This is a genomic window from Micromonospora sp. NPDC051925 (genome assembly GCF_044548625.1).
Classification (GTDB): Bacteria; Actinomycetota; Actinomycetes; order Mycobacteriales; family Micromonosporaceae; genus Micromonospora.
In genome coordinates, this window is record NZ_JBIUCH010000008.1 from 225,507 (window position 1) to 281,627 (window position 56,121).

The following is a 56,121-nucleotide window of genomic DNA, read 5'->3' on the forward strand; positions in this document are numbered from 1 at the left end:
TACCTCGTCCAGGAAGGCGGACCAGGCGGTCGGGTCGAACCGCAGGGTCGGGCCGGCCTGGTCCTTGCTGTCCCGTACGCCGATCACGCCGGGCAGGTTGTCGGCCACCTCGACGCAGTTGCCGCCGCTGCCGCCGCTGCGGGTGCTCTTGCGCCAGAGGGCACCGGCCAGGTCACTCATGCTCGCTCCTCGATGATCGCCTTGATCAGTTTCTCTGATGCTGCCTCGTCCGGCGCGAGCGTCTCCAGGTCGGCCCAGACGCGGTCGTAGGCGGCGACCTCGGCCGGCTTGTCCAGGTAGAGCGCGCCGGTGATGTTCTCCAGGTAGACGGTAGTCGGCTCGGTCGATGCCCGCCCGAACGCCTGCGGGAAGCCCAGCATCACGAAGGTGCCCGTCTCGCTGGCCAGCGGCGGGCCGGCGGTGAACGGGAGGACGCGCAGGCTCACGTTCGGCAGCGCGGCCATGTCGAGCAGGTGCCGGAGTTGCCCGGCCATCGCGTGCCGGTCGGGGATGGTGCGGCGCAGCACCGCCTCGCTCAGCACCACCTTGAGGGTGGGCGCGCTGGGCAGCCGCCGCACCAGGATGTGTTGGCGCTGCATCCGTACCTCGACGAGCTTCTCCCGCTCTGCGCCGGTCATGGTGGGGTTCTTCCGGAGGAAGAGTTCGGCGGCGTACTCGCGGGTCTGGAGCAGGCCGGGGATCAGCTCCGCGTCGTATTGACGAAGTGTCGTGGCGGACGATTCCAGGCCGACGTACAGCGAGAACCACGATGGGACCACATCGCCGTAGGAATGCCACCAGCCCTTGGCGCGGGTCTCCTTGGCGAGGCCGGTGACAATCGTCTTCATCTCGCCGGACACCTGGTACAGCTCGCACATGGCGCGGGCATCCACCACCCGGACGGGGACCAGGCCCTTTTCGATGCGCCACATCTTCTGCCGGGAACAGTCCAAGCCCTCGGCGGCGGCGTCCAGCGAGACCGAAGCATCCTCGCGGAGCTGGGTGAGCAGCCTGCCGAGCTGCCGCCGGGGGACGGTGGACCCGCTTGTTGCATCCGTCATGCAACATCACCCGACCCGTCCTGCAACAGGAATTGTTTCGTCCCACGCATTTGTCGACTCCATTCCTCGGGCGTGAATTCGGCTTGAGCGTAAGGGGGGCGTGGGGTGTTGCGCAAGGTGTTGGTGCTGTCGCAGGCTGTCTATTGCCGGACGGTCGGAAGAGGCGTCAGAAATGGCGTCGCAAATAGCCCGCTGTCCCGCTCGCTGCGGATCAGAGCGTGGGCGGGGCGGCGCTATTTCTCGGGAGGAAAGCCGATGTGCGCTGCCCCACCAATGCGTCCGGCCCGACCCGTCCGGTACGACGAGTACCTGCTCGCCGTCGCGCTGACCCTGGCCCGCCGGCACCGGCCGGTCTGGAGCTGGACGCGGTGGCGCAGGGTGTGCCGCTGTGGTGCGGAGCTGCCCTGCCGGGCCCGACGCCGCATCCCCATCGGTCGTCAAAACTGGCCCGGGGCGGAGTCGTGACGGCCCGGCGTGAGGTGCCGTTGCTGGTGCAACTGGCGTGGTACTGCCTGGACCAGCACCGGCGGAGCCGCTGCGGGAAGTGCGCGGAGGCCGGGTTCTGCCCGGTGGTGGCGGCCGCCCGTCACCGGATCAGGGAATGGCGCAGGTTCCGGCACGTCTGGGGCCGGCGATGAGAGCGCCGCAGGGGCGGCCTGGTCCGGGGCCGGCGATAAAGGCGGCGAGGGTCGGCGGCCTGGTCCGGGGTCGGCGGAAGGTCTGCGGCCTGTTCTGGGGCCGGCGATGAAGGCGGAAGGTCGGCGGCCTGTTCCGGGGTCGGCGATGAAGGCGGAGCTGCCGAAGGCGGGCGACCTGGTGGTCGTGACCCGGGCGGCCAGCGTGCAGTTCGTCAAGCCGATCAGGTGCCGGGTCATCCGGGTGCTCGACTGGATCACCTATGACGGGTGGTGCTGGCTGGACGTGTACCAACTGAACGCGAAGGGGGACGCGGTGGTCCGGCGGTCGATCTTCGTACAGCCGGCGGGGTTGCAGATCGAAAACCCGGTGCCTGCGCCCCGCACGCCGAGCCGGGCGGGGGCGGCGCGGAACGTACGCCGGGGGCCTTCTCCGGCCGGGGTGCCGCCGGTGCGGCGGCCGGCGGACGGTGGGGTGACGTGATGGGTGGTCAGGGGTCAGGTCGTGCTCGCGGCGGCGAAGTAGGGCTCGGCTGCCTCCAGCCTGGGCACCTGCACGCCCAGCCTGCGCGCCTCCGCCAGGGTGTCGCGGCAGATCGCGCGCAGCTCCTCGGGGTTGGCGTGGGCCTGCGTCACCCTGCGCATCGGTGGGAAACGACCTAGCAGCCAGGCGAGTGCCGGTGCCGCCAGCCAGACGGGCGCGGTGAAGGGTCGCAGGTCGGTCCGGTGCCGCCGCAGATCGACGCCACGAGCCTCGACGAGCGGTAGCAGCTCGCGGATGGCGAGGATCGCCTCGCGTACGTCGCCGGGGGTCAGCGTGGACAGTGAGCCCCGCCTCAGGCTCTGCGTGTGCAGGCCCGCGTTCTGGACGAAGTGGATCGACAGCCAGCCTCGGAAGTCGGAGTTCTCCCGGATTCTGAACCCTGCCCCGCGGAACACCTGGCGCACGGCCCGCTCGCGTGCGGTCGGCGGCCGGTCGAGGGTGCCGAAGAAGACCACGGGCAGCAGGGCCGCCCGTAGCGCGCCGTCGTCACCGAAACCGCCGCCCGCCCCGGGGAAGCCCCAGGCCACCTGGTCGGCGGGGAGATGTTCCGTCGCGGTCAGCGGCTCGACCCACAGGTTGTTGAAGACGAGCACCGTGGCCCCGCCCACCCGTGGCCCCAGGAAGGCAGCGGCCTCCGCGAAGTTGTAGTGCTGCACGCTCAGCACGATCAGATCGAAGTCGTGGTCCGGCTCCAGCGACTCGCGGTAGCGCACCGACCATCTCTCGGCGACCCGCTTACCCCACGGCCGCCGCCGGGTGTCGAGCAGATCGAGGTCGATCGCCTCTCCGTACGCCGCCGTCCGCCCCGGCCGGACGTAGAACTCGACCTGGTGGCCGGCCCGTTCCAGGGCCCACCCGTACGTCGCACTGATCACGCCTCGGCCGAACATCAAGATCTTCACGCGCACTCCGTACGGTATATTCGGAGATCTTCTCCACTTCCAAAATATGGAGACAGTCTCCACTTGTCAACACGAGGCCCCGCATGACCGACGCCAAGCCGCTCCGCGCCGACGCCCGCCGCAACCGCGACGCCCTGATCGCCAAGGCCCGCGAACTCTTCGCCGACGGCTGCTTCCACCTGCGCTTCGACGACTTCGCCAAACTGGCCGGCGTCGGCACGGGCACGCTCTACCGCCACTTCCCCACCCGGGAAGCCCTGGCCGAAGCGGTCTACCGGGAAGAACTCAGGGCGATCTGCGACCGCGCCCGCGAGTTGCAGGCCACCCTCCCCGCCGACGAGGCGCTGGAATCCTTCCTGCGCAGCTTCGTCGACCACCTGCACGCCCACGAGGGCCTCGCCCGCACCCTCTCGACGCTGATGGCCACCCGGTCAGGCGTGCTGGCCGAGGGTGCCCAGGCTCTGGGTCAGGTCGTCGACGACCTGTTGGGGGCCGCCGTCACAGCGGGGACCGTCCGCGACGACGTGGGTGCGGGTGCGGTCATGATGGCCATCCAGGGCATCTGCGCGGCGTACGGCCACCCGGCCTACCGAACCGACGCGGACGGCGTCGTCACCCTCATCCTCGCCGGCCTCCGCGCGCGATGAGTGGCACGCCGGCCGGCGAGGGCATGCCTCCGGCGGACTCCGAGCTGCCGAACGGTTCCGGTTCGTGTGGTGGGATGCCATCCCGCCAGCCGCCGCCCAGGCAAGCCGAGCAGACCAGGGCCAGGGCGACCGCCCTACCGGACGAACGACCTTGTCGCCCTGGCTCTGGCCTGCTGCTCCACGGTGTGTGGGTCGGCGCAGACGAGATGACAGCAGCGTTGCGCGGCGGGCTGCGCGAAACGCAGGCGAAACAAGGCGTCGACATCATGGCACCATGCACCTGAGTATCGAGCGGGCCAACTTCACCAACCCCGGCCTTTCTGCGTTTCTACAGGCGCATCTCGATGACATGGCTCCTACAGCTCCGGTGGAGAGCCGGCACGCGTTGGATCTTCGTGGACTGCAGGCACCAGATGTCCGACTGTGGGTCGCTTGCGTCCGTGAGCAGATCGTGGGAACTGGTGCGGTGGTGGCGCTGGAACCCAGGCACGAGGAAGTGAAGAGCATGCGGACCGATCCGGCGAGACGAGGTCAAGGGATCGCTAGCCGAATTCTCCAGCATCTCGTGCAGGACGCTCGAGGACGCGGTGTCCGCCAGCTCTCTCTGGAGACGGGCAGCATGGAGTTCTTCGCACCCGCGAGAGCACTGTATGCCAAGGCAGGGTTCAGCTTCTGCTCTCCATTTGGCTCCTACACCGAAGACTCCAACAGCGTCTTCATGACGAAGACCCTGTAGCGCTGATCGCGCTTCCACGCCCCCGAGCAGTCCGCATATGGTCCGCAGCAGGCCGACGGAGGGTGGGAAGTGAAAGACATTCACGCGCAGTGACCCGCTGGGGAGGGTTTCGATCGTCGCGCTGGCGCTTGCCGCGTCCGTTCGAGGCTGCCACGGGGACACCGAAGTGCGCTGGTGCCACGAACAGCTCCACGCGAGCCGGTCTGAAGGGAAGTACGTGTGCGCCCGGCAGGATTCGAACCTGCGGCCTTGGGATTAGAAGTCCCCTGCTCTATCCGCTGAGCTACGGGCGCGCGGCGTACGTGTCGCGCCAAGAGGGTACCGCCGACCCCCGCCCCAACGGGGGAACGGGTCGCGTCCGGGCACGCGTGATCAGCGTCGCACGCCGCCCCCGATCCGGGCACCCTCGATCTGGTGGGTTCGCCGGCCCGTACCCTCGGGTCCGTGCTGCTGGAACCCGACGTCGAGAACGAGGTCGCCTACGAGCTGTGCCAGCTCCTGGGCCGGGCCATCCTGCCGGTCCGGACGGCGGGCGAGCCGGGTACCGCCTTCTTCCTCGCGCATCCGACCGGCGAGTTCCTGCTGACCGCCGACGTCGTCGCCGCGTACGCGGAGGGGCTCGGGCTGCGGCCCAGCGTCACCGAGCCGGCCGGGGTGGCCGGTGACGACCTGCCGTTGGCGGACCGTCCGGCGTGGTGGGTGCGTGATCCGGGGCTCGGGGTGGCGATCATGCCGACGGGTGACCTGCACACGCTCGCCGCCGGGCAGGGCTGGCAGTGGCGGGTGCAGCCGGTGCCCGCGACGGTCGCGGTCCGGGCGGACGAGATCGCCGGGTTCGGGGCCGAGCCGGTCACCGCGATCGTGCTGGCCCTCGGGGTCGGCACGGACGGCACCCGGCCGCTGGAGGTCGCCGTCGAGCGGGCCGTCCGCGACGGCGAACGGCTGCGGATCAGCGCCGCGCTCCCCGCCGGCTACGTCGGCGCTCCCGTCTTCGGGGTACGCCCCGACGACGCCGGGGAGCTCGGCCTGCGCTGCCTCGGCGTGGTGCTGCCCGCCGACACCGACAGCGGCCAGGCCCACGGTCACCCGGTGGCCACCCTCGACCGCGTGCTCGCCGCCCTGCCCGCCCGCTGATCCCGCCGGTCGCCTCGGGCCGTCGTCGCCCCGGTCGACTGTCGCCCCGGTTGGCTGTCGCCTCGGTCGGTTGTCGCGCCCGGCTGGAGGGCCGTCTTGATCGACTCGTTGGTGGCGATTCAGCGGTGTCCCGGGCTGGTCGTTGCCGCTACTTCGGCCCAGCGGAGTCGATCATCGTCGGCGACTGGGGCACCGGGTCGTCCGGGGCGCGGGTGGCGGGTACCCGGGCGTCGGTCGGGCGGGTGTCGAGGGGCGCTTCGGCGTCGGCGGGGCGGGTCGGACCGGCACCGAGGAAGGCTTCGGCCCACCGGCCGACCTCGGTGAACACCTGCTCGCGTACGGCCTGGCCGGACAGGACCAGGTCGTGCTTGCCGCCGTCGAAGCGGGCCACGGTGACGTGCCGGCCGAGCCGGGGGGCCCAGCGGACCATGTGCTCCACGTCCAGCACCGCGTCGGCCAGGGCCGCGGAGTCGTGCCAGCGGGTGCCCCGGAAGCTCCGGGTCGAGCAGGCCAGCAGCACCGGGACGGGGATCTCCAACCCGGCGCGGAGCTGCCGTTGGGCGGTGCGGATCGCGGCCAGCCAGCCGGCCCGGACCGGGAACCCGGCGAGCGGCTTCCACGCCAGGTCGTACGTCCACTCGCCGCGATGGTCGGCGTGCAGGCTCTCGCCGTACACGGTGCCCAGGCCGAAGGGGAGGATGCGGCGCGGCGCGCTGCGGCCCAGCCGGGAGACGGCCGCCGCGAGGGGTCGACGGATCAGCCAGGGGGCGTTGATGTCGAAGAAGGGGCTGTTCAGGACGAGCCCGTCGACCAGGCCGGCGTCGCGGCGGGCGTGCGCCCAGAGCGAGATGATCAGGCCGCCGGTGGAGTGGCCCATGGCGAGCAGGGTGTCGTGCCCGTCCTCGTCCCGGATGATCTTTGCGGCGGCGTCCAGCTCGGGGAAGTAGTCGCTCAGGTCGCGGCAGAAGTTCGGGGTCTGGTGGGGCAGCAGGCTGCGGCCGTACTTGCGCAGGTCGAGGGCGTAGAAGTCCCAGCCGCGTGCGGCGTAGAAGTCGGCCAGGTGGGTCTGGAAGAAGTAGTCGACGTAGCCGTGCACGTAGAGCACCGCCCGACCGGTCGGGCGCTCGGCACGCCGCCGGACCAGGGTCGCGACCACCGGCCCCTCGTCGTCGGTGCCCAGGTCGATCGTCTGCCGCTCGTACGGCGGCCCCAGCACGTCCTGTTCCACAACCGCGACGGTACGCCCGCCGGGCTACCCGGTGGTAGCCCTGGGGCTTGGCCGACGATCGGTTGCCCGAGGCTTACACCCATGCCCGGCGAGGTGCCGCTGGGGGGCGGCGGGGGACCATCACCCGGACCGTCCGGTCCCCGCCCGGCGGGGGCCTTCGGGGTCGCCGCCGGGCGGCGAGGTGTGCCCGAGGTGTGCCTGTCTGTGGTGCCGTCCCCGCCCGGCGGGGTGCGGGGGCGGGGACGGCGCGCGGTGCGGTCAGGCGGTTTCGGCGTCCATCCGGTCGACGTCGTGGGCGGGGTCGGCGTCCGGCACCGGTGCGGGGATGGGCTGGGCCATCTCCCGGATGTGCTTGTTGTGCCGGGGCTCCTGCCGGGTCTTGGCGTCGTTGAGCTTGCGGCGCATGTCGTCCCGGGCGTCGTTGAGGGCGGCCCGCAGGTCCTCCTCGTTCGAGGTGGTGACGATCTTCTGCCGGCCGGCGATCCAGCACTCCAGGGTGACCTTCTGCCCGCGCGCCTCCCGGTCCTTGACCGACACCTCCAGCTCGGTGGCGTCGGCGTGGAAGGTGGCCAGCCGGGCGTCCAGGGTGCCGAACTGCTCGACGATCCAGTTCCGGTCTCCCTGGGAGAAGCCCGCGCCCATCCGCAGGCACTCGGCCACGGTCGCCGGGTTCGCCACCGCGCTCATCGCCGCACCTCCCGCTCGGTGCGGACGGAGCCGGTCGTACGGAGCGGGATCCGAATCATCAGCACTGCCTTTCTCGTCGGACGTCGTGCCTGGTGGTGCTCGATTGATCAACTCATTACCCAATCGGGGTCGACCTCACTCCGGGTCACACCCCCTTCCCGGCCCTGGTGGGCGTTGATCCTGCTGCGCTATCGATCATGCTGCGGCCCGGCCACCGCATCCAGGGCCGGTCGGCCTAGCACACCGGGACCTTGATCAGGTTGTTGTCCACAGGCGGTCCGGTTGTCCACAGGACCCGGCCGGGCGCTCGCGTGGCAACGCCGCGCCGGCCAGGCTCGGTCCCGAGTCGACTCGCCATCGCATCCGCAGGACCCCTGGGAGGGGACGATGTTCGATACCTACGTCACGATCGTCGGCAACGTGCTGACCGCGCCGGAGTGGCGTCGTACCGCACAGAGCAACACCCTGGTCGCCAACTTCAAGGTGGCCTCGACCGCCCGCCGCCTCAACCGTGACAGCGGCCGGTGGGTGGACGGCAACAGCCTCCGCGTCCGGGTCAACTGCTGGCGCAAGCTGGCCGAGGGGGTGGCCGCCTCGGTCATGGTCGGCGACCCGGTGGTGGTCGCCGGGCGGCTCTACACCCGCGACTGGACCGACGACGCCGGCAACCACCGGGTCCTCTACGAGTTGGAGGCGGTCGCGGTCGGGCACGACCTGTCCCGGGGCCGGTCCCGCTTCCTGCGTAACCGGCCGAGCATGGCCACCAGCGCGGTGGAGGACGACGAGGCGGCCCAGCGGGTGCAGGGCGAAACGACCGAGCCGGTGCCGGTCGGGCAGGCCCCCGCCGGGCCGGACGACCGCCCCCTCGACGACGACTTCGAGCTGTCCGGGTTCGGGTTCCCGCGCGCCGGCCACGACCTGTCCGGCGACGGGTACACCCGGGCAGCCGACCCATTCGACGACGAGCCCGGGGACGACCTGCCCCCGCTGCCCGACGACGACACCGGCACCGGCACTGACACCGACACCGATACCGGCAGCGGCAGCGGTGACGAATCGGTGGTGCGGCCCGGCGGCGAGGGCCAGCCGGGCGGCACGGTCGCCCCGGTGCCGAGCGAGGTGGTCGACGCCCCGGCGGGCCGGGGCCGACGTGGCCGGGGGCGGGTGCCGGTTCCGGCCTGACAGGGTGCCGGTTGCGGCCTGAGACCCCGGGATCGCGCCGGGGGAGGGGCTCGGGTCGCGGGTTCGTACGGACGGGGGCGGGGTGGCGACGGCAAACGTGGTCACCCCGCGTACGACTAGGCTGGCCGGCCGGAGGTGGTGACGGGTGGGGCGGCGCACAGCGGCGGCGGACGCGGTCGGGCTGGTGGCCGGGTACGCGCTGGACAGCCTGCTCGGCGATCCGCGGCGATGGCATCCGGTGGCCGGGTTCGGTCGGGTCGCCGGCACCCTGGAACGTCGGGTCTACCGCGCCGATCGCCGGGCGGGAGCGGTCTTCACCGCCGTCGCGGTGGGTGCGCCGGTGCTGCTCGGGGTGGCCGTCAGCCGGGCCACCCGGCGGCACCCGGTGGCCCGGGTCCTGGTCGTGGCCGCCGGCACCTGGACCGTGCTCGGCGGCCGGACCCTGCGCCACGAGGCGAAGGTGATGGGCTCGGCCCTACGGGCCGGTGACCTGCCGGCGGCCCGGCACCGGCTCGGGCACCTCTGCGGGCGGGATCCGTCCCGGCTCGACGAGGGTGAACTGGCCAGAGCCACCGTCGAGTCGGTCGCCGAGAACACCTCCGACGCGGTGGTCGCCCCGTTGGTCTGGGGTGCCGTCGCCGGCCTGCCCGGCCTGCTCGGCTACCGGGCGGCGAACACCCTCGACGCGATGGTCGGGCACCGCTCGCCCCGCTACGCCCGGTTCGGCACCCCGGCCGCCCGGCTCGACGACCTGCTCAACCTGGTGCCGGCCCGGCTGACCGGGCTGCTCACCGTCGCCGCCGCGCCCACCGTGCACGGCGACCGTGACCGGGCCTGGCGGGTCTGGCGTCGGGACCGCAACGACCATCCCAGCCCCAACGCCGGGCAGTGCGAGGCGGCCATGGCCGGCGCGCTGGGCGTCCGGCTCGGCGGCCGGAACGTCTACTTCGGACGCTCCGAGGTGCGTCCCTTCCTCGGCGACGGCCCCCGCCCCGAGGCCCGGCACCTGAAGCGGGCCGCCCGGCTCTCCGGAACGGTCGGCCTGGCCGCCCTCGCCCTGGCCGCGCTCTGGCCGCTGACCGGTGGCCGGCTGGTCGCCGCCACCGGCCGCGCGCTGCTCCGTCGCCCGGTCCGACGACTCGGCGGAGAACGGCCCGGCAGGGGACAGCTCGGCCGGGGGAGCGGTCGGTGAGTGGCGGGCTGCTCGTCGCGGGCACCACGTCGGATGCGGGCAAGAGCGTGCTCACCGCCGGCATCTGCCGCTGGCTGCACCGCCGGGGAGTCGCCGTGGCACCGTTCAAGGCGCAGAACATGTCCAACAACTCCGCCGTGGTGGTCGGCCCGGACGGGCGGGGTGGCGAGATCGGCCGGGCCCAGGCGATGCAGGCCGCCGCCTGCGGGCTCGCCCCCGACCTACGGTTCAACCCGGTACTGCTCAAGCCGGGTAGCGACCTGGCCAGCCAGGTGGTGCTGCTCGGCGAGGCCGTCGACACGGTCACCGCCGGCAACTTCCGTACCCTCCGCCCGAAGCTCGCCGAGACGGCGTACGCGGCCCTGGCCGACCTGCGTGCCGCGTACGACGTGGTGATCTGCGAGGGGGCCGGCAGCCCGGCCGAGATCAACCTGCGGGCCGGCGACTACGTCAACATGGGGCTCGCCCGGCACGCGGGCCTGCCCACCATCGTGGTCGGTGACATCGACCGGGGCGGCGTGTTCGCCTCGATGTTCGGCACGGTGGCCCTGCTCGACCCCGCCGACCAGGCGCTGATCGCCGGTTTCGTGATCAACAAGTTCCGGGGCGATCTCGGTCTGCTCCGTCCCGGGCTGGACATGCTGCACGCGGTGACCGGCCGACCCACTTACGGAGTGCTGCCCTGGCAGCTCGACCTCTGGCTCGACGCCGAGGACTCGCTCGCCTACGGGCGGGTGCTCGGCCGGCCCGCCGCCCCGTACGGCGTCGAGTGGCTCGACGTCGCCGTGGTCCGGCTGCCCCGGATCAGCAACGCCACCGACGTGGAGGCGCTCGCCACCGAACCGGGCGTCCGGGTCCGGCTCACCGTCGAACCCGCCGAACTGGCCGCCGCCGACCTGGTCGTCCTGCCCGGCTCCAAGTCCACCGTCGCCGACCTGGCCTGGCTGCGGGAGACCGGGCTCGCCGAGGCGGTCACCGCACACGCCGCCGCCGGTCGGCCGCTGCTCGGCATCTGCGGCGGCTTCCAGATGCTGGCCACGGCCGTCCACGACCCGGTGGAGAGCCGCCGGGGCAGCGTCCCCGGTCTGGGCCTGCTGCCCATCGAGATCACCTTCGACCCGCGCAAGACCGTCCGCCCCGCCGTTGGCACCGCCGGCGACGACGTCCCGGTGCGCGGCTACGAGATCCACCACGGGTACGTCTCCGCCGCCGACCCGGAGCTGCCCCCGCTGCTGCACCACGCCGACGGTCGTCCCGAAGGCGCTCGGCTCGGCGCGGTGCACGGCACCCACTGGCACGGTGCGTTCGAGTCCGACGAGTTCCGCCGCCGGTTCCTCACCGAGGTGGCCCGGTCGGCCGGCCGGCACGGCTTCACCGTCGCACCGGACACCGCCTTCGCCGCCGCCCGCGAACGCTCCCTGGACCTGCTCGGCGACCTGGTCGAGGAGCACCTGGACACCGCCGCGCTGTGGCGGCTCATCGAGACCGGCAGCCCCGCCGACCTGCCGTTCATCCCACCCGGCGCTCCACCGCCGAGCTGATCGCCGGGCGGGCCGTGGGCCAACGGGCGAACCGGTCACCCCGGCCCGGTCACCGCTGGCGGGTGAGCCGATCGGGCCGCCGGCCACTCCGGGTGGTGGCCCGTCAGAGGCGGACGTCGGCGGGCTGGTCGGACAGGGGCAGCCCGGCCTCCTGCCACGCCTGCACGCCACCGGTCATGTCGGTGGCGTTGCGCAGGCCCAACGCCTGGAGGCTCGCCGCCGCCAGGCTGGAGCTGTAGCCGTGCCGGCACACCACCACGACTTCCCGGTCGTAGCCGGTCGCCTCGGGGATGCGCCACTCGCTGGCCGGATCCAGCCGCCACTCCAGCACCGTCCGGTCGATGACGATCGCGCCGGGCAGCTCCCCCTGCTCGCGGCGTTGTCCTTCGGTACGCGTGTCGACCAGCAGCGCACCCGCCCGTACCGCCTCGATTGTCTGCTGAGGACTCAACCGCCGCAGCCCGGCTCGGGCCTGTTCCAGCAGGGCGTCCACGCCTGGACTCATCACGTCATTGAGCACGTCCAGATCATGCCCCGGCACCCGGACCTCCCGCCCGACGAACAGCACTCCTCACGGCGGAACCAGGCTCACGGGGGACACCCACTAGCGTCACCGGAGTGACGGTGGCCCTGGTCGAGGCGTACGCGACGCTGGCCCGGCGGGTGCTCGCCGGTCCGGCCCGGTTGGGACGTACCCGACTGGTGGCCGTCGACGGGCCCAGCGGCGCGGGCAAGAGCGTCTTCACCGCGCGCCTCGCGGACGCCCTGGCCGGTCTGCCCGGCGGCGGGCGACCGCCGGTGGTGCACACCGACGACCTGCTCGACGGCTGGGACGACCAGCTCACCTTCTGGACCCGCCTGGAACGGCGGGTGCTCGCCCCGCTGCGGGCCGGCCGACCGGGGGCCTACCAGCGGTACAGCTGGGCACGGCGGGCGTTCCTGCCCCGCGAGGTGCCGGTGCCGGTCGCCCCGGTGCTGCTGCTGGAGGGGATGAGCGCGGCGCGGGCCGCGATCCGGCCCGAGCTGACCCTGTCCGTGCAGGTCACCGCGCCGGCCGGGCTGCGGCTGCGCCGCGCGCTCGAACGGGACGGCGCGCAGCTCCTACCGGAGCTGCGTCGCTGGCACGCCGGGGAGGACGCCCACTTCGCGGCCGACCGGACCGCCGCCGCCGTCGACCTGGTGGTCGACGGGGCCCCGACCCTGCCGCACGACCGGGACCACTACTACGTACGCCGGCCGACGCCCGCCGTCGTGTTCCCCCTGCCGGTCCCGCCCGACTCTGCCGCAGGCCCCGCCGACGGGGCCGGTCCGGCCGCTGGCCCCGGCTCTGCCGCCGGGGCCGGTCCGGCCGCTGGTCCCGGCGTCGGTCCGGGCGCTGGGTCCGGTCCTGGTCCCGGCTCGTGGGGAACGTCCCGGTAAGGCCGGCATACGATGCCGGTCATGACCTCACCGATCATGTCCGAGTCCGAGGTACGGGCCGCCGTCGAGCGGGAACTGCCCGGTGTCCGTGCCGACCTGGAACGTCTCGTCCGCATCCCCGGCATCGCGTTCGAGGGCTTCGACCACTCGCACGTCGAGCGCTCCGCCGAGGCGGTCGCCGAGCTGCTGCGCGGTTGTGGTCTCGACGTACGGATCGTGCGTTCCGGCGGTCAGCCCGCGGTGATCGGGACGAGGGCCGCCCCGGCCGGCGCACCCACCGTGCTGATGTACGCCCACCACGACGTCCAGCCCGTCGGCGACCTGTCGTTGTGGGAGTCCGCGCCGTTCGAGCCGGTCGAACGGGACGGTCGCCTCTACGGACGCGGCGCCGCCGACGACAAGGCCGGCATCATGGCGCACGTGGCCGCGCTGCGCGCCTTCGGCGACCAGCTCCCGGTCGGTGTGGTCCTGTTCGTCGAGGGCGAGGAGGAGTACGGTTCCGATTCGCTCGAACGGCTCCTCGCCGAGCACCGCGAGGAGATCGCCTCGGACGTCATCGTGATCGCCGACTCCACCAACTGGGACGTGGGCGTACCGGCCCTGACCACCTCGCTGCGGGGCATCGTCAACTGCTTCGTCGAGGTGCGCACCCTGGACCACGCGGTGCACAGCGGCATGTTCGGTGGTGCCGTGCCGGACGCGCTGACCGCGCTGGTCCGCCTCCTGGCGACGCTGCACGACGACGCCGGTGACGTGGCCGTCGACGGTCTGACCGGGCGGACGGGCGCCGCCGTCGACTACCCGGAGGACCGGTTCCGGGCCGAGGCCGGCCTGGTCGAGGGGGTGTCGCTGATCGGCACCGGCCGGATCACCGACCGGCTCTGGACCAAGCCGGCGCTGGCGGTGCTCGGCATCGACGCCCCGGCCACCGGCGAGGCACCGAACGCGCTGGTCCCGGCCGCGAAGGCCAAGCTGAGCGTACGGCTCGCGCCGGGTGACGACCCCGGGCGGGCGTACGACGCGGTCCGTACCCACCTGGAGAAGCACGCGCCGTGGGGCGCCCAGGTGACGGTGACCCTGGAGCACGACGGCGACCCGTGCGTCATCGACGCGTCGGGGCCGATGTTCGACGCCGCCCGCGCGGCGTTCCGGGCCGCCTGGGACGGCACCGAGCCGGTGGACATCGGCGTCGGCGGTTCGATCCCGTTCATCGCCACCTTCCAGGAGATGTTCCCGCAGGCGGCGATCCTGGTCACCGGGGTGGAGGACCCGCACGCGCGGGCGCACGGCCCGAACGAGAGCCTGCACCTCGGCGAGTTCGCGCGGGTCTGCCTCGCCGAGGCGTTGCTGCTGGCGAAGGTGGCCGAGGAGGGCCGACGGGCCGGTTAGGTCGCGGAATCGTAACTTCGGGGCCGATGTCGGAGTTTGCGGCGTGTCGGACGGCACACTGGTATAACCTTTCGAACATGCGTACGAACGACGTGATGACGCGGCTGGAAGCCGCCGTGAGTGCTCTGGGAGACGTCGACGTCTCCGCGTGGCCCGAGGACACGCTCAAGGAACAGCTCGGCGAGCTCTCGGCCGTGTTGGTCGCCCTGGACGGGGTGCTGTCCCGGGTCGCCGACGGCGTCCGCGCCCGTGGCCTGCGCGTCGAGGAGCCCGTCTCGGCCTGACGGGGAGCGCCACGAGAGCTTCGGTGGCGCGGTGCGGGTCCGGCTGACCCCGCTCGGGTCGGCCGCGCCCGATCGGGACGGCCCGGGTCGGTCGTACCGGGGTCGGAGGGGGCCCCGGGTGCGCCGTCCCGGATCGGAGCCGCCCAGGTACGGCAATACCCGGGCGGCGTCGGGGGTGGCTGGCAGGATGAGGTGCGTGCGGTTCCTCGACCTGGCAGCCACCTCTGCGGCCGTCTCGGCCACCACCGGCCGACGCGCCAAGGTGGAGCTGCTGGCCGGCGCGCTCCGGGCGCTCGACCCGGCCGAGGTGGCGGCCGGCTCCGGCTACCTCGCCGGTGAGCTGCGCCAGCGGCAGACCGGCGTGGGCTGGGCCAGCCTGCGGGAGTTGCCGCCCCCGGCCACCGAGCCGACCCTCACCGTGAGCGCCGTCGACGCAGCGGTCGACGAGATCGCCGCCGTGCACGGCCCCGGCTCCCAGGCCCGACGCCGGCAACTGCTCGTCGCCCTCTTCGCCGTGGCCACCGCCGACGAGCAGCGGCTCCTGGTCGACCTGTTCCGTGGCGAACTGCGCCAGGGTGCCCAGGCCGGCCTGCTCGCCGACGCCATCGCCCGAGCCACCGAGGTGCCGGTGGCGACGGTTCGTCGGGCCCTGCTGCTCGCCGGTGACCTGCGGGCCGTCGCGGTGGCCGCCCGCACCGGCGGTGCCGCCGCGCTGGCCGGGTTCGGGCTCCAGGTGGGTCGTCCGCTCGCGCCGATGCTGGCCCAGAGCGCGCCCTCGGTCGACGCTGCGCTCGCCGTCACCGGCGTCCCGGCGGTGGTCGACGTCAAACTCGACGGCATCCGCATCCAGGTGCACCGCTCCGGCGACGACATCGCAGTCTTCACCCGCAGCCTCGACGAGATCACCGTCCGGGTGCCCGAGGTGGTCGCCGCCGTCCGCGCGTTGCCGGCCCGGGAACTGGTGCTCGACGGCGAGGCGATCGGGTTGGACACCGCCGGCCGTCCGCTGCCGTTTCCGCAGACCTCCAGCCGGGCGGCCCGGCGTACCACCCCCAGCACGACCGGGGTCACGACGGTGGCCCCCGCCGTGCTCGCCGCTGCCGGTACGACCGGCGAGACGGTGCTCACGCCGTACTTCTTCGACCTGCTGCACCTCGACGGCGACGATCTGATCGACCTGCCCGGCCGGCAGCGGTGGGCCGCCCTGGCCGGCGCGGTCGACGAGTCACTGCTGGTCGGCCGGGTCGAGGTCGACGGCCCGGAGCAGGCCGGCGCGGCGTTCGCCGCCGCGCTCGACGCCGGGCAGGAAGGGGTCGTGGTCAAGGCACCGGACGCGCCCTACGACGCCGGTCGGCGGGGCGCGGCCTGGGTCAAGGTCAAGCCCCGGCACACCCTCGACCTGGTGGTGCTGGCGGTCGAGTGGGGCAGCGGCCGGCGGGAGGGTTGGCTGTCCAACCTCCACCTCGGTGCCCGGGATCCGCGCACCGGTGAGTTCGTCATGCTCGGCAAGACCTTCAAGGGCCTCACCGACGAGCTGCTGCGCTGGCAGACCGAACGCTTCCTCGGGTTGGCCGTGGAGCGCGGCGACTGGGTGGTACGGGTCCGCCCCGAGCAGGTGGTCGAGATCGCCTTCGACGGGGTGCTCGCCAGCACCCGCTACCCGGGCGGGATGGCCCTGCGGTTCGCCCGGGTGCTGCGCTACCGCCACGACAAGTCGGCTGCCGAGGCCGACACCATCGACACGGTCCGGGCACTGCACACCGGGCGGGCCCCCGCCTGACCTCGGCGACCTGGCCAAGCTGGTCCTGCGGGTGGCCGTGCGGATGTGGGAGCGGGGTCACCCGGCCCGGTCTGACCCACCGCCTGACAGTCCGGTCCGGCGGGTCAGACCGCAGACAGCGACCGGGCGTAGTTGACCTGGTTGTTGATCTGCTGCACCTGCCCCTGGTCGACGACCGGGATGCGGGCCACATACTGGTGGCCGCCGCTGGTCACCGTCACCTGCACGGTGCCGTAGTGCCGCGTCTCCTTGATCAGCAGGAAGAGCAGGCTGAAGAAGGTCAGGCAGAAGAAGCCGAGGACGGCGCAGACGATCGCCCAGCTGGCGATCTTCTCCTCCCGGTGCCACTGGTCCACCACGTACCAGTTGGCGCCGGCCAGGGGCATCACCCCGGCCGGTGTGTGGATCACCGGCGGGCTCACCAGGATCTCGCCGATCTGCATGGTCGCCGCCCCCGGCTGCTGACCGGCCTGCGGCATCGGCGTCGGCACCGCCGACGCGAACAACGGGGGGTACGGCCCAGGCCGGTCCGCCGGTGGTGCCGGGTACGGGGCGGTTCCCGACGGTGCGGAGTACGGTGCGGTCCCGGGTGGCGCGGAGAACTGCGCGGGCGGTGCCGGATACGGGGCCGTCGCCGGCGGTGCCGGATACGGGGCCGTGCCCGGCGGTGCGGAGTACGGGGCGGTCCCGGGTGGCGCGGGGTAGTGCGCCGACGGCGTGGACTGCGCGGGTGGTGCCGAGTACGGCCCCGTCGCGTACGGGGTGGCGGGCTCCGACGGTGCTGCCGGGAACTGGGCAGTGGGGTGCGGTGGCTGCGCCGGGGGTGCGTGGAACTCTACCGAGGGCGTGTCCGTGGGAGCGTCCGTCGCCGGTGCCCACGGATCGTAGGCGGGGCTCGCCTGCGTGGGCGGATCGGACGGGTACGGCGGGGTGGGATCGGGGGTCACCGCGACCCCTCGCACACGCTGATCACGTCGCGGACCCTACAGCGTCCGGCGTCGTCGCGTTGACCCCCGGGCCAAGGGCAGCGACTGGGGCTGGAGCATGCGGGTGACCAGACCCCGACGGCCCTGCCGGGCGTGGTGCGGGCGTTAGCTGGTTCGGATGCTGTCGAGCTGATGACGTAGACGAATCACGACCGCAGCTGATCGGCCGAGCTGATCGGCTGACTCGTTTACGTCATCAGCTCGACAGGGCACCTATACGTCATCAGCTCGACAGGGCACCTACAAGCTTCGGTGCCCCTGAGACGGCCATGGGCCGCAAGTCGGGAGGGTGTGCCAGGCAGGCAGGCGGATCAGGTGGGCCACATGCCGCAGGCCAAGCGGGCCAGCCAACCAGCCAGGCCAGCCGGGCGGGCCAGCCAGGCGGGCCAGCCAGGCGGGGCGGGCGGGCCAGCCAGGCCAGCCAGGCCAGCCGGGCGGGCCAGCCGGGCGGGCCAGGCGGGCGGGCCAGGCGGGCCAGGCAGCCGGGGGCGGGCCTGGATCAGGCGGGGGTGGCGGGTTCGGCGGCCCGGTCGACGGGAGGTTTCGGCGCGTCCAGACCGGCGGCGCGGCGGGCCTCCCGGCGGGCCACCCAGCCATAGCCGAAGAGCGTCATCGCGGCGAACAGCCACCACTGGACGACGTAGCCGAAGTTCTGCCAGTTGTTGGCGTGCCCGATCGGCACCGCGCGGAACGCCGGGTCGTTCGCCGGGGTCTGCTCGTCGAGCAGCAGGTACGCCCCGTGTAGCGGGTACGGCAGCTCCCGGGCCAGCTTGTCGACGGTCACCCGACGGGTCTCCAACCGGCCCTCGCGCCGGTCCACGCCGTTCCCGCCACTCTCGGTGGGGTGTACCCGACCGACGACGGTCACCTCGCCGGCCGGCAGCGGGGGCACCTGTGGCATGGCCATCGCGCCGCCGGGAGCCGGGGGAACCCAACCCCGGTCGACCAGCACCGCCGTGCCGTCGTCGAGCACCAGTGGGGCGAGCACCTCGAAGCCGACCTTGCTCTCCACCGTCCGGCCCCGGACCAGGACGACGTTCGCGGCGTCGTACCGACCGGTGGCGGTGACCCGGCTCCACTCGGCCTGCTCGGCGGGGGGCGGGCCGACCGTGCCCGCGCCGCCGGTCGGGGCGGGCAGGGTGGCCCGCAGCGGCGCGGGGGTGCCCGCGGTGCCGGCGTCGATGCGCTCGTTGACCGCGGTGCGTTCCCGGTAGCGGTCCAGCTGCCAGTTGCCGAGCAACACCATGACGGCGGCGGCGACCAGGGTCAACGCGAGGATGCCCAGCCAGCGTGGGGTCAGCAGGAACCGGTACACAGCACGAGGCTACCCGTATGACCGACGACACCCTCGGCGACGGCCCGGGATCGGCCCGTGCAGGGCCGGATCGGCGGTCTCCCCTGTCGGTGCGGGCGGGTATGGTCACGCGAGCGGATCGCCGCCGGTGTTCCTCCCGGCCGGCCGTGCGCTACCACCCGTTGCCACCGAGGAGTCGATGATGACTGCCGTGCCGCGCCTCGTGTTCAGCGCGCCGTCCTCCGGTCACGGCACCAACGCGGTCTCGATCGGCCTGCTCGCGGCCCTCGCCGACCGGGGGCTCGACGTCGCCGGTTTCAAGGTCGGCCCGGACCACGTCGACGCGGCATATCTCGGCCTGGCCGCCGGCCGTCCCGGCCGCAACCTCGACCCGCGGCTGATCGGCGCCGACCGCCTCGGGCCGCTCTTCGCGCACGGGGCCGAGGGTGCCGCGCTGGCCCTGGTGCAGGGCACCATGGGCCTGTACGACTCGGTCGCCGGCCGCCCCGAGGCGGAGTCCACCGCCGCCGTCGCGACCGCACTGCGCAGCCCCGTGGTCCTGGTGGTGGACGTGGCGGCGATGGGACAGTCGGTCGCCGCCCTGGTGCACGGCTTCCGCTCGTACGACGAGCAGCTCTGGCTGGGTGGGGTGATCCTCACCCAGGTCGCCTCCGGACGGCACGAGGCGATGCTCCGGGAGGCGCTCGACGACGTCGGGATGCCGGTCTACGGCGCGCTGCGCCGCCATGAACTGCCCCCGGTGCTGCCCTCGCGCCGGCACGGTGTGGTGCCGGTCCTCGGTCGGGACGCCGAGGCGTCCCGGGCGGTCCGAAGGCTCGGCGAGGCGGTCGCCGGCACGGTCGACCTGGAGCGCCTGCTCGCCCTGGCCCGCTCCGCCCCGGCGCTGTCCGTCCCGCCGTGGTCGCCGGCTTCGGTGGCTCCGGCCTCCGGGGCTCCGGCCGGGGACCTGCCGGTGGTGGCGCTCGCCGGAGGGCCGGGCGGCAGCTACGGGCACGCGGAGACCGCCGAGTTGCTCCGGGCCGCCGGGGCGCAGGTGGTCACCGTCGACCCGCTGCGCGACGAGGCGCTGCCCGCCGGCACCCGCGCGCTGGTCGTCGGGGGTGCGCTACCCGAGTCGTACGCGCGGGACCTGTCGGCCAACCGTCGGCTCTGCATCGCGGTGGCCGAACTGGCCCGCGCCGGACGTCCGGTGGTCGCCGAGGGCACCGGCCTGCTGTGGCTGGCCCGGGAACTGGACGGGCTGCCGATGTGCGGGGTGCTGGACGCGATCGGGGCCAGCCGGGACGGCCTGGTGGTGGGCTACCGGGAGGCGACCGCCCAGTCCGACAGCGTGGTCGCCCGCACCGGGACGACGGTGGTGGGCTACAAGCAGCACGGTGCCGTGCTCACCCCCCGGTCGGGGCAGCGGGCCGCGTGGAGCTGGGAGGGTGGCACGCCCGAGGGCTTCGTCTGGCGGGGTGTGCACGCCTCCCAGCTCGGCCTGCACTGGGCGGCGTACCCCGAGATCGCGACCCGGTTGGTGACGGCGGCGGCGCTGCCGGCGGGGGCCGAGGGCGTCGGCGTCCCGGCCTGACCGGACCGCCGGCGGCCTGCGACCTCAGCCGACGATGGCGTCCGACGGTGGGGTGAACTGGCGGGTCGGGGTGCCCTTGAGGCCGTCCCGGAGGGTCTGGGCGACCGCGTTGACGGGGACCTGGGACTGCCCGTCGCCGACGGCGTTGAACGGGTTGTCCGGGTCGGCGATGAAGCTCGCCGCCGCCAGTTCCGGGGTGTATCCGACGAACCAGGCGGACCGGGTGCTGTCCGTGGTACCGGTCTTGCCGGCCACCGGGCGACCCACCGTGCGCCGGACGCCGTCCGCCGTGGACCAGCCACCGCAGCTTCCCTTGGCCGGGGTGTCGCCGGTGGGGCAGCGCGCCGCGTCGGTGGCGGCGCGGGCCGCGTCGGCGCTCACCACCTGCCGGCAGCGGGGCTTGGCGACCTCCCGTTCGATGCCACCGGTCGTCTTGTAGGTGGCCGGGGTGCCGTCCCGGTTGGTGATCGAGTTGACCGGAATCGCCTCGCAGTACCGGCCGTCGGCGGCGATCGCGGCGTACGCGTTGGCCATCTCCAGCGGGGTGGCGTCGGAGACGCCCAGGGTGAACGCGCCCCACTTCTTCGCCTTGGTGGGCGACGCCTGGTCCTTGTCGACGTCGGTACGCCAGCGCAGGCCGAGCTGCTCGGCGAGGTGCACCCCCCGGTCCGCGCCGATCTTCTCCTCCAACTGGACGAAGTAGGTGTTGACCGACTTGCCGAACCCGGACCACATGGTCTGCCGGCCGGTCATCGCGGCGCTGGCGTTGGACGGCGCCCAGCCGTCGTACACGGCGGACTTGTACCGGTACGGCGAGTCGAACGCGGTGGACAGCGGCATCCCGGCGTCCAGGGCGGCCAGCATCGGGAACATCTTGAACGTCGAGCCGGCCTGGTAGCCGGGGAGGCTGCCTCCGCCGAGCAGCGGGGCGACCGTGTTCGGGTAGTTCGCCTTCACCTTCGGGTCGGCCTCGGGGTTCGAGCTGGGTCCGTTCTCGCTCACATCCAGGGAGTACGTCCGGTTCACCGCCATCGCCTTGATCCGTCCGGTGCCCGGTTCGGCGACCACGATGCCGTTGGCGAAGGGGCTGCCGGTGTTGTCCTTCGCGCCGACATTGTTCTCGGCGGCGGCCTGGACCTTGGGGTCGAGGCTCAGCACGATCCGGTAGCCGCCCCGGCGCAGCTTGTCCATCCGTTCCAGCCGGTTCTCGCCGAACGCGGGCTGCGCGCTCCACCAGTTCTTGACGTAGTCGCAGGCGAATCCCCAGCTGGTGTACTTGCTGGGCAGCGAGGTGCAGTCGTTGGCCGGGGTGGTGGGCCGGGTCCGGATCGGTTCGGTCTTCGCCACCGCGGCGGCGTCGGGTGACAGGTAGCCGAGCTGGGTCATCTTGTCGAGGACGTAGTTGCGCCGGCCGGTGGCCTCCTTCTGGTCCGAGCTGAGCGGGTCGTACTCGGAGGGGGACTTGACCAGGCCGGCGAGGGTGGCCGCCTCGACCGGGGTGAGGGTGGCCGGGGTCTTGGAGAAGAAGATCTGCGCTGCCGCGTAGATGCCGTACGCCCGGTGGCCGAAGTACGCCGAGTTGAGGTAGCGCTCCAGGATCTGGTCCTTGGTCAGCTCCTTCTCGATGTCCAGCGCCATCCGCATCTCCTTGACCTTGCGCAGGCTGGTCTGCTGGGTGGCCTCCTGGACCTCCTGGGGGTTCTGCGCGCTGTCCCGCAGCGCCATCCGGACGTACTGCATGGTCAACGTCGAGGCGCCCTGGGAGACGCCGCTGGAACGGGCGTTGGCCACGAAGGCGCGGGCGACACCCTTGGGGTCGACACCCCGGTGCTGGTAGAAGCGGTTGTCCTCGGCGGCGACGATGGCCTGCTGGATGTTCGGCGACATGTCCGACAACTTGGTGTACTGCCGGTACTCCTCGTAGAACATCGTCAGGATCGTCTTGCCGTCCGGGGCGTAGAGGTAGGACGTCTCGGCGGGCAGGGCGGTGCGCAGGATGTTGGTCTTCTGCTCCACGGCGTGCGCGGTGGCCTTGGCAGCCAGGCCGGTCACGGCGACCAGCGGGTACGCCACGGCGGCGATCACGATGCCGGCGATCAGCCCGGCGCGGAGGAGAGGAACGGAACGACCTGCGGCGGCAAGGGGTCGATTGCTCACTCGGTCAAGTTATGACATTTCCGATACGTCCATGAGAAGAATTCATGAACGCCTCGGCGGTGATCGAGCGCCGTGATGTGGCCCACGCCGTGATCCGCTGTCCCACGCGGCGGCTTCCCGGCAGGATCGCGGTCATGCATGGGCAACTGACCGGCACCGGGCCGGCCACTGGCGGCGGGTCGGTCACCGGCACCGAGCCGGATCTGGCCCATCACGGGGACGCCGAGGCGACCCCCGGCCTGGTCGACCTGGCCGTCAACGTCCGCCGGGACCCGATGCCGGACTGGCTGGCCGCCCCGCTCACCGCCGCCCTCGCCGACCTGGCCGGCTACCCCGACCCCCGGCCGGCCCGCGCCGCCGTCGCCGCCCGGCACGGTCGTCCGTCGGCGGAGGTGCTGCTCACCGCCGGTGCCGCCGAGGGCTTCGTGCTGCTCGCCCGCGCGCTGACCGGGGTACGCCGACCGGTGGTGGTGCACCCGCAGTTCACCGAGCCGGAGGCCGCGCTGCGGGCCGCCGGTCACCGGGTCGGGCGGGTGCTGCTCGACCCGGCCGACGACTTCCGGCTCGACCCGGCCCGGGTGCCGGCCGACGCCGACCTGGTCATGATCGGCAACCCGACCAACCCGACCTCCGTGCTGCACCCCGCCGCCGACCTGGCCGCGCTGGCCCGGCCCGGCCGGGTGCTCGTCGTCGACGAGGCGTTCGCCGACACCACCGGCGTACCCGGTGTCCCCGGTGAACCGGAGTCGCTGGCCGGTCGTCGTGACCTGCCCGGCCTGGTGGTGGTGCGCAGCCTCACCAAGACCTGGGGGCTGGCCGGTCTGCGGATCGGCTACCTGCTCGGCGAGGCCGCGCTGCTGGACCGGCTGGCCGCCGCCCAGCCGCTCTGGGCCGTCTCCACCCCGGCGCTGGCCGCCGCCACCGCCGTCGCGTCGCCGACCGCCGTCGCGGCCGAGCGCGCCATCGCCGCCCGGCTCGTCGCCGACCGCGACCACCTGGTGAGCCGCCTGTCGGCCCTGCCCGGGGTACGCGTAGCGGGCCGCCCGGCCAGCGCCTTCGTCCTGATCCACCGACCCGGCGCCGACCGGGTACGCCAGGCGCTGCGCGAGCGCGGCTGGGCCGTCCGACGCGGCGACACCTTCCCCGGGCTGGGGCCGGACTGGCTGCGGATCGCCGTGCGCGACCCGGCGACCACCGACGCGTTCATCGAGGTACTGGCGGAGATCCTGGAGGCATGATGCTGGAGACGACGATCGCGGCGATCGGTCCGCTCGACGGGTCGGCGATGACGGCCGCCCGGGACCTCCAGGCCCGGCTCACCAAGCCGGCCGGCTCCCTCGGTGCCCTGGAGGAGCTGTCCGTCCGCCTGGCCGGAGTGGCGGGGGTCTGCCCGCCCCCGCTGCCCGAACCGGCGGCGGTGGCGATCTTCGCCGGTGACCACGGCGTGCACGCCCAGCGGGTCACCCCGTGGCCGCAGGAGGTCACCGCCCAGATGATCGGGAACTTCCTGGCCGGCGGGGCGGTGGTCAACGCGTTCGCCCGGCAGGCCGGCGCCACGGTCACCGTGGTCGACGTCGGCGTGGCCACCCCGCTGCCCTTCCCACCCGACCCGACCGCAAGCCCGGCCGTAGACCCCACCGGGCACCCGACCGCAAGCCCGACCGGTGTCGACCGGATGCTGCCGCGCCTGGTCGACGCGAACGTACGGCGGGGCACCCGGGACATGACGGTCACCGCCGCGCTCACCCTCGACGAGGCGCGGACGGCGGTGGAGACCGGCATCCGGATCGCCGGTGAGCTGATCGACGCCGGGGCGGGCGTGCTGATCACCGGGGACATGGGGATCGCCAACACCACGCCGTCCGCCGCGCTGATCGCCGCGCTCACCGGGGTGGACCCGGCCGAGGCGACCGGCCGGGGGACCGGGGTGGACGACGAGACGTACCGGCGCAAGGTCGGCGTGGTGCGGACGGCGCTGGACCGGCACCGGCCCGACCCAGCCGATCCGCTGGGGGTGCTGGCCGCCGTCGGTGGCCTGGAGCACGCCGCGCTGGCCGGCCTGATCCTCGGCGCGGCCGCCCGCCGGGTGCCGGTGCTGCTCGACGGGGTGATCGCGGCCAGCGCCGCGTTGGTCGCCGCCGCCCTCGCCCCCGACGCGGTCGGCGCGATGATCGCCGGCCACCGTTCCGCCGAGCCGGGCGCCACCGTGGCACTGCGCCACCTCGGCCTCGACCCGCTGGTCGACCTGGGCCTGCGCCTCGGTGAGGGCACCGGTGCGCTGCTGGCGTTGCCGGTGGTCACCGGCGCGGTCCGGGTGCTGCACGAGGTGGCCACCTTCGACGCGGCGGGAGTCTCCGAGAAGTGAGCGCCAATCCGTACCCCCTCGGCCTGCGGCTCGCCGGGCGGCGGGTGGTCGTGGTGGGTGGTGGAGCCGTGGCCAGCCGTCGGGTGCCCGCCCTGTTGGACGCCGGTGCCGACGTCCTGCTCGTCTCCCCCGAGGTGACCCCGGCGCTGCGTGCGCACGTCGACGCCGGACGGCTGCGCTGGCAGCCCCGCCGGTTCGCCGCCGACGACCTGGACGGGGCGTGGCTGGTGCAGGTCGCGGTGGACGATCCGGTCGCCGCCGCCTCGGTCAGCGCCGTCGCCGACGAACGGCGGATCTTCTGCGTACGGGCCGACGACCGGGCGGCGGCCACCGCCTGGACCCCGGCGGTCACCCGGCACGGGCCGGTGACGGTGGCCGTGTTGGGCGGGGGCGACCCGCACCGGGCGATGAGTGTCCGGGACGCCGTCCGGGAACTGCTCACCGCACGGACCGGGCTGCTCGCCGATCCGGGGGAGACCGTGGTGGTCGGGGCCGGCGCGGGCGCGCAGGGTCCGGTACCGGCCGGGCTGGGAAGCGGGGAGGCCCTTCCCGGTGGTCCGGTCGGGCGGGTGTCGCTGGTCGGCGCGGGGCCGGGTGACCCGGAGCTGATCACCGTGAAGGGTTGGCGGCTGCTCACCGAGGCGGACGTGGTGGTCGCCGACCGGCTGGTGCCCGGGTTGCTCCTGGACGAACTGCGCCCCGACGTGGAGCTGGTCGACGCCGCCAAGATCCCCTACGGGCCGTCCCGCGCCCAGGAGGAGATCAACCGGATCCTGGTCGACCGGGCACTCGCCGGGAAGGTCGTGGTCCGGCTCAAGGGCGGCGACCCGTACGTCTTCGGGCGCGGCGGTGAGGAACTGCTGGCGTGCGCGGCGGCCGGCGTGCCGGTGACGGTGGTGCCGGGGGTGAGCAGCGCGATCGCCGTGCCGGCGGTGGCCGGTGTCCCGGTCACCCACCGGGCGGTGGCGCACGAGTTCACGGTGGTCTCCGGGCACGTCGCCCCGGACTCGCCGGCCTCCCTGGTGCGCTGGGAGGCCCTCGCCGGGCTGCGCGGCACCCTCGTGGTGTTGATGGGGCTGAAGAACCTGGCCGCCATCACCGCCACCCTGACCCGGCACGGCCGGGACGCGGCCACCCCGGTCGCGGTGATCCAGGAGGGCACCACCGGCGGGCAGCGGAGCCTACGGTCGACGCTCGGCGCGGTGGCGGCGGACGTGGTCGAGGCCGGCCTGCGCCCGCCGGCCATCGTGGTGATCGGCGACGTGGTCGACGCCCTCACCACCTGACCGCCGGGGCCAGGGTTCTGCCGCCTGCCTGCCTGCCGCCTGCCTGCCGCCTGCCGGCGTGTCTGCTTTTCGTGGGTCTGCCTGCCATGTGTGCGGCGGTCCTGCGTCGGGGCGTCCGGTTGGCGGGTCGCGGCTCCGCGCGACCCGTCCTCGGCCCGGGCGAGGTGCGGCGACGGGCAGCAGCGACGAGCAGTGCCGGCCGGCGGACTATGACCGTGCGCGGACCCTTTGGACCTGATGACGTCAACGAATCGCTCCCGCGCACCTTCGTCGCGGGCAGGAGCAGTGCGGTGAATCGTCTACGTCATCAGCTCCAAAGCACGCGAACGTCAGCTCTGGAACCCGCCACAGGATGCCGGGCCTCGTCCTCGTGCCCGAAAGAGCCGCGGCGGTGACCGTCGGGCCCGGGGCGGCTACCGCAGGCCAGGGCGGCGATCAGCAGGACGGTGTGGCGATGCAGGGCGGTGTGGCGGCGGAGGGCGGCGTGGCGATGCAGGACGGTGTGGCGGCGGAGGGCGGCGTGGGGGCGGGGCCGGGCGGCGACGGCCGGTACGAACGCGACGACGGCCGGGAAAGGATCCTCCCGGCCGTCGTCGGTGCCGTTCAGGTCACTGCTTGAGCATGTTGTCCAGCAGCAGGGCGCAGCGGATCAGGCCGAGGTGGCTGTACGCCTGCGGGTGGTTGCCCAGGCCGCGTTCGGCGAGCGGGTCGTACTGCTCGGGGAGCAGTCCGGTCGGGCCGGCGGTGTCGACCATCTGGGCGAACAGCTCCTCCGCGTCGGTGCGCCGACCGGTGCGCAGGTACGCCTCGATCAGCCACGCCGTGCAGATGTGGAAGCCGCCCTCCCGGCCGGGCAGGCCGTCGTCCCAGTGGTACCGGTAGACGACCGGACCACTGCGCAGATCGGCCTCGATCTTGAGCACGGTGGAGAGGAAGCGCGGGTCGTCGCCCGGGAGCAGGCCGGACAGGCCGATCCAGAGCGAGGAGGCGTCCATGTCCTCGTCGCCGTACGCGACGCTGTACGCCTCGACCTCCTCGTGCCAGCCGTTCTCCAGCACGTTGGCGCCGATCCGGTCGCGCAGCTCCACCCACTCCGGCCGGTCCGCGCCGTCGTGTTGGCGCACCACGTGCAGGGCCCGGTCGACGGTCATCCAGCACATCACCTTCGAGAAGATGTGGTGCCGGGGTGGGAGGCGGGCCTCCCAGATGCCGTGGTCGGGCTCGTGCCAGCGGCGACGGACCGCCTCGACCATGTTGTCCAGCACCCGCCACTCGTCGTCGCGGACCGAGCCCCGGGCGTCGGCGACGGCCGCGATCAGGTCGGCGATCGGGCCGAAGACATCCAGCTGGAGCTGGTGGTTGGCGAGGTTGCCGACCCGGACCGGCCGGGAGCCGGCATAGCCGGGCAGGGTGTCGATGACCGCCTCGGCACCCAGTTCGTAGCCGTCCACCGTGTAGAGCGGGTGCAGCCGCTCGGGGTGCCCGCCGGTGCGCTCGATGCAGCCGTCCACCCAGCGCAGCAGCGCCTCGGCCTCCTCGATCGAGCCGAGGTCGACCAGGGCCCGCGCGGTCATCGACGCGTCCCGCAGCCAGCAGTACCGGTAGTCCCAGTTGCGGACGCCGCCCAGTTCCTCCGGTAGCGAGGTGGTCGCCGCCGCGAGGATCGAGCCGGTCGCCTCGTGGCAGAGCCCGCGCAGGGTGAGCGCGCTGCGGGCGACCAGGTCCCGGGCGGTGGCGGGCAGCCGCAGCGAGGCCACCCAGTCCTTCCAGGGCTGCTCTGCCTTGATCTGCCGGTCGTGGATGGCGACCGCGTGGTCCTCCAGGCTGTGCGTGCCGAAGCGCAGTTCCAGCACCACCTGGCCGCCGTAGGCGGAGAGGTCGACCACGGCGTGCGCGGTCTCGTACCCGCCGTCCTTGCGGACCTGCCACGACACCCCGGGGGAGTAGAGCGCGACGGGTTCGTTGGAGCCGAGCACCAGCAGGCCGTCGTCCATCGGCTGGAGTTGGGTGGCGACCTGACCGAACTCGGGGCGCGGGGCGAACTCGATCCGGGCCCGCCCGGAACCGGTGAGCACCCGGACCAGGGTGGAGTCGCCGGTGATGATCGCCGGGCCGTCCGGGGTGGTCTCCCGGGCGGGCAGGTCCAGCCAGTCGGTGACGGTGAGCCCCGACCAGCGGGTCTCCACGGTCATCGTGCCGCTGCGGTAGCGCTGGCCCAGCGGGATGCCGCCGCGCTCCGGCCCGACCGTGAAGTGCCCGGCCGGGCTGCCGCCGACCAGGTCGGCGAAGATCGCCGCCGAGTCGGGCTTGGGGTGGCAGAGCCAGCTGACCTTGGCCTCGGGGGTGAGCAGGGCGACGGTACGACCGTTGGCCAGCATCGAGTGCCGTTCGATCGGCACCGCCCGCTCGCCGAAGAGCCAGTGCCGGCGGGTCTCCAGCAGCAGGCCGAGTGCGCGGGCCGCCTCGATCGGCTCGGCCACCCGGTAGTGCGCCTGGGTGTCGCCGGGGCCGATTTTGATGCCGAGGTCGGGGCCGTGCAGGTTGCCGAAGGCGTTCTCGTCGGTGACGTCGTCGCCGATGAAGAGCACCGCGCTGGCCGAGAGCTGGGTACGGAGCTGGTCGACCGCGGTGCCCTTGTGGGTGGCGACCACCGACAGCTCGATGACCTCCTTGCCCTGGGTGACGGTGACGTCGTCCCACTTGGCCGGCCCCTTGCGGACCGCCTCGACGGCGGCGGCGGCGACCTGCGGGTCGACCCCGCGGGTGTGCACCGCGACGCTGGCCGGCTTGCGTTCCAGCCGTACCCCGGGGTGGGCGGCGGCGATCTCGCGCAGCGCGTCGCGCAGCCGGGTGCGGACCGCGACCAGCTCGGGGGAGAGCCGCTCGACGAAGCCGATGTCGAACTCGGAGCCGTGGCTGCCGACGAGGTGGACCTCGCTGGGCAGCCGGGACAGCGCGGCCAGGTCGCGCAGCGCGCGCCCGGAGACCACCGCGACGGTGGTCTGCGGCAGCGCGGCCAGCGCCCGGACGGCGGCGACCGACTCGGGCAGCGGCACGGCCTTGCTCGGGTCCTCGACGATCGGGGCGAGCGTGCCGTCGTAGTCGCAGGCGACCAGGAGCTGTGGCACGCGGGCGATCCGTCCGATCGCGGCGAGCAGCTCCGGGTCCATCGTCCCGGCGGCGGGGGTGATGATCTCGGCGGTGGGGGCGTTCACTCGGCCTCCGTCCCCGACGCGCCCAATTCGGTCAAAAAGGATTTCGCCCAGTGCCCCACATCGTGGGTGCGCAAATGACGTTGCATGATCCGCATGCGTCGACGGGCCTCCGGCTTCTCTACGTGTACAGCCCGCAGGAGAGCGTCCTTGACGGCGTCGGGGTCGTGCGGATTGCACAGGAACGCCTGACGCAGCTCGGTGGCGGCGCCGGCGAACTCGCTGAGCACGAGCGCACCGCCCTGGTCGGCGCGCGATGCGACGTACTCCTTGGCCACCAGGTTCATTCCGTCTCGCAGCGGGGTCACCATCATCACGTCGGCCGCGACGTACATCGCGGCCAGTTCGGAGCGACTGTACGACTGATGCAGATAATGCACCGCAGGCACGCCGACCCTGCCGAATTCGCCATTAATCCGACCAACCTCGCGCTCCACCTTGACGCGAAGTGCCTGGTAGTGCTCGACCCGCTCCCGGCTGGGCGTGGCGACCTGCACCATAACCGCGTCCGGAACTGTCAACTTTCCGTCAGCGAGGAGTTCGCGGAAGGCCTTGAGGCGAAGTTCGATGCCCTTGGTGTAGTCGAGCCGGTCCACGCCCAGGATGATCGTCTTCGGGTTGCCCAGCTCCTCGCGGATCTGCTTGGCCCGCGCCTGGATCGCCGGGTCCTCGGCCAGCCGCTCCATCTCCTTGGTCTCGATCGAGATCGGGAACGCGCCGGCCTTCACCTGCCGCCCGTCGACCTGGATCATCTGGCCCTCGTAGCGCAGGCCGAGCAGGTGCCGGGCCAGCCGGACGAAGTTCTGCGCGGCCAGCCGCTGCTGGAAGCCGACCAGGTCGCTGCCGAGCAGGCCGCGCAGGATCTCGGTGCGGAACGGCATCTGCATGAACAGTTCGATCGGCGGGAACGGGATGTGCAGGAAGAAGCCGATCTTCAGGTCCGGACGCAGCTCGCGCAGCATCGCCGGGACCAGCTGGAGCTGGTAGTCCTGCACCCAGACCGTCGCCCCCTCGGCCGCGACGTCCGCCGCGGCCTCCGCGAACCGGGCGTTGACCAGCCGGTACGCCTCACGCCAGCGGCGCTTGTAGGCGGGTGTCTCGACGGCGTCGTGGTAGAGCGGCCAGATGGTCGCGTTGGACTGGCCCTCGTAGTAACGTTCCAACTCCTCGGCGCTCAACGGCACCGGATGCAGTCGGATACCCTCCAGGTCGAACGGCTCCGGGGCGGCGCCGGTGCCACCGGCCCAGCCGACCCAGGTGCCCCGATGCTCGGCGAGGACGGGGTGCAGCGCGGTTACCAGCCCGCCTGGGCTGCGTCGCCACTGCCGTCCCTCGGGTGTGCTCACCTCGTCGACCGGCAGTCGGTTGGCCACAACGACAAAGGAGCTACGGACGGTCACGATCGGCCACCTCCGGGTGCTGACGGGTCCACCGCGATGAGCGTACTGAGCGTAGCTGCGGCGTCTGGGACCCCGTGCCGCAGTTACCTACCCGTCCCACGGTGGCTGAACCCGCAGCGTGATCTTGTCGACATCGCCTGCTCATGAGGTCGATGATCGGCCATCGCCCGGGTGACGGCCAGCGGGCGGCGCCCACCCGTCCGCCGCGACCGCGGCCCTCGTGACCGGCACGGCGCGGGTGGGGGCGACGTCCGGCGTCGACCCGCCACGCGTACTGCCGGGGCGGGGTGATGTGGGCGCGGCGGGCCGTACCTGTCAGGATTGACGGTGGCGTGCGTGCGGCCGGCTCCCGGCCGGCGGCGGCGGGCGAAGTCGCAGCCCGCGCCGTGCCGCCGCCCAAGGCGACAGCAACCGACGGAGGTAGCCCGCACCGTGGCCCAGTACATCTACGTCCTGGAAAAGGCGCGCAAGGCGCACGGCGACAAGGTCGTGCTCGACAACGTGACGCTGAGCTTCCTGCCGGGGGCCAAGATCGGTGTGGTCGGCCCGAACGGCGCCGGCAAGTCCAGCCTGCTCAAGATCATGGCAGGGCTGGACAAGCCGAGCAACGGCGAGGCCCGGCTGATGCCCGGCTACACCGTCGGCATGCTCGCCCAGGAGCCCCCGCTCAACGACGCCAAGACCGTGCTCGGCAACGTCGAGGAGGCGGTCGCCGAGACCAAGGCCAAGCTGGAGCGGTTCAACGCCATCGCCGAGCAGATGGCCACCGACTACTCCGACGAGCTGATGGAGGAGATGGGTCGGCTCCAAGAGGAACTGGACCACCTCGACGCCTGGGACATCGACTCCAAGCTCGAACTGGCCATGGACGCGCTGCGCTGCCCGCCGCCGGACGCCGACGTCACCCAGCTCTCCGGTGGGGAACGCCGCCGGGTCGCGCTGTGCAAGCTGCTGCTGGAGGCCCCCGACCTGCTGCTGCTCGACGAGCCCACCAACCACCTGGACGCGGAGAGCGTCTCCTGGCTGGAGCAGCACCTGGCCAAGTACGCCGGCACCGTCATGGCGATCACCCACGACCGGTACTTCCTGGACAAGGTGGCCGGCTGGATCCTGGAACTGGACCGCGGTCGGGCCATCGGCTACGAGGGCAACTACTCCACCTACCTGGAGAAAAAGGCCGCCCGGCTGGCCGTCGAGGGCCGGCGCGACGCCAAGATGAAGAAGCGCCTTACCGAGGAACTGGAGTGGGTCCGTTCCAACGCCAAGGCCCGGCAGACCAAGTCCAAGGCCCGCCTGGACCGCTACGACGAGATGGCCACCGAGGCGGAGAAGACCCGCAAGCTGGACTTCGAGGAGATCCAGATCCCGCCGGGCCCGCGCCTGGGCAGCACGGTCATCGAGGCGCAGCAGCTCAGCAAGGGCTTCGGGGACCGGCTGCTGATCGACAACCTGTCGTTCTCGCTGCCGCGTAACGGCATCGTCGGCATCATCGGCCCGAACGGTGTGGGCAAGACCACCCTGTTCAAGACCATCGTCGGGCCGGAGCAGCCGACCAGCGGCGAGGTCCGGGTCGGCCCCACGGTCTCGCTGTCGTACGTCGACCAGAACCGGCAGGGCCTCGACGGTGACAAGACCGTCTGGGAGGTCGTCTCCGACGGCCTCGACTACCTGATGGTCGGCAAGGTCGAGATGCCGTCGCGGGCGTACATCGCCGCGTTCGGCTTCAAGGGGCCAGACCAGCAGAAGCCGACCAAGGTGCTCTCCGGTGGCGAGCGCAACCGGCTCAACCTGGCGCTGACCCTGAAGATCGGCGGCAACGTCATCCTGCTCGACGAGCCGACCAACGACCTGGACGTCGAGACGCTGTCCAGCCTGGAGAACGCTCTGCTGGAGTTCCCCGGCTGCGCCGTGGTGATCTCCCACGACCGGATGTTCCTCGACCGGGTCGCCACCCACATCCTGGCCTGGGAGGGCGACGACGAGAACCCGGCGAAGTGGTTCTGGTTCGAGGGCAACTTCGACGCGTACGAGAAGAACAAGATCGACCGGCTCGGCGTCGAGGCGGCCCGCCCGCACCGGGTGACCTACCGCAAGCTGACCCGCGACTGAGCATGGCGGACCGTTTCGTCTACCACTGCACCCTGCGCTGGTCCGACCTGGACGCGTACGGCCACGTCAACAACTCGCGCTTCCTCACCCTGTACGAGGAGGCGCGGGTGGCGTTGATGTTCGCCGGCGGCAAGGCGTGGGGGGTCGGCTCGTTCGCCGACGGGGTCGTCATCCGGCGGCACGAGGTCGACTACCTGCGGCCGGTCGACTACGCGCTCGGCCGGGCCACCGCCGAGGCCGCACCGACCGTCCGGATCGAGCTGTGGGTGGAGCGGATCCGGGCCGCCTCGTTCACCGTCGCCTACGAGCTGTACGACGGCGACGTGCTGGCCAGCACCGCCCGTTCGGTACTGGTCCCGTTCGACCTGGTCGAGAAGCGGCCCCGGCGGATCAGCGACGACGAACGGGCCTTCCTGGAGTCGTGGGCCGTGGTCGGCGGGACGGCGTGAGCGGCGGGTCGGCCGCCGGCCCGGAGCGCGGGGACACCGCCGACGCGGGGCCCTTCCTCGCCCGGCTGGTGCGCTTCGACCCGGCCGCGGTGGTCCGGTTGCGCCCGTCGACCGACGTCGGCCGTACCGCGCTCTGGGCCCGGCTGCCCTGGGACGTGCTGGTGGTCCGGACGGTCGCCGGCCTCGTCCCGACCGACGTCACCGTGGTGGCGGCCGAACTGCTGGCCCGACTGGCGTCCGCCGACACCACTCTCCCGCCCGGCCGGGACGAGCGGTGGCGGTGGCCGTTGCCACCGGTGGCGAGCCGACCGGTCGAGGTGCTGCCCGCCGCCGAGCTGCGGCGGATCGCCGAGGCCGCGGCGGGCACCCTGCGCACGGCGGCCACCGAGGGGGTACGCGGTCGGGCGGTGGGGCAGCGGGTGCTGCGGGACGCGTTGCTCGACCACGTCGCGGTGACCGTCACCCCGGACGCCGATCCGACCGAGCCGGTGGAGATCACCCAACGACTGGTGCAGGGCCTGGTCCGGATGGGCTTCCTCGGCTCGGTCGAGGCCGCCGGAGCGGGGGAGGTCCAGGTCCGGGTGGCCGGCCGCTGGGTCGGCCTGGTGGGACCATACGGAGCCGCCTGGTCGCGGAAAGTTTCGGATCTCGCAATTCGTCCGGCGCGGGATCAGCCGAAAGTATGACCCCGGCTCATTCTTCCGGTTTGGTGCTGCCGTTGGGGGGGTGCCTCAACCCGGCTGTCCGGGTACCGTCCATCCTCGGATCCAACGCACCGTAGGCGATTGGATCCGCTGGGGAGTGAGGTGCGCGAGCGATGCCGTGGTGGTCATGGCGCCCTGGTCCCGCCGCTGGCGGCGACCCGGAAACTCGAAGCGGGGTCACGGTGGACAGTGTCCGGGTGGGGCCACCGGCCCCCCGCCAACCGGCGGACGACTGCCCTGTCACGGAGCGGCCCGCCGTGACCGACCGGCCAGTCTCCGTGGCACCGGTCACCCTGGCCCGGGTCTGTGACGCGCTCGACCTGCTCGACGTGCGTTACCTGGCCGACGGCGACGGCAACCTGCTGGCCATGTGGGAACGGCACGCGGTGCTGGTCACCCTCGAAGGCCCGGAGGACGAGATCCTGGTGATGCGGGCCCGTCCACACGCGACCGTCCCGCCGGACTGGGCCGACCGGGCCTACCGGGTGGTCAACGAGTGGAACCACACCCGCCGGTTCTGCAAGGCCTACGTCGGTGATCCCACCGAACGCGGTCAGCTGCCCATCTACGCCGAGTTGCAGGTGCCGCTCGGTGCCGGGGCGCACGATGCGCTGCTGGTGGAGATGCTGGACTGCGGGGCGGCCGTGGCGACCACCTTCGTCGACTGGTTGCACGACGAGGGTGCCCTGCTCTGAGCGGGCGGCCGGCGTCCCGCGCCCGGTGGCGTGGGCGCCCGCGTCAGCCGGCGGCCGGGTCCTCCATCACGTTGACCATGAAGTAGGCCGACCGCTCCAGGTAGTCCCAGAGGGCGGTGGCGGTCTCCGGCGGCAGGTCCAGCTCGTCCACCGCCCGGCGCATGTGACGCAGCCACGCGTCCCGCTCGGCCGGGCCGATCCGGAACGGCGCGTGTCGCATCCGCAGCCGGGGGTGCCCCCGCTGGGCGGAGTAGGTGTTCGGGCCACCCCAGTACTGCATCAGGAAGAGCGTCATCCGCTCGGCGGCCGGCCCGAGGTCGTCCTCCGGGTACATCGGCCGCAGCAGCGGGTCGGTGGCGATACCGGCGTAGAACCTGTCGACCAACCTGCGGAAGGTGGGTTCACCACCGACCGCTTCGAAGAAGGTCATCGACGGAACGGGCCGGGGCTCGCCTGCGGGATTCACCGTTCCATCCTGCCAGGTGTGGCGGTGCCGCGACCGCCGCCCACCGGCCGATCACGTCACAGCATGCTGGTGGCCGGCCCGCTCGCCGGCCCCCGTCGCCGCCGTCTCGGGCGGGTTGTCCGGCTGCGGCCGGGCGGCGGTGTTGGCCAGGTCGGCGGCCGTCACGGCGGCGTCGACGGTCGCCCGATCCGGCCACCGCAGCGCGGTGACCAGCATCAGCAGCACTCCTGCGGCGCTCCACACCCCGACCACCATCGGCACCGAGAAGCGGTCGGCGAGCAGGCCGGTGACCAGCACCGCACCACCCTGGATCACCTGGATTCCGGTCGCCATCACGCCGAAGGCGCGGGCCCGGTAGCCGTTGGGCAGGGCCCGGACGAAGAGGCCGTTCGCCGTCGGGATCAGACCGGCGACCGCGAAACCACAGGCCGCCGCGAGCAGGGCGACCACCACCGGCGGCGGGTTCAGCAGCGCCGGCACCAGGGCCAGCGGAGCGAGCACCGCCAGTGGTCGCATCAGGGCGAGCCGGCCGGCGGGTGACACCAACCGGCCGACCAGCAGGCCACCGACGATGTAGCCGACCGGGTTGGCCGCCATGATGACGGCCTGGGCGGCACCGGAGTCCAGGCCGTTGCCGGAGCGTTCCCCGGCCCAGGCCGCGGCGAGACCCTCCGGGACGATCGAGAAGAGCATGGCGCTGAAGACCAGCAGGCTGATCGCCCGCAGGACCGGGGTGCCGAAGACGATCCGGAAGCCCTCGCCGGTCTCCCGCAGCAGATGGGTACGGTGCGCCGCGCTCAGCGTCGGCTCGCGATCCTGGACGCCGAGCTGGACGATCAGCGCTGACAGGCCGAAGGTGGCCGCGTTGAGCAGCAGCGCCGCCGCCGGGCTGACCGTGGCGACCGCCGCGCCGGCCAGATAGCCGACCACCTGCGCGGCCTGGCTGGCGCTGGCGTTGAGCGACAGCCCCAGCACCAGCCGGTCACCGGTGAGGATCGCCGGCAGCAGCGCCGATCGGGCCGCCTGGCCGGGCGGGTTGGCGAGGGTGGCGGCGAAGAGCAGAGCCAGGATCGCCCAGACCGGCAGGTCGGGCAGCACGATCAGGGCGGTCAGCACCATCCGGATCACGTCGCAGGTCACCATGACCTGCCGGTATCGGTACCGTTCGGCGAGCGCGGCGAGCAGCGGGCCACCGACCAGCCACGGCAGGTAGCTGACCGCGAACGCGGCGGCGGAGAGGGCGACGGACTTGCTCTCCTGGTAGACCAGCACGGTGACCGCGGCCTTGGCGACGTAGTCACCGACCCAGGACAGGACACTGGCGGCGAAGACCGCGCGGAACTCGGTCCGGCCGAACACCTCGCGGAAGGTGGCCGGTTGGTCCGGGGCGGGTCGCTCGTCGGACACCGTCGCCTCCATCGTGCCCCGACACCGGCCACTTGTGATGGCCCGGCGGGCCCCGTCGTCAGATTCGCGAATCAGCGATGACGCGATCACGCTCCCGGGAACGTGTGCACCGGATTCTGCCCGATCGTCTGACAACTGACTAGGGCGAACGGATCGATCGTCGCATCCCCGACTGAACGAACGGACGATACCCGAGGGGCCGGCCGGTGCGCGACCACCGACCTTAGGGTCGGCCCGCCCGTGCTGGCGACACTCCGTGCCTGTTCCGTACGCCTGTGGTGACGACCCGCCGCGCCTGCCGTGGGCACCCGTGGTGACGACCCTCCGCGCCTGTTCGTGCGGCCGGGGAGGCGGCACGGAGGGGAGTCAGGCGGCCCCGCCCTGCCCGGTCCCGACGGGGCCGGTCGGAGCAGGGCCGGTCGGAGCGGGGCCGGTCGGAGCGGGGCCGGTCGGGGCGGCGGGGCCGACGGTCGTTCCGGCCGCCGGCAGCCCCGGATGGAACCGGGCCGCGATCCGTGCGGTGATGCCCGAGTTCTCCAGCGCTTCGGCGAGCCGGCGGCGCAGCTCCCGGCTGACCGCGAACTGCCCCTCCGCCGTGGTCTTGACCACCGTGCGGATCACCGCGCCGTCGACCGTCACCTGCTCCACGCCGAGCACCTCGGGCGGCTCGACGATCTCCGCGGCCAGCTCCGGGTCCATCGCCACCGAGGCGGCGGCCGTCCGCAGCACCGCGTTGGCCTCCTCGGTGCCGGCGAAGCCGATCGGCAGGTCGATCACCACCAGCGCCCAGCCCTGGCTCTTGTTGCCCACCCGGATGATCTCGCCGTTGCGGATGTACCAGAGCACCCCCCGGCCGTCGCGGACCGTGGTGACCCGCAGCCCCACCGACTCGACCACCCCGGTCGCCTCGCCCAGGTCGACCGTGTCGCCGACGCCGTACTGGTCCTCGATCAGCATGAACAGCCCGGCGATCAGGTCCTTCACCAGGCTCTGCGCGCCGAAGCCGAGGGCCACCCCGGCGATCCCGGCGCTGGCCAGCAGCGGGGCCAGGTCGAAACTGAACTCGCGCAGGATCATCAGCAGGGCGATGCCGAAGACGAAGGCGGTGACCAGGCTGCGCAGCACCGAGCCGATCGCCTCGGCACGCTGACGACGCCGTTCGGGGACGAACTCGGTCGGGTCGAGCGTGGTGCTGGGCACCCGCTCGCGCAGCGGACGCAGCAGCGTGGGCACCGCCCCGTCGGTGGTGGTACGGACCAGCCGGTTGATCGTCCGGTGCAGCGCCCAGCGGGCGACGAACGCCAGCACCAGGATCAGCACCACCCGCAGCGGCTTGAGCAGGATCCAGTAGCTGCCCTCGGCGAACCAGCTCGAACCGGTCACCTTGTACAGGTACTCGCAGGAGGTGCTGCCCTGGCAGTCGGCGCCCGCACCGGCGCTGGCGCTCTGTTCCGGGCTCGGGGCGGCGGGCAGGACGATGGACAACAGGCTGAGGACGCTCACCCTGTCTTCGTACCGCAGTGGGCCGGACGGCCGACGGCCGACCCACCGTCCCGTCCCGGCCCTGATCGTACGGCGCCGAACCGGACATCTTCCTACACCGCGCGGAGGGTTCGGCGAGTACCCCGGATTAGTACGTGCAATCCCGGGTCCGATCAGGGACGATTGGCGCAACGGATGACGGTGATCCCGCCGGAGTCGGTCGTGGCCCTCCGCTGCCCGGGGGCTGACCGGCGCAGCCAGCGGTGGGAGCGGCTGGACCGGGAGGGTGAGCACGATGCCTGACATACGACCCACGGTGGGCTCCGGCGCGCTGGTTCTCAACGCCACCTACGAGCCGCTGTGTGTCGTGTCCGTGCGTCGAGCCGCGATCCTGGTGCTCTCCGCCAAGGCCGTCTGTGTCGCCGACGGCGAGGGCATCCTGCACAGCGCCCACGACGCGCTCCCCGTCCCGTCGGTGGTGCGGCTGACCCGCTTCGTCCGAGTGCCCTACCGCACCCACGTCGGGCTCTCCCGCCGGGCGATCTTCGCCCGGGACGGTGGCCGTTGTGCCTACTGCCGAGGGCCGGCCGAGACCATCGACCACGTCTTCCCGCGCAGCCGGGGTGGCCGGCACGCCTGGGAGAACGTGGTCGCCGCATGTGCCCGGTGCAACCACACCAAGGGCGACAAGACCCCGGCCGAGCTGGGTTGGCGACTGCACAGCCTGCCGGCGGCCCCGAAGGGCACCGCCTGGCGGGTGCTCGGCCACCGCGCGCCGGACCCGCGTTGGGCGGACTGGCTCGACCTGCGCGAGCCGCTACGCGAAGCCGAGGCCGCCTGACCGGGTCCGCCCCTGGGCGGGACCGGCCCGGGGCGGTGGGCGGGGCGGTGCAGGTCAGCGGGCCCGGACCAGGGTGGCGTACACCACGACGTTGTCGGCGTAGCCGGTCCCGCCACCGACCCAGCGCCCGCCGCAGGTGATCAGCCGCAGGTTGGGGCGGCTGAAGTCGCCGAAGATCTGGTCGACCGGCAACCGCTCCTTGCCGTACCTCTGCACCTGGTCGACCTCGAAGACGGCCACCTGGTGATCGGCGCGGGTCACCTCGATCTCGTCGCCGTCGCGCAGCTCCCTGAGCCCGTGGAAGACGGCCGGCCCGGTGGTGGTGTCCACGTGCCCGACGATCACCGCCGGGCCGTACTGGCCGGGGGTGGGCCCCTGGTCGTACCAGCCGGCCTCCTGGGCGCGGGTGGCGTCCGGGACGGCGATGCTGCCGTCCGGGGCGATGCCGACCTCCTGCACCGACGCCCGGAGGTCGATCCGGGAGATGGCGATCTGGGTGGGCGGGCTCCCCGACAGCACCGGGAACTTCTTCGGCGGTGGGCGCAGGCCGGCGATGAACCGGTCCGGCAGGACACTCAGCCCGGTGATCCGTTCCACCCCGAGCATCGCCACGATCAGCAGCATCACGGCGGCGATCGTCAGCACCGGCAGGCCCGGCCCACGCCCGGCGAACCGGCCGCCGATCGACGGGTGCCGGGGCACCGGGCGTACCGGACGGGCCTGGGTGACCGGGTCGGCGGTGGTCACGCTGGCGGAGAACGCCTGGCCGGCCACCCGGCGGAAGCGGCCGACCACCCGGCGGTAGCGGGCGGCGACCCGGCGAAGACGGCTGGTGGCCCGGCCGGCTGCCCTCCGGCCACGGACGGCGGCCCGGACGGTCCGCCGGGTCGCCGCCCGCAGCCGGCTGCCGGCCGGCCGGGACCGGCGGTGGCGGGTGCGGGTCATGGTGACGGCTGGTCAGGCACCCGGCCGGGTCCGCCGGCGGTTGCCGCCGAAGACGCCGAGCCCGGCCACCACGGCCACCACGGCGAGGCCGCCGACCAGCAGCAGCGAACCGGGGCCCCGGTCGGTCGCGGTCCCGCCGCCGCCGGTCGCCGGACCCTTGCTCGGCTGCGCCATGTTCAGCACGGTCAGCATGGTCGAGGCGGTGTTGCCGTTGGCGCACCGCAGGTCGACCGGGTAGTCCCCGGGTTGCTTGTTGCCCGGGATGGTGACCGTGCCGTTGAGGAACCCGTTGTCGGGCCGCAGCACCACCCGCCCGAAGGCGTCCGAGTGCACGGTGGCCTGCTGGTTGTTGGCGTTGTCGCAGCTGGCCCGGACGGTGACCCGGGTGCCGGCCTGCGCGCTGTTCGGTGTCACCTCGACGAAGGTGTTCTCGCCGGCCCGCGCCGGCGGGGCCGCCACCAGGACGAACGCCCCGACCAGGGCGAACATCGCCAGTACGGCGAAGATGGCACGACGGTGCAGAGTGAGCCCCCGCATGATTCCCCCCTCCCGGCGACGATTCGCCGGAATCCTGCGACGGGTGTTCGGGCCTGCATTCCCGCTGGCCCGGGGGCAAACCCGGACTCAGCGGTGGCGGGGACCAGGGGCGGGCGGTCCGGTCGGCAACGGGGTGACCGGATGCCACTGCAACGGGCTGGAGAGCACCATCGTGCTGGACGGTTGCCCGTACGGGGCGAGTCGGTCGATCACCGACTCGAACTGCCCGATCGAGCCGGCGGCGACCTTGAGCATGCTGCATGCGTCCCCGGTGATCCGGTGGATCTCGCGGATCTCCGGCCAGTCGACGACCTGCGGGTCGTGCAGGATGCAGCGTGCGCCGTAACAGGACATCCGGATCAGCGCCACCACCCCCCGGCCGGCGCGGGCCAGGTCGACGTGGGCGTGGTACCCGGTGATCACCCCGGACTCCTCGAGCCGCCGGACCCGTTCGGCGACCGCCGGTGGGGACAGGTGCACCCGCCGGGACAGCTCGCTGTACGACAGCCGCGCGTCGGCCTGCAACTCCCGCAGCAGCGCCCAGTCCATCTCGTCCACGCGGTGATCTTACCTTCGGCAAGCCGTTCCGGGCCAGGGCCTTCAGTGTCGAAGGTGAGATGGGCGAAGCGCCGTCGAACCGGCATTCCATCGCGGTGTCCGCCGAGAGATCATGTCGGGGAGACATCCGGAGGAGGCGAGACGGTGGAACAGACGGACCTGCGGACGCGTACGCCGGCCCCGGCGGTGCGCCCGGCGACGCCCCGGCAGCGCAGCGCGCGGGCCGCCCGCAACGGCGGCGAGCCCACCCTGGAGTTCACCGACCGGGTGCCCTACGACGCGTACGTGCACGCCAGCACCCTGCACACCCTCCAGCAGCCGCTCAGTGCCGACCCGGGCGAGATGTCCTTCCTGATGGTCAGCCAGATCATGGAGCTGTACTTCGGGCTGACCTGCCACGAGCTGCGCCAGGCCCAGCGCGACCTGCGGGCCGACCGGGTCTGGGCGGCGCTCGCCCCGCTGCGTCGCGCCGCCCTGCACCTGGAGGGGCTCAACGCCGCCTGGCGCGGGCTGCGCTGGATGACCCCGGCCGACTTCAACCGGTTCCGCAACCTGCTCGGTGAGGGCTCCGGTTTCCAGTCGGCGATGTACCGGCAGTTGGAGTTCCTGCTCGGGCTGCGCGACCCGGCGCTGATCCGCCCCTTCCGCCGGCAGACCCAGGTGTACGACGAGCTGCGGGCCGCGCTGGCCGTGCCGAGCCTCTGGGACGACGTGGTCGCCCTGCTCGGCCGGCACGGTCACGACCTGCCTGCCGACCTGCTCGCCCGGGACGTCGCCGTCGAGCACCTGCCGCATCCCCGGGTCGAGGCGGCCTGGGTGACGGTCTACGACGACGACGGACCGGACAACCACCTGCGGCAGCTCGGTGAGGCGCTGGCCGAGGTGGCCGAGCAGTTCGGCGACTGGCGCTGGAACCACGTGAAGGCCGTCCAGCGCACCATGGGCGCCAAGGTCGGCAGTGGTGGGTCGGCCGGGCTGGCCTGGTTGCAGCGCAGCATGTCCCGGGTGGTCTTCCCGGAGCTGTGGTCGGCCCGTACCGCGATGTGACGAGGGGCGGACACGCCTCGGCGGGTTCGTGTATACAGATCGTCGGCGGATATGTACTCGTCTGGTGAAGACTGTTATCGATCTTGATGATGAGCTGCTCGAACGGGCCCGGCTGGAGTTGGGCACCAAGAGCAAGAAGGACACCATCCATGCTGCGCTCCGGCTGGTGGCGGAGCGCGGCGAGCGGCTGGAGGCCGTGCGCGAACTGCTCTCCATCGACCGCGACTGGACGGGCCTGCTCGAGGGCGACAAGACACCCCGTGGTGCCCAGGACGCGGCGTGACTCCCACGGCCGGGCTGTACCTGATCGACACGTCCGCCTGGGGTCGACTCCGGCAACCGACCGTCGGTAAGCGCATCGCATCGATCCTGGTCGAGCGGTTGGCTGCCACCTGTGTGCCGCTCGACCTGGAGGACGGGCGGAGCGCCCGAGACTTCCGCGACGCGATGGTGATGCGGGCCCGCCGGGCGGAATTGATGATCGACCTCCCGATCACCCCGGCGGTCGCCACCCGGGCGCGTGACCTGCAACTGGCGGTGACCGCCCGGGGGCGCCACCGGGCGGCCAGCCCGGTGGATGTCGTGGTGGCGGCGGCCGCCGCCGAGTACTCCGCCACCGTGCTGCACTACGACCGTGATTTCGACCTGCTGGCCGAGGTCGGTGGTCCGCGTTCGGAGTGGGTGGCACCGCCCGGCACCCTGTCCTGAACGGGCTGCCCCCTCCCGGACGCCCGGACCCGCCGCCGCCGGGGCGACGGGGCCGGGCGGTGGTGGGTCAGGAGTGCGGGCAGGTGTCCCGGTACTCCTCGATCGCGGTGCCCCGGGGCGTCGGGCAGAGGAACTGCTCGTAGCGGGTGTCGTCGTCGACGAACCGCTTGAGCCAGGAGATGCTGTACTTCGCCACAGTGACGTTCGCCGAGGTGGGCGCGGAGTGGCCGGCCGCGTTCAGCTCCAGGTACGCCTTGTCCAGGGTGGCCGGCAGGCTGGTGTAGAAGGGCTCCGAGTGCGACGACACCGGGGCGGTGGTGTCGTTCTCCGCGCCGACCACCAGCGTCGGCACCCGTACCGACGACCAGTTCCTGACGGTGTGCCAGCCGGTCAACGGGATGGCGGCCTGCAACGCCGGCCGGGTGTTCGCCGCCGACAGGCTGCCGCCGCCGCCCATCGAGTGCCCCATCACCGCGAGCCGGTTCCGGTCGATCCGGGTCCGTACCGAACTGCTCCCGGTCAGGTAGTCCAGGGCGGCGAGCAGTTGGGTGCCCCGGGCGGCCGGCTGGTCGTACACGGAGAGGGTGTCGATGGTGATGACCACGAAGCCCTGCGAGGCCAGCCGGGGGCCGAGCCAGGCGACGCTGGACTGGCTCGCGGTGTAGCCGGGGGAGATGGCCACCGCCCCGAAGGTGCCCTCGGCGGTGCTGGTGGGGTAGTAGACGGTGCCACCCCGGAAGCCGCTCACGCTGGACGCCGCGACGGTGCTCTGGGCGATGGCGAACGGGCCACGGGTGGCCTCGATGCTGGCCACCGTGGGGGCGGGGCCACGTTCGTAGGGGTTGGCGGCGGTCGCCGCGACGGCCCGGCCGTCGATGGTCGCGGCCGTCGCGCCCGGCACGGCGACCGCGCCGACGCCGACCACGGCGAGCGCGAGCAGCGGCCGGGCTACCAGCCGGGGCCAGGGTCGGCGGGGACGGGACCGGACGGGGTGGGGGTCGAGGTCGGGCACGGGTTGCACGCGGGCTCCTGCGGGTGGGTGGACCAGATTCGATCGACGTTGGACGATCGACAGGGGTCATCCTCCGCGTCCCGGTGCGACGACCGGCAATCCCGGTCGGGTCATGTCAGGGGAATATGGGGCGGACGCCACACCCGGGCCGGCCGTGTCGCCCCCGGCGAACCGGGTGCCGAACCGGCACGATGGGGACACGCGACCCGACTCGTCGCCACCACGAGGCCACTGGAACACTGGAGTGACAGGTGGGATCGGCACCCCGCAGGCTCGCGGGGCGTCGGCTCCGCTAACGTGAATGGCAGCGGAGTCGGGAGTTCGGTGCCATGATCGTCCACCCGACCCGGAAGCTCTGGTCTCTCTTACCGCCTGGGGGCGTTGGGATTGTCTGTCACTGACACGTTGCTGATCTTCGTCGGCATCCCGGCGGCGGTGGTGCTGGTGATCGTCGGGCTGGTCTACGCCGCCAACCACAGCAGTGGCGGCGGCGCGAAGCGCTACCGGCCCGGCCGACGCTTCGACTTCACGCCGGTCTGGTTCCTGGGCCGCCCGGAGCAGTTGGCCGACTCGGCCGGCACCGCCCTGGCCGCGGGTGCCCAGGCACCGGCGCTGACCAGCCACAAGCAGGAGCAGGCCGGCATCGAGGCGCCGGCCGGTGGAACCGGAGGCGCAAGTGACCGTTGGTGAGAAGGCTGAGCAGGCCGGGACGGGCACCCCACCCGAGGTGCTGGACGGGCCGTTCTCGACCCGCCAGCTACTGCGCATCGACGAGGCGCTGCGCCTGGCCGACCAGGGCAGTGGCCTGGTCTTCTCGGTCTACGTCGGCGGACTCGACGAGCCGGTCCGGGAGCACGCCGAGCGGCTGCACCGCCAGCTCGCCGAGCCGGACCGGTCCGTGCTGATCGCCGTGTCGCCCAACCAGCGTCAGCTGGAGGTCGTCACCGGCCGGTACGCCCGCAAGCGCATCCCCGACACGTACACCAAGCTGGCCGCGCTGTCCATGGTGGCGTCGTTCGGCGGCGGCGACCTGGCCGGCGGCATCATCCAGGGCCTCGACCAGCTCGCCAGCCACGCCGGCCGAGCCTGAGCCCTCCCCGCCGCACCGGGGAACCCTGACGTACGCCGGAGCCCGGCCCGCAGCACGCGGGCCGGGCTCCGTCATGTCCCAGCGCGACGGGATCTTCCCGACGCACGACGACGGCCCGGGGTCGGCGTGGGTCTCCACCCCCGCCGGCCCCGGGCCGTGCCGCTCGGCTCAGCCGCTGCGGGCGTCCCGCGCGCGGGCCTTCAACGCGCGGACCACACCGTCGCGCCCCTCGGCCACCAACCGGCGCAGCGACGCCGGGTGGCCGTCGCCGGTGAGCCAGGCGTCGGTGGCCGTCACGGTCTCCTCGTCGACCAGGTAGGCCGGGTACGCCAGCTGCACGAACTCCTGCGCCGGCTCGCTGTCCCGCTGCGCCCACACCTGCGCCACCGTGGCGAAGTACCGCTCCCGGTACGGCGCGATCAGCGCGACCTGCGTCGGGTGGGTCAGGCCCTGCAGCAGCGCCCGGTTACGCCAGTTCGGCAGCGCGTCCGGGCCGGTCAGCAGGGACCAGACCGTCGCCTTGTTCTCCTCCGTCGCCACCAGCGCGTGCGCGTACGCGGCCTCCCGCTCACCGGAGGCCGTCCGGTCGCGGGCCAGCTCCGCCTCGATCTCGGCGGTGCCGGCCGCCCCGTTGGCCACCAGCGACTGCAGGACCGTCCAGCGCAGCTCGGTGTCGATGGCCAGGCCGGCCGGCACGCCGGAGTCGGCCAACCAGCCGCGCAGCGTCGCCAGGTCCTCGTCGGCGCGGGCCGCCGAGGCGTACGCGCGGGCCCAGGCGAGCTGGAAGCCGCTGCCCGGCTCGGCCGCCGCCAGCGCCGCCTTCGCGGTACGGGACAACTCGGCCCAGCCGGTCGGCGCCCAGGCCGGGTCGGCGTAGAAGATCAACGCGGTGCTGGCCTGCCGCAGGGTGGCGGTGACCAGGTTGATGTCGGTCTCGGCGGGCAGCCCGGCCAGCACCAGCGCCACGTAGTCGCGGGCGGACAACTCGGCGTCCCGGACCATGTCCCAGGCGGCCGTCCAGCACAGCGCCCGCGCCAGCGACGACTCGAAGCCGGCGATGTGCTGCACCACGGTGGCCATGGACCGCTCGTCGAGTCGCAGCTTGGCGTAGGTCAGGTCGTCGTCGTTGAGCAGCAGCACATCGGCGGCCGGCCGGCCGTGCAGCGCCGACAGCTCGGTCGTCTCGCCGGTGACGTCCACCTCGACCCGTTCCCGGCGGACCAGCCGGCCGTCGGCGAGGTCGTACAGGCCGACCCCGATCCGGTGGGTGCGCAGCGTCGGGTGCCCGGCCGACGCCTCCTGCCGGACCAGCACCCGCTCGTACCCGCCGTCCGCGCCGATGGTCACCTCGGGGAGCAGGGTGTTGACCTGCGCGGTCTCCAACCACTGGGCGGCGAACTTGCGCAGCTCCCGGCCGGAGGCCGTCTCCAGCTCCGAGAGCAGGTCGTCGAAGGTGGCGTTGCCCCAGGCGTGCTTGCCGAAGTACGCCCGTAGCCCGGCCAGGAACGGCTCCTCACCGACGTACGCCACGAGCTGCTTGAGCACGCTGGCGCCCTTGGCGTACGTGATGCCGTCGAAGTTGACCTCGACCGCCTCCAGGTCCGGCATCTCGCAGTAGACCGGGTGGGTGGAGGAGAGCTGGTCCTGCCGGTAACCCCAGTTCTTGCGGATCGACAGGAAGGTCGTCCACGCCTCGGAGAACCGGGTGGCGTGGGTGTTGCACCAGTGGCTGGCCCACTCGGCGAACGACTCGTTGAGCCACAGGTCGTTCCACCAGCGCATGGTGACCAGGTCACCGAACCACATGTGGGCCAGCTCGTGCAGGATCGTGTTGGCCCGCTGCTCGTACTCGAAATCGGTGACCTGCGAGCGGAAGAGGTAGTGCGACTCGGCATGGGTGACACAGCCGAAGTTCTCCATCGCGCCGGCGTTGAAGTCGGGCACCCAGAGCTGGTCGTACTTGGGCAGCGGGTAGCGCACCCCGAACTGCTCGTGGAAGAAGTCGAAGCCCTGCCGGGTGATCAGGAACAGGTCGTCGGCGTCCAGGTACGGCGCCATCGACGCCCGGCAGAAGACCCCCAGGTCGATGCCGTCGTGACTGTCCCGCACCTCGTGGTACGGGCCGGCGCACAGCGCGGTGATGTAGGTGCTCATCCGCGCCGAGGTGGTGAAGTGGACGGTCTTGAGCCCCTCGCCGGCCGGTTCCTCCCGTTCGACGGGCATGTTGGACACCACCCGCCAGTGCGCCGGGACGGTGGCGTGCCAGGTGTAGACGCTCTTCAGGTCGGGCTGGTCGAAGCAGGCGAAGACCTTCTGTGCGTCGGCCGTCTCGAACTGGCTGTAGAGGTACGTCTCCCCGTCGACCGGGTCGACCGTTCGGTGCAGGCCCTGCCCGCTGTTGGAGTAGCCGAAGTCGGCGTCCACCACGAGCACGTTCTCGGCGACCAGGCCGGTCAGCGCCAACCCCTTCTCGGCCGACCAGCCGGAGAGGTCCACCGGCACGCCGTTGAGCGTGGCCGCGCGCACCGACTCGGCGGCGGTCTCGATGAAGGTGCCGGCACCGGGTTCGGTGCAGCGGAACCTGACCTCGGTCACCGACCGAAACGTGCGGCCCTCGGCCTGCACCGCAGTCGACAGGTCGAGGTTGATGTCGTACCCGGTGACCTCCAGCAGGCGGGCCCGCTCGGTGGCCTCGACCTGGGTCAGGTTGCGCACTCCTGGCACTTTCGTCTCCATCCCACTCTCGCCGCCTCACGGCTGCGCCAGCCCCTGCCGGCCGCTCGTGGCGGCGACCCGAGCCGAGTCTTCCATGCACCGACCCTGCGGTGGTCGACGTCACGCTCTCATTCCGCTACCGATCGATGCCGTGCGGGGTGAGGATCGAAGGGCAACCTCGCCGGGTCTGCCCGGCGTACCCCGTCGCGAAAGGGATCCCACCGTGACCGAACGTGTCGCCGTCGACATGTGGTTCGATCCGCTGTGCCCGTGGGCCTGGATCACCTCCCGTTGGCTCCTGGAGGTCGAACAGGTCCGGGACGTGGACATCAGCTATCACGTGATGAGCCTCTCCGTGCTCAACGAGGGCCGGGATCTGCCCGAGCAGTACCAGGAGATGATGAAGCTGGGCTGGGGGCCGGTGCGGGTCTGCATCGCCGTCGAGCAGGCGCACGGCGCGGCGACGCTGGCGAAGCTCTACACCGCGATGGGCACCCGGATCCACCTCGGCAAGGAGCCGCTCGGCCGGGACATGATCACCGCCGCGCTCGCCGACGTCGGACTGGACCCGGCATTCGCCGACGCCGCCGACTCCACCGAGTACGACGAGGCGCTGCGGGCCAGCCACGAGGCCGGGATGCGGCCGGTCGGCACCGACGTCGGCACCCCCGTGGTGCACGCCCCCGGCCCGGACGGCGACAAGATCGCCTTCTTCGGCCCGGTCATCACCCCCGCACCGAAGGGCGAGGCCGCCGGCCGGCTCTGGGACGGCGTCCTGCTGGTCGCCGGCACCCCCGGCTTCTACGAGCTGAAGCGTTCCCGCGAGCTGGGCCCGATCTTCGACTGATCCGGCCCGCCCCTCCGGGGCCCGTCCCACCCGGGGCGGACCCCGGACGGCTGGACGGTTCATCTGGTGGACCCGCCGCGGGGTCGGCGTCGTGCGGACCGCCGTCGCCGGTAGCGTCAACCCCCATGACGGTCGTACATCCGATCGCCCGGGCCTGGATCACCACTGGCGGCACCGGCGCGCAGAACTACGACGAGTTCGCCGACGACGCGGAGATCACCGCGATCATCGAGGCGAACCCGCACAGTGCCCTCGGCATCGAGATGCCCCACCGGGCGCCGGAGAGTCTCGGGAAGTCCTTCCTCGACTCGCTCGGTGACGCCGTGGCCCGGCTCACCGAGGCGAAGGCCGACGGCAGCTACACCCCGGCCGAGCAGGTCGTGGTCCTCTACCGGATCAGCGCCCCGGCGGAGGAGTCGGCGTACGGGCTGTTCGCGATGGTCGACACCGACCAGATTTCCACCAGCGCCGACGAACCCGGCCTGGTGATCCGCAACGAGGACGTCTTCATCGCCAAGGTGCGCGAGCGGGTCGCCCTGGCCGAGGCGCTGGGTCACCTGCTCTCCCCCGTACTGCTGCTGCAGACCGGGCGCGGCGACGAGCTGCACGCCGCGCTCGCAGCGGCGACCGAGTCGGCCGGCGTGCCCGCCGCCACCGACACCGACCAGGCCGGCCGCACGCACGCCATCTGGCTGCTCGGCCCCGGGCCCGAGCAGGACGCGCTGACCGCCCTGGCCGGCGGCGGCGAGCTGGTGGTCGCCGACGGCAACCACCGCAGCCTGGCCGCGCAGACCGGCGGCTTCCCGCGCTTCCTCTCGGTGATCACCACCCCGGCCTCGGTCGCCATCCAGCCCTACAACCGGCTGGTCAGCGAGCTGACCAGCACCCCCGACGAGCTGCTCGACCGGCTCCGCGCCGCCGGCGCGCAGATCAGCCCGATCGACGGCCCGGTTGAGGTCCCGGCGGCCGGCGGCACCGTGCACCTCCGGCTCGCCGGCCAGGGGTACGCGGTCACCCTGCCGCACGACACGGACGCCGCCCGGCTGGAGAACCTCGACCATGCCCTGGTCGAGCGGCTGCTGCTGCGCGACGCGCTCGGCCTCGACCCGGGCGACAAGCGGATCACCTACGTCGGCGGCGACTACCCGGCGAGCTGGCTCACCGGCGAGGTGGAGGCCGGCCGCGCCGAGCTGGCCATCCTGATCGCCCCGGTGACCGTGGACGACTTCGTCGCGGTGAACCTGGCCCGGGAGAAGATGCCCCGCAAGAGCACCTGGTTCACCCCGAAGGCGCGCGGCGGCCTGGTCGTCGCCGAACTGCCCCGTTAGATCCTGTGACGAATCCGCCCCGGCACGCGGCCCCCACGGCGTGCCGGGGCGGGGCCCTGACACACTGCCCGGTATGCGCGTCTACCTGGGATCCGATCACGCCGGCTTCGAGTTGAAGGTGCACCTGGCCAATCACCTGGCCAAGCAGGGATACGAGCTGGTCGACGTCGGCCCGCACGCCTTCGACCCCGACGACGACTACCCGACCTTCTGCCTGCACACCGGTGACCGGGTGGTGGCCGATCCGGGCAGCCTGGGCGTGGTCATCGGCGGCTCCGGCAACGGCGAGCAGATCGCCGCCAACAAGGTCGTCGGTGTCCGTGCGGCGCTGGCCTGGAGCGTCGAGACCGCCCAGCTCGGCCGGCAGCACAACGACGCCAACGTGGTGGCCGTGGGCGCCCGCCAGCACACCCTGGACGAGGCCGCCGCCATCGTCGAGGCGTTCCTCACCACCCCGTTCTCCGGCAACGAGCGGCACGGCCGCCGCATCGCCCAGGTGGCCGAGTACGAGCGCACCCGCGAGCTGCCCGACCTGCCCTGACCTCGATCCGCCCTGACCCACCGACCGGGTCGGCCGTTGGGCCGGCCCGGTCAGCGGCCCGAGCGGGGGAGGTCCTCCCGGGGCACCCAGTTCCGTCGGATGATCACCAGCTGTTCCTCGGCCTCGGCCAGATCCTGCTCGGTGGGCCGGGCGGCGTCCCGGGCCCGTAGCGCGGCGCTCACTCCGACCTGGGACGAGCCGGACCCGACCAGCCCGCGCAGGCCCCGCTCGCCGTCCTCGCCTCCCGCGCCACCCCGACGGACCCGAGGCGCCGGAGTCCCGTCGTGCACCTCGGCCGTGGTCGCCGCCGGAGGCTCACCCGCGCCGGCCACCGGCTCGGGCTGGTGCCGTAACCGGCGTCGCCGCCGTTCCGCATCCACCATCCCCCGACCGTACCGCCTCCCCGCCCGGCTCGTCCGGCCCGGCCCTGGCCCGGTCCGCCCTGGCCCTGGCCCGGTCCGCCCTGGCCGGCCGGCTCGTCCCGGCTCGTCCCGGCTCGTCCGGGGAGGCTGGACCGCGTGGGGCGACGGTGCGGTGTCCGGAGGAGGGGGATACCGAGGGGCGCCGACATGGTGAACCGTCGGCCGGGTGACGAGCGTCCGGTCGCGGTGCTGACCGGATGCGCGTGGCGGGGGCGGCGAGGCAGTTTGTCCGCTCGCTACCCTCGAAGACGGTGGACCGGTCGACGGCCGGCACCGGTCATGGGGAGGACACAAGATGGCAGACCAGACACAGCCGTGGGCCGAGCGGACCGTCGAGGTGCCGCCCCAGCCCGGTGTCGGGGTACCGCCGCAGCGGGAGCCGTTCCGTCGGGGCGTCGCCTCGGTGGGGCAGCCCCGGGCTCCGCGCACCGAGCCGTTCCCGGTGGTCGATCACGACGAGCCCGGCTGGTCCGAGCCGGCAACGCCGCGCCGGCCGATGAGCTGGCACATGGAGCAGCTGCGCCGGGGCGGCGAGTGGAGCGCTGCCGGTGGGCTCTTCGCCTTCGTCTGCTGGGGCATCTGGGCCATCTCCGGCCGGGGCGACCTGGGCGCCCCGCTGCTCACCTTCCTGCTCAGCCTGCTCGTGGCGGCCGGTCTCTTCGCGCTCTCCCGGTTGCTCGGCCGGGTGATCCTGGAGCGCCAACTGGGCCGGGTACGACGCAGCGCCCGGGGCGCGCACCTGGTGACGGGGGTCTTCCTGGCCGGGGTCGGTGTCGCCTACCTCCAGCAGACCCAGTGGGTGATGGACGCCTGGAACTTCCTCACCGGCAACTGAGCGGCACCGCCTCGGCACGGCGGGCGGGCCGGGCGGTGGCCCGGTCCGCCCGCGCGTCCGGTCGCGGGGTTGCCGCGACGCCGGTCGACACTCCTCCAGGCCGGCGGCTCTCTTACCCCGCCGCGCGGTCTTCATCCCCGTCCGAGCGGGTGATCCCGGCGTCGTCGACCACGGTCGTATGACCCCATCGATATGTTGATGTACATCAATTGATCGCTCTAGGCTCCCGCCATCGAACCGGCGCTCCCCAGGTGCGCCGCCGAGGGTTGGAGGCCCTGTGAACCGTTGGCGCAGTCTCATTGGCCGGATGGCCGCCACCATGGTGGCGATCACCGCCGGGTCGCTCGTCCTGACCGTCCCGGCCACCGCAGCGCCCATCGCCGACCCCGCCCCGTCCGTCGTCGGCGGCACCAGGGCCACGCAGGGCGAGTTCCCGTTCATGGTCCGGCTCTCCATGGGCTGCGGCGGGGCGCTGTACAGCCCCCGGTTGGTGCTCACCGCCGCCCACTGCGTCAACCGCACCGGCACGAACACCAGCATCACCGCGACCCTCGGCGCGGTCGACCTCCAGTCGAGCAGCCGCATCCAGGTCAAGTCCAACTACGTCTACCAGGCTCCCGGCTACACCGGCACCGGCAAGGACTGGGCGCTCATCCGGCTCGCCACCCCGGTCACCACGCTGGCCACCCTGCCCATCGCCACCACCACCGCGTACGACAGCGGCACCTTCACCATCGCCGGCTGGGGTGCGGCGCGCGAAGGTGGGGCGCAGCAGCGTTACCTGCTCAAGGCCACGGTGCCCTTCGTCAGCGACGCCAGCTGCTCCGCCTCCTACCCCGGTGACCTGGTCGCCGCCGAGGAGATCTGCGCCGGCTACGCCAGCGGTGGCACGGACACCTGCCAGGGCGACTCCGGTGGCCCCATGTTCCGCCGTGACGCCTCGAACGCCTGGATCCAGGTCGGCATCGTCAGCTGGGGCGACGGCTGCGCCCGCCCCAACGCCCCGGGCGTCTACACCCAGGTGAGCACGTTCGCCTCGTCGATCGCCTCGGCCGCCGCCAGCCTCGGCGGCTGACCCCGGCACCGGAGCACCCCCGACGCCACCGACAGTCCGAGTGACTGTCGGTGGCGTCGCCGTGCCTGACGACGTCGGGCCGCTGACCGGGTGCCGGGGCCTGCGGCGATGGTGGGCCGACCGGGGCGGTCGGCCCGGTCAGCCGTCCCCGGCGAACCGGTACAGCACGAAGTCCCGCTCGGCCCCGCACACGATCACCGAGGTGTTCCACGAACACGACTGGGTGCGGACGCCCTGAAGTTCCCCCATCTCGGTCAGCCCGCCGCCCGTCGACACCCCGGCGATGCTGCGGTCGTCCTCGACGGTGCTCGGCGGCTCGGCGAACACCAGCAGGTTGCCGGCGTCGACCCGGGCCGCCGTCCCCTTCCGGTCGGCAAGCACCGCCGTACCGGTCGGGTCGAAGAGGGTGACGGTCGTCTTCGGCGACTCCCGCCGGACGAGCAGGTGCTCACCCAACGGGACCAGGTCGGCACCGCCCGGTGCCTTCCAGTGGCGACTGCCCTTCCCCTCGGTCGCCGCGACCACCTCGGTCCGTTCGGCGTCCCCCTCCGGCACCTCCAGCAGGCAGGCCCGGTGTTCGCCGCAGGCCGCCAGCGCGGTGACCCGCCGCTGGTCGCCGGCGCTGTACAGCACCGTCGGCTCGGCGAAGCTGCCCAGGTCGTACCCGAGCAGCTTGTAGCCCTGGTCCTCCTCGACGACGTACAACCGGTCGGCGTGGGCGACCATCCGGTCGTCGACGTCGGCGACCCCGTCGCGGCGGCGCAGCACCTTCCCGCTGTCCATGTCGAGCACCCGGACCGACCGGTCGGCGCCCACCTGCACCAGCCGGCCGGCGTCGCCGAGCCAGGGCGCGCGGGGAACCCCGTCGAGGGTGGCGGGGCCGCCCACGCCCTGCTCGGTGCCGACCGGCAGCACCCTGGTCCGGGTGTCGCCGTACTCGCTGCGCGGGTTCGGCTGCGTCCAGTTCCGCCGGCCGTCACGCAGCCGTAGGCCGACCAGCTGACCGCCGGCGCGATCCACCCACACCAGGCTGTCCCGGGTGACGTGCAACGCGTCGTCCCCGTGCACGGGCAGCTGCCACCGTTCGTCGCCGGACCCGGCGTCGAGCACCACCACGTCCCGCGGGGTGCTGTCGCCGGCCGCGTCCGCGACGGCGAGCACCGCCCCCGGCACCGCCCGGACACCGGTCCACTGCTGCGTGCCTGCCGCGATCGTGCGCTGCCATGCCTGCTTCCCGGTGCCGGCGTCGACCGCCACCACCGTCAGCCGGTCGTCGGGGAGCTGATAGGCCAGGTAGGCGCGGTCACCGAGCACGGCGGTGAACATCGCCGTCGGCCGTTCCGCGCCGGCGTTCGGCCGGGCCACCTCGGTGAGGGTGTGGAAATCCAGCGCCGGGTAGCGGTCCCGGGTGAACCAGAGCGCCGCCGCGCCGAGCACGCCGATCAGCGCCAGGCCCGCGCCGAGCCCGATCCACCGCCCCCGACGTCCGCGCCGCACCGGCGCAGCGGGTGGGCCGCCGGGTACCGGCGGGTAGCCGCCCTGCCCCGGTACGTCGGCGGGTGCGGGGCTGACCGGCGTCATGCCGTCCGGCGTCGCCACCAGCGTCCCACCCGCTCCTGCGGCGGGCAGGGTGCCGTGCGGTCCGGCGGGTACCGGTGCGGCGGGCGGGGTGCCGTGTGGTCCGGCGGGTGACGGGTACGCCGGGGCGGGGGCCGGCGCGACGGCGGGGGCGGGACCGGCCGACCCGGGGCGGTTGCTCCGGCGGGGCAGCGGCAGGTCGGTGAGCGCGCCCTCGGCCACCGGCAGTTCGGGCTGCTCCAGCACGGTCGGCGCGATGCTCAACCCGGTGTGCAGCAGCCGGCCGACCAGCGGAACCCGGGACGAGCCGCCGACGAGAAAGAGCCCGGCGAGCCGGTCGGGGGTGAGCCCCGCCTCGGCGACCACCTCCCGGGTCCGGGCCACGGCCCGGGTCAGCAGGGGGGTGGCGAGCCGTTCCAGGTCCTCGCGGGTGAGCGGAACGGCGGTCTCCAGGCCGGGCACCGCGACCGGCGCGACGGCGGCCCGGGACAGCATCTCCTTCGCCCCGCGTACGTTGTCCCAGAGCTGCTGGCGGTCCCGCCACTGCCCGGTCGTCTCCGGTCGGGTCAGCCGGTCCCAGAGCTGCGGATGATCTCCGCCGATCAGCTCACCGAGCCGGGCGAGCAGGGCCGCGTCGAGGTCCAGCCCACCGAGGTCGGCCATCCCGCCGGCGGCGACCACCGAGAAGCCCGAGTCGCCCCACGGGTCGGCGCCCTCGTTGCGGACGACCGCCACGTCCAGCGTGCCGCCGCCGAAGTCGAACACCGCGACCGACCCGCCCACCGGCACCGGCCGGCGCAGCACCTCGGTGTAGTAGCGGGCCGCCGCGACCGGCTCCCGCAGCAGCCGGGTGCCGACCGGCACCGGGCCGGACATGGTGTGCTCGGCGGCCGACGGCCAACCGGCCAGGGTCAACGCGTCGTGCAGCACCTGCCGCCGGGCGGCCTCCCAGGTGGCGGGACAGGTGAGCACCGCCGGGGGCAGGAAACCCACCGTCGCCACCGCCTGCTCGGCCACCGCCCACAGGGTCGCCGCGAGCAGCTCTGCCGGGGCGTACGACCGGTCGCCGAGGGGCACCGACTGCTCGTCCACCCGACGCTTCGGGTTCGGCTCGTACCGGGTCGGGTCGGCCTGGGCCAGGCGTTGGGCGTCCCGGCCGACGTGCAACCGGCCGTCGGCATCGGCGTAGACCCCGGAGGGGAGGATCGGCTGACCGTCGACGAGCAGCGGTCGGGTCCGTCCGTCCGGCCAGCGCAGCACGGCCACGGTGTTGGAGGTGCCCAGGTCGACCCCGAGGGCGTATCCGTCCTGCTGGCCTGCCATGTGTCGCTACCTCCGCCGGGACGAGGGGATGCCCGGTCCCGCATGGTACGCAGCCCGCGCCGCCCCCTCGATCCGCCGGCCGGCATCAGCCCCGGTGGCCCTCCTGGCGGCCCGGGTCGCGGGGCGGGACCTCGTCGGTGTAGGAGCCGACCGGCCCCGAGTAGCGCACGCCGCCGCGGTACGGCGAGGCGTTGGCGAGGCAACCGTGCAGGCCCAGCGTCTGCTGCTGCATCACCGGTGCGGGTCGGCCCCGCCCCGGGCACCGCTCGTGGCCCCGGCCGAGGCGGTGCCCGACCTCGTGGTTGATCACGTACCGGCGGTAGGTGGCCAGGCTCGCGCCGTAGCCCGGCACCCCCTTCACCCAGCGCGCCACGTTGACCACCACCCGGTCGCCGTTGCGGCACGACGTGTAGCCGTCCGCCACGTCCCCGCACAGCGCGTCGCGGGTGCCCGGGGTGGCCAGGTAGACGGTGAAGTCGGCGGGCCGGTCGGGCCCCACCCGGCGCAGCCGCGTCCCGTCCGTGGTCCAACCCTGCGGGGCGTTCAGCGTCCCGCCGACCTCCGCCGCGAACTCCGCCACCGGCAGGCCCCGGATGTCGCGCTCCACGGCCACCCGGTACCGCAGCAGCCGGCCGGCTCCCCCCGGGATCGCCGGCTCACCGGCGGCGACCTGCCAGCGGTTGCCCCCGTCCGCCGGATAGTCGATCGCGGCGGGTGCGGAGCGCACCGGCGTCGGCACGGCCGACACCCCG

54 protein-coding genes, 1 tRNA gene and 1 pseudogene (2 of these 56 running past the window's edge) are annotated in these 56,121 nt (G+C 73.0%); 33 read left to right on the plus strand and 23 right to left on the minus strand.

Features of this window, described 5'->3' with window-relative positions:
• Both ACIG87_RS13350 and ACIG87_RS13355 read right to left on the minus strand, forming a co-directional pair.
• Positions 1–180 carry the 5' portion of a DUF397 domain-containing protein gene (locus tag ACIG87_RS13350; protein WP_396850760.1) on the minus strand. 18 nt of this gene lie to the left of the window's left edge, so only the first 180 of its 198 coding nucleotides appear in the window; the start codon lies at positions 178–180; its stop codon lies beyond the left edge, outside the window.
• A complete protein-coding gene (locus ACIG87_RS13355) occupies positions 177–1,061 on the minus strand; it encodes a helix-turn-helix domain-containing protein (RefSeq protein ID WP_396850761.1) in 885 nt (294 codons plus the stop codon). Before ACIG87_RS13355 ends, ACIG87_RS13350 begins: the two co-directional genes overlap by 4 nt.
• Before the next feature lie 255 nt (positions 1,062–1,316).
• Between ACIG87_RS13355 and ACIG87_RS13360 the strand changes: the two genes are divergently transcribed.
• From ACIG87_RS13360 to ACIG87_RS13370, 3 genes are all read left to right on the plus strand, one after another.
• Complete coding sequence (locus tag ACIG87_RS13360; protein ID WP_396850762.1) at positions 1,317–1,526, plus strand: hypothetical protein; 210 nt, start codon at positions 1,317–1,319, stop codon at positions 1,524–1,526.
• A complete protein-coding gene (locus ACIG87_RS13365) occupies positions 1,523–1,699 on the plus strand; it encodes a hypothetical protein (protein ID WP_396850763.1) in 177 nt (58 codons plus the stop codon). The genes ACIG87_RS13360 and ACIG87_RS13365 overlap by 4 nt, the downstream gene beginning before the upstream one ends.
• A gap of 145 nt (positions 1,700–1,844) precedes the next feature.
• Positions 1,845–2,180: a hypothetical protein gene (locus ACIG87_RS13370; protein ID WP_396850764.1), complete on the plus strand. Its 336-nt coding sequence runs from the start codon at positions 1,845–1,847 to the stop codon at positions 2,178–2,180.
• A gap of 14 nt (positions 2,181–2,194) precedes the next feature.
• On the opposite strand, the gene ACIG87_RS13375 is transcribed toward ACIG87_RS13370, so the two are convergent.
• A complete protein-coding gene (locus tag ACIG87_RS13375; protein ID WP_396850765.1) occupies positions 2,195–3,142 on the minus strand; it encodes a ketopantoate reductase family protein in 948 nt (315 codons plus the stop codon).
• An 83-nt stretch (positions 3,143–3,225) separates the two neighbouring features.
• On the opposite strand from ACIG87_RS13375, the gene ACIG87_RS13380 reads away from it, so the two are divergent.
• Both ACIG87_RS13380 and ACIG87_RS13385 read left to right on the plus strand, forming a co-directional pair.
• The gene (locus ACIG87_RS13380; protein WP_396850766.1) at positions 3,226–3,789 is read left to right on the plus strand and encodes a TetR/AcrR family transcriptional regulator; all 564 of its coding nucleotides are present in this window, start codon (positions 3,226–3,228) and stop codon (positions 3,787–3,789) included.
• Positions 3,790–4,063: 274 nt separating this feature from the next.
• The gene (locus ACIG87_RS13385) at positions 4,064–4,525 is read left to right on the plus strand and encodes a GNAT family N-acetyltransferase (protein WP_396850767.1); all 462 of its coding nucleotides are present in this window, start codon (positions 4,064–4,066) and stop codon (positions 4,523–4,525) included.
• Positions 4,526–4,745: 220 nt separating this feature from the next.
• On the opposite strand, the gene ACIG87_RS13390 is transcribed toward ACIG87_RS13385, so the two are convergent.
• Positions 4,746–4,818 (minus strand) — tRNA-Arg (locus tag ACIG87_RS13390).
• A 151-nt stretch (positions 4,819–4,969) separates the two neighbouring features.
• On the opposite strand from ACIG87_RS13390, the gene ACIG87_RS13395 reads away from it, so the two are divergent.
• Entirely contained in the window at positions 4,970–5,659 is a 690-nt protein-coding gene (locus ACIG87_RS13395) for a hypothetical protein (RefSeq protein ID WP_396850768.1), read from the plus strand.
• Positions 5,660–5,807: 148 nt separating this feature from the next.
• Here the strand turns inward: ACIG87_RS13395 and ACIG87_RS13400 are convergent, their stop codons facing one another.
• Positions 5,808–6,887, minus strand: coding sequence for an alpha/beta hydrolase (locus ACIG87_RS13400; protein WP_396850769.1), 1,080 nt, complete (start codon positions 6,885–6,887; stop codon positions 5,808–5,810).
• Positions 6,888–7,145: 258 nt separating this feature from the next.
• Positions 7,146–7,574, minus strand: a complete 429-nt coding sequence (locus ACIG87_RS13405) for an HPF/RaiA family ribosome-associated protein (protein ID WP_396850770.1) — start codon at positions 7,572–7,574, stop codon at positions 7,146–7,148.
• 387 nt (positions 7,575–7,961) lie between these two features.
• Here ACIG87_RS13405 and ssb point away from each other — a divergent pair, with 387 nt between their 5' ends.
• The 3 genes from ssb to ACIG87_RS13420 all read left to right on the plus strand — a co-directional run bounded on the left by ssb (position 7,962) and on the right by ACIG87_RS13420 (position 11,489).
• Entirely contained in the window at positions 7,962–8,756 is a 795-nt protein-coding gene (gene ssb, locus ACIG87_RS13410; protein WP_396850771.1) for a single-stranded DNA-binding protein, read from the plus strand.
• Between the two features lie 145 nt (positions 8,757–8,901).
• The gene (locus tag ACIG87_RS13415) at positions 8,902–9,948 is read left to right on the plus strand and encodes a cobalamin biosynthesis protein (RefSeq protein ID WP_396850772.1); all 1,047 of its coding nucleotides are present in this window, start codon (positions 8,902–8,904) and stop codon (positions 9,946–9,948) included.
• Positions 9,945–11,489, plus strand: a complete 1,545-nt coding sequence (locus ACIG87_RS13420) for a cobyric acid synthase (protein ID WP_396850773.1) — start codon at positions 9,945–9,947, stop codon at positions 11,487–11,489. The genes ACIG87_RS13415 and ACIG87_RS13420 overlap by 4 nt, the downstream gene beginning before the upstream one ends.
• A gap of 103 nt (positions 11,490–11,592) precedes the next feature.
• Here ACIG87_RS13420 and ACIG87_RS13425 read toward each other — a convergent pair whose 3' ends face one another.
• Positions 11,593–11,994 carry a rhodanese-like domain-containing protein gene (locus ACIG87_RS13425; protein ID WP_396850774.1) on the minus strand — a complete coding sequence of 134 codons (402 nt, stop codon included), beginning with the start codon at positions 11,992–11,994 and terminating at the stop codon, positions 11,593–11,595.
• On the opposite strand from ACIG87_RS13425, the pseudogene ACIG87_RS13430 reads away from it, so the two are divergent.
• From ACIG87_RS13430 to ACIG87_RS13445, 4 genes and pseudogenes are all read left to right on the plus strand, one after another.
• A pseudogene (locus tag ACIG87_RS13430) lies at positions 11,929–12,740 on the plus strand (uridine kinase); the annotation flags it as partial. The gene ACIG87_RS13425 and the pseudogene ACIG87_RS13430 overlap by 66 nt on opposite strands.
• A 204-nt stretch (positions 12,741–12,944) precedes the next feature.
• A complete protein-coding gene (locus tag ACIG87_RS13435) occupies positions 12,945–14,297 on the plus strand; it encodes a dipeptidase (RefSeq protein ID WP_396850837.1) in 1,353 nt (450 codons plus the stop codon).
• A gap of 77 nt (positions 14,298–14,374) precedes the next feature.
• On the plus strand, positions 14,375–14,581 hold the full coding sequence (locus tag ACIG87_RS13440) for a hypothetical protein (protein WP_067308586.1): 207 nt from the start codon (positions 14,375–14,377) through the stop codon (positions 14,579–14,581).
• A gap of 187 nt (positions 14,582–14,768) precedes the next feature.
• Positions 14,769–16,361: an ATP-dependent DNA ligase gene (locus ACIG87_RS13445; RefSeq protein WP_396850775.1), complete on the plus strand. Its 1,593-nt coding sequence runs from the start codon at positions 14,769–14,771 to the stop codon at positions 16,359–16,361.
• Positions 16,362–16,465: 104 nt separating this feature from the next.
• Here ACIG87_RS13445 and ACIG87_RS13450 read toward each other — a convergent pair whose 3' ends face one another.
• Positions 16,466–16,840, minus strand: a complete 375-nt coding sequence (locus ACIG87_RS13450; protein ID WP_396850776.1) for a hypothetical protein — start codon at positions 16,838–16,840, stop codon at positions 16,466–16,468.
• Between the two features lie 1,006 nt (positions 16,841–17,846).
• Entirely contained in the window at positions 17,847–18,662 is an 816-nt protein-coding gene (locus ACIG87_RS13455; RefSeq protein WP_396850777.1) for an SURF1 family protein, read from the minus strand.
• Positions 18,663–18,843: 181 nt separating this feature from the next.
• Here ACIG87_RS13455 and ACIG87_RS13460 point away from each other — a divergent pair, with 181 nt between their 5' ends.
• A complete protein-coding gene (locus tag ACIG87_RS13460) occupies positions 18,844–20,235 on the plus strand; it encodes a cobyrinate a,c-diamide synthase (RefSeq protein WP_396850778.1) in 1,392 nt (463 codons plus the stop codon).
• 24 nt (positions 20,236–20,259) lie between these two features.
• Here ACIG87_RS13460 and ACIG87_RS13465 read toward each other — a convergent pair whose 3' ends face one another.
• On the minus strand, positions 20,260–22,392 hold the full coding sequence (locus ACIG87_RS13465; RefSeq protein WP_396850779.1) for a transglycosylase domain-containing protein: 2,133 nt from the start codon (positions 22,390–22,392) through the stop codon (positions 20,260–20,262).
• 134 nt (positions 22,393–22,526) lie between these two features.
• Between ACIG87_RS13465 and cobC the strand changes: the two genes are divergently transcribed.
• The 4 genes from cobC to ACIG87_RS13485 all read left to right on the plus strand — a co-directional run bounded on the left by cobC (position 22,527) and on the right by ACIG87_RS13485 (position 26,662).
• Positions 22,527–23,630: an Rv2231c family pyridoxal phosphate-dependent protein CobC gene (cobC, locus tag ACIG87_RS13470; protein ID WP_396850780.1), complete on the plus strand. Its 1,104-nt coding sequence runs from the start codon at positions 22,527–22,529 to the stop codon at positions 23,628–23,630.
• Entirely contained in the window at positions 23,630–24,757 is a 1,128-nt protein-coding gene (gene cobT, locus ACIG87_RS13475) for a nicotinate-nucleotide--dimethylbenzimidazole phosphoribosyltransferase (protein WP_396850838.1), read from the plus strand. Before cobC ends, cobT begins: the two co-directional genes overlap by 1 nt.
• Complete coding sequence (cobA, locus tag ACIG87_RS13480; RefSeq protein WP_396850781.1) at positions 24,754–26,043, plus strand: uroporphyrinogen-III C-methyltransferase; 1,290 nt, start codon at positions 24,754–24,756, stop codon at positions 26,041–26,043. Before cobT ends, cobA begins: the two co-directional genes overlap by 4 nt.
• Positions 26,044–26,395: 352 nt before the next feature.
• Positions 26,396–26,662, plus strand: a complete 267-nt coding sequence (locus ACIG87_RS13485; protein ID WP_396850782.1) for a hypothetical protein — start codon at positions 26,396–26,398, stop codon at positions 26,660–26,662.
• Here the strand turns inward: ACIG87_RS13485 and otsB are convergent.
• Together otsB and ACIG87_RS13495 are read right to left on the minus strand one after the other, a co-directional pair.
• Positions 26,652–29,213, minus strand: coding sequence for a trehalose-phosphatase (gene otsB / locus ACIG87_RS13490; protein ID WP_396850839.1), 2,562 nt, complete (start codon positions 29,211–29,213; stop codon positions 26,652–26,654). The two genes, ACIG87_RS13485 and otsB, sit on opposite strands and share 11 nt — an antisense overlap.
• 41 nt (positions 29,214–29,254) lie before the next feature.
• Positions 29,255–30,655, minus strand: coding sequence for a trehalose-6-phosphate synthase (locus tag ACIG87_RS13495; RefSeq protein WP_396850783.1), 1,401 nt, complete (start codon positions 30,653–30,655; stop codon positions 29,255–29,257).
• Positions 30,656–31,087: 432 nt separating this feature from the next.
• Between ACIG87_RS13495 and ettA the strand changes: the two genes are divergently transcribed.
• From ettA to ACIG87_RS13515, 4 genes are all read left to right on the plus strand, one after another.
• Positions 31,088–32,764, plus strand: a complete 1,677-nt coding sequence (gene ettA / locus ACIG87_RS13500) for an energy-dependent translational throttle protein EttA (RefSeq protein ID WP_396850784.1) — start codon at positions 31,088–31,090, stop codon at positions 32,762–32,764.
• A 2-nt stretch (positions 32,765–32,766) separates the two neighbouring features.
• Positions 32,767–33,213 (plus strand): acyl-CoA thioesterase, encoded by a 447-nt coding sequence (locus ACIG87_RS13505; protein ID WP_396850785.1) that lies wholly within the window; start codon positions 32,767–32,769, stop codon positions 33,211–33,213.
• Entirely contained in the window at positions 33,210–33,899 is a 690-nt protein-coding gene (locus tag ACIG87_RS13510) for a hypothetical protein (RefSeq protein ID WP_396850786.1), read from the plus strand. The genes ACIG87_RS13505 and ACIG87_RS13510 overlap by 4 nt, the downstream gene beginning before the upstream one ends.
• 131 nt (positions 33,900–34,030) lie before the next feature.
• Complete coding sequence (locus tag ACIG87_RS13515; protein WP_396850787.1) at positions 34,031–34,612, plus strand: YbjN domain-containing protein; 582 nt, start codon at positions 34,031–34,033, stop codon at positions 34,610–34,612.
• A 43-nt stretch (positions 34,613–34,655) separates the two neighbouring features.
• Here the strand turns inward: ACIG87_RS13515 and ACIG87_RS13520 are convergent, their stop codons facing one another.
• From ACIG87_RS13520 to ACIG87_RS13530, 3 genes are all read right to left on the minus strand, one after another.
• Positions 34,656–35,042, minus strand: coding sequence for a globin (locus ACIG87_RS13520; RefSeq protein ID WP_396850788.1), 387 nt, complete (start codon positions 35,040–35,042; stop codon positions 34,656–34,658).
• A gap of 87 nt (positions 35,043–35,129) precedes the next feature.
• On the minus strand, positions 35,130–36,497 hold the full coding sequence (locus ACIG87_RS13525) for an MFS transporter (protein WP_396850789.1): 1,368 nt from the start codon (positions 36,495–36,497) through the stop codon (positions 35,130–35,132).
• A gap of 354 nt (positions 36,498–36,851) precedes the next feature.
• Complete coding sequence (locus tag ACIG87_RS13530; protein WP_396850790.1) at positions 36,852–37,988, minus strand: mechanosensitive ion channel family protein; 1,137 nt, start codon at positions 37,986–37,988, stop codon at positions 36,852–36,854.
• Between the two features lie 274 nt (positions 37,989–38,262).
• On the opposite strand from ACIG87_RS13530, the gene ACIG87_RS13535 reads away from it, so the two are divergent.
• Positions 38,263–38,808 carry an HNH endonuclease gene (locus tag ACIG87_RS13535; protein WP_396850791.1) on the plus strand — a complete coding sequence of 182 codons (546 nt, stop codon included), beginning with the start codon at positions 38,263–38,265 and terminating at the stop codon, positions 38,806–38,808.
• A 54-nt stretch (positions 38,809–38,862) separates the two neighbouring features.
• On the opposite strand, the gene ACIG87_RS13540 is transcribed toward ACIG87_RS13535, so the two are convergent.
• The 3 genes from ACIG87_RS13540 to ACIG87_RS13550 form a co-directional block, all read right to left on the minus strand.
• Positions 38,863–39,708 carry a class F sortase gene (locus ACIG87_RS13540; RefSeq protein ID WP_396850840.1) on the minus strand — a complete coding sequence of 282 codons (846 nt, stop codon included), beginning with the start codon at positions 39,706–39,708 and terminating at the stop codon, positions 38,863–38,865.
• A 57-nt stretch (positions 39,709–39,765) separates the two neighbouring features.
• Positions 39,766–40,290: a hypothetical protein gene (locus ACIG87_RS13545; RefSeq protein ID WP_396850792.1), complete on the minus strand. Its 525-nt coding sequence runs from the start codon at positions 40,288–40,290 to the stop codon at positions 39,766–39,768.
• Between the two features lie 87 nt (positions 40,291–40,377).
• A complete protein-coding gene (locus tag ACIG87_RS13550; RefSeq protein ID WP_396850793.1) occupies positions 40,378–40,848 on the minus strand; it encodes an Lrp/AsnC family transcriptional regulator in 471 nt (156 codons plus the stop codon).
• A gap of 144 nt (positions 40,849–40,992) precedes the next feature.
• Here ACIG87_RS13550 and ACIG87_RS13555 point away from each other — a divergent pair, with 144 nt between their 5' ends.
• The 3 genes from ACIG87_RS13555 (at position 40,993) to ACIG87_RS13565 (ending at position 42,603) form a co-directional block, all read left to right on the plus strand.
• Positions 40,993–41,895 carry a tryptophan 2,3-dioxygenase gene (locus ACIG87_RS13555; protein WP_396850794.1) on the plus strand — a complete coding sequence of 301 codons (903 nt, stop codon included), beginning with the start codon at positions 40,993–40,995 and terminating at the stop codon, positions 41,893–41,895.
• Positions 41,896–41,959: 64 nt separating this feature from the next.
• Positions 41,960–42,178: a type II toxin-antitoxin system VapB family antitoxin gene (locus ACIG87_RS13560; protein WP_396850795.1), complete on the plus strand. Its 219-nt coding sequence runs from the start codon at positions 41,960–41,962 to the stop codon at positions 42,176–42,178.
• Positions 42,175–42,603: a PIN domain-containing protein gene (locus ACIG87_RS13565; RefSeq protein ID WP_396850796.1), complete on the plus strand. Its 429-nt coding sequence runs from the start codon at positions 42,175–42,177 to the stop codon at positions 42,601–42,603. Before ACIG87_RS13560 ends, ACIG87_RS13565 begins: the two co-directional genes overlap by 4 nt.
• Positions 42,604–42,670: 67 nt before the next feature.
• On the opposite strand, the gene ACIG87_RS13570 is transcribed toward ACIG87_RS13565, so the two are convergent.
• Positions 42,671–43,624 (minus strand): alpha/beta hydrolase, encoded by a 954-nt coding sequence (locus ACIG87_RS13570; protein WP_396850797.1) that lies wholly within the window; start codon positions 43,622–43,624, stop codon positions 42,671–42,673.
• A 396-nt stretch (positions 43,625–44,020) separates the two neighbouring features.
• On the opposite strand from ACIG87_RS13570, the gene ACIG87_RS13575 reads away from it, so the two are divergent.
• Positions 44,021–44,305 carry a hypothetical protein gene (locus ACIG87_RS13575; protein WP_396850841.1) on the plus strand — a complete coding sequence of 95 codons (285 nt, stop codon included), beginning with the start codon at positions 44,021–44,023 and terminating at the stop codon, positions 44,303–44,305.
• The gene (locus tag ACIG87_RS13580; RefSeq protein WP_396850798.1) at positions 44,292–44,705 is read left to right on the plus strand and encodes a DUF5130 family protein; all 414 of its coding nucleotides are present in this window, start codon (positions 44,292–44,294) and stop codon (positions 44,703–44,705) included. The genes ACIG87_RS13575 and ACIG87_RS13580 overlap by 14 nt, the downstream gene beginning before the upstream one ends.
• A 168-nt stretch (positions 44,706–44,873) precedes the next feature.
• On the opposite strand, the gene pepN is transcribed toward ACIG87_RS13580, so the two are convergent.
• Positions 44,874–47,420: an aminopeptidase N gene (gene pepN, locus ACIG87_RS13585; protein WP_396850799.1), complete on the minus strand. Its 2,547-nt coding sequence runs from the start codon at positions 47,418–47,420 to the stop codon at positions 44,874–44,876.
• Between the two features lie 223 nt (positions 47,421–47,643).
• Here pepN and ACIG87_RS13590 point away from each other — a divergent pair, with 223 nt between their 5' ends.
• From ACIG87_RS13590 to ACIG87_RS13600, 3 genes are all read left to right on the plus strand, one after another.
• Positions 47,644–48,267, plus strand: a complete 624-nt coding sequence (locus ACIG87_RS13590; protein WP_396850800.1) for a DsbA family protein — start codon at positions 47,644–47,646, stop codon at positions 48,265–48,267.
• Positions 48,268–48,392: 125 nt separating this feature from the next.
• The gene (locus ACIG87_RS13595) at positions 48,393–49,595 is read left to right on the plus strand and encodes a DUF1015 family protein (RefSeq protein ID WP_396850801.1); all 1,203 of its coding nucleotides are present in this window, start codon (positions 48,393–48,395) and stop codon (positions 49,593–49,595) included.
• 73 nt (positions 49,596–49,668) lie between these two features.
• On the plus strand, positions 49,669–50,136 hold the full coding sequence (locus ACIG87_RS13600; protein WP_282267482.1) for a ribose-5-phosphate isomerase: 468 nt from the start codon (positions 49,669–49,671) through the stop codon (positions 50,134–50,136).
• Positions 50,137–50,186: 50 nt separating this feature from the next.
• On the opposite strand, the gene ACIG87_RS13605 is transcribed toward ACIG87_RS13600, so the two are convergent.
• On the minus strand, positions 50,187–50,519 hold the full coding sequence (locus ACIG87_RS13605; protein WP_396850802.1) for a hypothetical protein: 333 nt from the start codon (positions 50,517–50,519) through the stop codon (positions 50,187–50,189).
• A gap of 334 nt (positions 50,520–50,853) precedes the next feature.
• On the opposite strand from ACIG87_RS13605, the gene ACIG87_RS13610 reads away from it, so the two are divergent.
• The gene (locus ACIG87_RS13610; protein WP_396850803.1) at positions 50,854–51,393 is read left to right on the plus strand and encodes a hypothetical protein; all 540 of its coding nucleotides are present in this window, start codon (positions 50,854–50,856) and stop codon (positions 51,391–51,393) included.
• 277 nt (positions 51,394–51,670) lie between these two features.
• A complete protein-coding gene (locus ACIG87_RS13615) occupies positions 51,671–52,468 on the plus strand; it encodes a S1 family peptidase (protein ID WP_396850804.1) in 798 nt (265 codons plus the stop codon).
• Between the two features lie 138 nt (positions 52,469–52,606).
• On the opposite strand, the gene ACIG87_RS13620 is transcribed toward ACIG87_RS13615, so the two are convergent.
• Together ACIG87_RS13620 and ACIG87_RS13625 are read right to left on the minus strand one after the other, a co-directional pair.
• Complete coding sequence (locus ACIG87_RS13620) at positions 52,607–55,369, minus strand: Hsp70 family protein (protein WP_396850805.1); 2,763 nt, start codon at positions 55,367–55,369, stop codon at positions 52,607–52,609.
• A gap of 85 nt (positions 55,370–55,454) precedes the next feature.
• Positions 55,455–56,121: the 3' portion of a DUF3152 domain-containing protein gene (locus tag ACIG87_RS13625; RefSeq protein ID WP_396850806.1), read on the minus strand. The gene runs 167 nt beyond the window's last position; 667 of the gene's 834 nt are visible here — the last part of the coding sequence; its start codon lies off the right edge, out of view — the gene reads right to left on this strand; its stop codon occupies positions 55,455–55,457.

Bases quoted from the DNA above. Each gene is read 5' to 3' on its own strand.
- ACIG87_RS13380 (WP_396850766.1), top strand. From the start codon at position 3,226: ATGACCGACGCCAAGCCGCTCCGCGCCGACGCCCGCCGCAACCGCGAC.
- ACIG87_RS13425 (WP_396850774.1), bottom strand. From the start codon at position 11,994: ATGAGTCCAGGCGTGGACGCCCTGCTGGAACAGGCCCGAGCCGGGCTG.
- ACIG87_RS13360 (WP_396850762.1), top strand. From the start codon at position 1,317: ATGTGCGCTGCCCCACCAATGCGTCCGGCCCGACCCGTCCGGTACGAC.
- otsB (WP_396850839.1), bottom strand. From the start codon at position 29,213: ATGGACCCGGAGCTGCTCGCCGCGATCGGACGGATCGCCCGCGTGCCA.
- cobC (WP_396850780.1), top strand. From the start codon at position 22,527: ATGCATGGGCAACTGACCGGCACCGGGCCGGCCACTGGCGGCGGGTCG.
- ACIG87_RS13610 (WP_396850803.1), top strand. From the start codon at position 50,854: ATGGCAGACCAGACACAGCCGTGGGCCGAGCGGACCGTCGAGGTGCCG.
- ACIG87_RS13370 (WP_396850764.1), top strand. From the start codon at position 1,845: ATGAAGGCGGAGCTGCCGAAGGCGGGCGACCTGGTGGTCGTGACCCGG.
- ACIG87_RS13600 (WP_282267482.1), top strand. From the start codon at position 49,669: ATGCGCGTCTACCTGGGATCCGATCACGCCGGCTTCGAGTTGAAGGTG.
- ACIG87_RS13595 (WP_396850801.1), top strand. From the start codon at position 48,393: ATGACGGTCGTACATCCGATCGCCCGGGCCTGGATCACCACTGGCGGC.
- ACIG87_RS13450 (WP_396850776.1), bottom strand. From the start codon at position 16,840: ATGCCGCAGGCCGGTCAGCAGCCGGGGGCGGCGACCATGCAGATCGGC.
- ACIG87_RS13545 (WP_396850792.1), bottom strand. From the start codon at position 40,290: ATGCGGGGGCTCACTCTGCACCGTCGTGCCATCTTCGCCGTACTGGCG.
- ACIG87_RS13385 (WP_396850767.1), top strand. From the start codon at position 4,064: ATGCACCTGAGTATCGAGCGGGCCAACTTCACCAACCCCGGCCTTTCT.
- ACIG87_RS13435 (WP_396850837.1), top strand. From the start codon at position 12,945: ATGTCCGAGTCCGAGGTACGGGCCGCCGTCGAGCGGGAACTGCCCGGT.
- ACIG87_RS13535 (WP_396850791.1), top strand. From the start codon at position 38,263: ATGCCTGACATACGACCCACGGTGGGCTCCGGCGCGCTGGTTCTCAAC.
- ACIG87_RS13460 (WP_396850778.1), top strand. From the start codon at position 18,844: ATGACTGCCGTGCCGCGCCTCGTGTTCAGCGCGCCGTCCTCCGGTCAC.
- ACIG87_RS13505 (WP_396850785.1), top strand. From the start codon at position 32,767: ATGGCGGACCGTTTCGTCTACCACTGCACCCTGCGCTGGTCCGACCTG.
- ACIG87_RS13485 (WP_396850782.1), top strand. From the start codon at position 26,396: ATGCCGGGCCTCGTCCTCGTGCCCGAAAGAGCCGCGGCGGTGACCGTC.
- ACIG87_RS13355 (WP_396850761.1), bottom strand. From the start codon at position 1,061: ATGACGGATGCAACAAGCGGGTCCACCGTCCCCCGGCGGCAGCTCGGC.
- ACIG87_RS13405 (WP_396850770.1), bottom strand. From the start codon at position 7,574: ATGAGCGCGGTGGCGAACCCGGCGACCGTGGCCGAGTGCCTGCGGATG.
- ACIG87_RS13525 (WP_396850789.1), bottom strand. From the start codon at position 36,497: ATGGAGGCGACGGTGTCCGACGAGCGACCCGCCCCGGACCAACCGGCC.
- ACIG87_RS13605 (WP_396850802.1), bottom strand. From the start codon at position 50,519: ATGGTGGATGCGGAACGGCGGCGACGCCGGTTACGGCACCAGCCCGAG.
- ACIG87_RS13440 (WP_067308586.1), top strand. From the start codon at position 14,375: ATGCGTACGAACGACGTGATGACGCGGCTGGAAGCCGCCGTGAGTGCT.
- ACIG87_RS13445 (WP_396850775.1), top strand. From the start codon at position 14,769: ATGAGGTGCGTGCGGTTCCTCGACCTGGCAGCCACCTCTGCGGCCGTC.
- ACIG87_RS13515 (WP_396850787.1), top strand. From the start codon at position 34,031: ATGCCGTGGTGGTCATGGCGCCCTGGTCCCGCCGCTGGCGGCGACCCG.
- ACIG87_RS13520 (WP_396850788.1), bottom strand. From the start codon at position 35,042: ATGACCTTCTTCGAAGCGGTCGGTGGTGAACCCACCTTCCGCAGGTTG.
- cobT (WP_396850838.1), top strand. From the start codon at position 23,630: ATGCTGGAGACGACGATCGCGGCGATCGGTCCGCTCGACGGGTCGGCG.
- ssb (WP_396850771.1), top strand. From the start codon at position 7,962: ATGTTCGATACCTACGTCACGATCGTCGGCAACGTGCTGACCGCGCCG.
- ACIG87_RS13620 (WP_396850805.1), bottom strand. From the start codon at position 55,369: ATGGCAGGCCAGCAGGACGGATACGCCCTCGGGGTCGACCTGGGCACC.